Source organism: Kitasatospora sp. NPDC049285 (assembly GCF_040678815.1).
GTDB lineage: Bacteria > Actinomycetota > Actinomycetes > Streptomycetales > Streptomycetaceae > Kitasatospora.
In genome coordinates, this window is record NZ_JBFAQR010000024.1 from 57,672 (window position 1) to 106,182 (window position 48,511).

At 72.2% G+C, this 48,511-nt stretch carries 39 protein-coding genes, 3 tRNA genes and 1 pseudogene (1 of these 43 running past the window's edge); 29 read left to right on the plus strand and 14 right to left on the minus strand.

What is annotated here, in order from left to right:
* Window positions 1-83 carry the 5' portion of a 50S ribosomal protein L34 gene (rpmH, locus tag AB0K51_RS17690; RefSeq protein ID WP_033214180.1) on the minus strand. The gene continues 55 nt to the left of window position 1, outside the view, so the window shows 83 of its 138 coding nt (coding positions 1-83); it begins with the start codon at window positions 81-83; its stop codon lies off the left edge, out of view.
* Window positions 84-494: 411 nt separating this feature from the next.
* Between rpmH and dnaA the strand changes: the two genes are divergently transcribed.
* The 14 genes from dnaA (at window position 495) to AB0K51_RS17760 (ending at window position 16,676) form a co-directional block, all read left to right on the plus strand.
* The gene (gene dnaA, locus AB0K51_RS17695) at window positions 495-2,324 is read left to right on the plus strand and encodes a chromosomal replication initiator protein DnaA (protein WP_363455768.1); all 1,830 of its coding nucleotides are present in this window, start codon (window positions 495-497) and stop codon (window positions 2,322-2,324) included.
* Between the two features lie 940 nt (window positions 2,325-3,264).
* Window positions 3,265-4,395: a DNA polymerase III subunit beta gene (gene dnaN, locus AB0K51_RS17700; RefSeq protein WP_363455770.1), complete on the plus strand. Its 1,131-nt coding sequence runs from the start codon at window positions 3,265-3,267 to the stop codon at window positions 4,393-4,395.
* Window positions 4,396-4,552: 157 nt separating this feature from the next.
* Window positions 4,553-5,428 (plus strand): phosphogluconate dehydrogenase (NAD(+)-dependent, decarboxylating), encoded by an 876-nt coding sequence (gnd, locus tag AB0K51_RS17705; protein WP_363455773.1) that lies wholly within the window; start codon window positions 4,553-4,555, stop codon window positions 5,426-5,428.
* A gap of 36 nt (window positions 5,429-5,464) precedes the next feature.
* Window positions 5,465-6,601: a DNA replication/repair protein RecF gene (gene recF / locus AB0K51_RS17710; protein ID WP_363455776.1), complete on the plus strand. Its 1,137-nt coding sequence runs from the start codon at window positions 5,465-5,467 to the stop codon at window positions 6,599-6,601.
* 67 nt (window positions 6,602-6,668) lie between these two features.
* A complete protein-coding gene (locus AB0K51_RS17715; protein WP_363455778.1) occupies window positions 6,669-7,181 on the plus strand; it encodes a DciA family protein in 513 nt (170 codons plus the stop codon).
* 272 nt (window positions 7,182-7,453) lie between these two features.
* Window positions 7,454-9,448, plus strand: coding sequence for a DNA topoisomerase (ATP-hydrolyzing) subunit B (gene gyrB, locus AB0K51_RS17720; RefSeq protein ID WP_363455780.1), 1,995 nt, complete (start codon window positions 7,454-7,456; stop codon window positions 9,446-9,448).
* Between the two features lie 99 nt (window positions 9,449-9,547).
* Window positions 9,548-12,079, plus strand: coding sequence for a DNA gyrase subunit A (gene gyrA / locus AB0K51_RS17725; RefSeq protein ID WP_363455874.1), 2,532 nt, complete (start codon window positions 9,548-9,550; stop codon window positions 12,077-12,079).
* 142 nt (window positions 12,080-12,221) lie between these two features.
* Window positions 12,222-12,947 carry a DUF3566 domain-containing protein gene (locus AB0K51_RS17730; RefSeq protein WP_363455783.1) on the plus strand — a complete coding sequence of 242 codons (726 nt, stop codon included), beginning with the start codon at window positions 12,222-12,224 and terminating at the stop codon, window positions 12,945-12,947.
* A gap of 237 nt (window positions 12,948-13,184) precedes the next feature.
* Window positions 13,185-14,549 carry a cyclopropane-fatty-acyl-phospholipid synthase family protein gene (locus tag AB0K51_RS17735; protein ID WP_363455786.1) on the plus strand — a complete coding sequence of 455 codons (1,365 nt, stop codon included), beginning with the start codon at window positions 13,185-13,187 and terminating at the stop codon, window positions 14,547-14,549.
* A 16-nt stretch (window positions 14,550-14,565) separates the two neighbouring features.
* Window positions 14,566-14,639 (plus strand) — tRNA-Ile (locus tag AB0K51_RS17740).
* Between the two features lie 287 nt (window positions 14,640-14,926).
* On the plus strand, window positions 14,927-15,802 hold the full coding sequence (locus tag AB0K51_RS17745; RefSeq protein ID WP_363455789.1) for a hypothetical protein: 876 nt from the start codon (window positions 14,927-14,929) through the stop codon (window positions 15,800-15,802).
* A 72-nt stretch (window positions 15,803-15,874) separates the two neighbouring features.
* Window positions 15,875-16,264 carry a DUF6191 domain-containing protein gene (locus AB0K51_RS17750; RefSeq protein ID WP_363455792.1) on the plus strand — a complete coding sequence of 130 codons (390 nt, stop codon included), beginning with the start codon at window positions 15,875-15,877 and terminating at the stop codon, window positions 16,262-16,264.
* A gap of 101 nt (window positions 16,265-16,365) precedes the next feature.
* Entirely contained in the window at window positions 16,366-16,494 is a 129-nt protein-coding gene (locus AB0K51_RS17755; protein WP_014137031.1) for a DLW-39 family protein, read from the plus strand.
* Window positions 16,495-16,603: 109 nt separating this feature from the next.
* Window positions 16,604-16,676: transfer RNA gene (locus tag AB0K51_RS17760), tRNA-Ala, on the plus strand.
* 71 nt (window positions 16,677-16,747) lie between these two features.
* Here AB0K51_RS17760 and AB0K51_RS17765 read toward each other — a convergent pair.
* Window positions 16,748-17,635, minus strand: a complete 888-nt coding sequence (locus tag AB0K51_RS17765; protein WP_363455794.1) for a DUF5324 family protein — start codon at window positions 17,633-17,635, stop codon at window positions 16,748-16,750.
* Window positions 17,636-17,801: 166 nt separating this feature from the next.
* Here AB0K51_RS17765 and AB0K51_RS17770 point away from each other — a divergent pair, with 166 nt between their 5' ends.
* Window positions 17,802-18,329, plus strand: coding sequence for a peptidylprolyl isomerase (locus AB0K51_RS17770; protein ID WP_363455797.1), 528 nt, complete (start codon window positions 17,802-17,804; stop codon window positions 18,327-18,329).
* A gap of 128 nt (window positions 18,330-18,457) precedes the next feature.
* The gene (locus AB0K51_RS17775; protein ID WP_363455799.1) at window positions 18,458-19,351 is read left to right on the plus strand and encodes a rhomboid family intramembrane serine protease; all 894 of its coding nucleotides are present in this window, start codon (window positions 18,458-18,460) and stop codon (window positions 19,349-19,351) included.
* Between the two features lie 300 nt (window positions 19,352-19,651).
* Here AB0K51_RS17775 and crgA read toward each other — a convergent pair whose 3' ends face one another.
* Window positions 19,652-19,906 (minus strand): cell division protein CrgA, encoded by a 255-nt coding sequence (gene crgA, locus AB0K51_RS17780; RefSeq protein ID WP_363455802.1) that lies wholly within the window; start codon window positions 19,904-19,906, stop codon window positions 19,652-19,654.
* Between the two features lie 211 nt (window positions 19,907-20,117).
* Between crgA and AB0K51_RS17785 the strand changes: the two genes are divergently transcribed.
* The 5 genes and pseudogenes from AB0K51_RS17785 (at window position 20,118) to AB0K51_RS17805 (ending at window position 23,501) form a co-directional block, all read left to right on the plus strand.
* Window positions 20,118-20,831, plus strand: a complete 714-nt coding sequence (locus AB0K51_RS17785) for a DUF881 domain-containing protein (protein ID WP_363455877.1) — start codon at window positions 20,118-20,120, stop codon at window positions 20,829-20,831.
* Window positions 20,832-20,920: 89 nt separating this feature from the next.
* Window positions 20,921-21,097 (plus strand): hypothetical protein, encoded by a 177-nt coding sequence (locus AB0K51_RS17790; RefSeq protein ID WP_363455805.1) that lies wholly within the window; start codon window positions 20,921-20,923, stop codon window positions 21,095-21,097.
* Window positions 21,098-21,148: 51 nt separating this feature from the next.
* Window positions 21,149-21,814 (plus strand): aminodeoxychorismate/anthranilate synthase component II, encoded by a 666-nt coding sequence (locus AB0K51_RS17795; RefSeq protein WP_363455808.1) that lies wholly within the window; start codon window positions 21,149-21,151, stop codon window positions 21,812-21,814.
* 265 nt (window positions 21,815-22,079) lie between these two features.
* Window positions 22,080-22,760 (plus strand): annotated as a pseudogene (locus AB0K51_RS17800) (class E sortase); the annotation flags it as partial.
* Window positions 22,761-22,778: 18 nt separating this feature from the next.
* A complete protein-coding gene (locus tag AB0K51_RS17805) occupies window positions 22,779-23,501 on the plus strand; it encodes a class E sortase (RefSeq protein WP_363455811.1) in 723 nt (240 codons plus the stop codon).
* A gap of 62 nt (window positions 23,502-23,563) precedes the next feature.
* On the opposite strand, the gene pknB is transcribed toward AB0K51_RS17805, so the two are convergent.
* The 6 genes from pknB to AB0K51_RS17835 all read right to left on the minus strand — a co-directional run bounded on the left by pknB (window position 23,564) and on the right by AB0K51_RS17835 (window position 31,760).
* On the minus strand, window positions 23,564-25,606 hold the full coding sequence (pknB, locus tag AB0K51_RS17810; RefSeq protein ID WP_363455814.1) for a Stk1 family PASTA domain-containing Ser/Thr kinase: 2,043 nt from the start codon (window positions 25,604-25,606) through the stop codon (window positions 23,564-23,566).
* 292 nt (window positions 25,607-25,898) lie between these two features.
* A complete protein-coding gene (locus AB0K51_RS17815) occupies window positions 25,899-27,356 on the minus strand; it encodes a penicillin-binding protein 2 (RefSeq protein WP_363455816.1) in 1,458 nt (485 codons plus the stop codon).
* The gene (locus AB0K51_RS17820) at window positions 27,353-28,813 is read right to left on the minus strand and encodes an FtsW/RodA/SpoVE family cell cycle protein (protein WP_363455819.1); all 1,461 of its coding nucleotides are present in this window, start codon (window positions 28,811-28,813) and stop codon (window positions 27,353-27,355) included. The genes AB0K51_RS17815 and AB0K51_RS17820 overlap by 4 nt, the downstream gene beginning before the upstream one ends.
* Window positions 28,814-28,841: 28 nt before the next feature.
* Window positions 28,842-30,311 (minus strand): protein phosphatase 2C domain-containing protein, encoded by a 1,470-nt coding sequence (locus tag AB0K51_RS17825; RefSeq protein WP_363455821.1) that lies wholly within the window; start codon window positions 30,309-30,311, stop codon window positions 28,842-28,844.
* A 45-nt stretch (window positions 30,312-30,356) separates the two neighbouring features.
* A complete protein-coding gene (locus tag AB0K51_RS17830) occupies window positions 30,357-30,881 on the minus strand; it encodes an FHA domain-containing protein (protein WP_363455824.1) in 525 nt (174 codons plus the stop codon).
* A gap of 12 nt (window positions 30,882-30,893) precedes the next feature.
* A complete protein-coding gene (locus AB0K51_RS17835; protein ID WP_363455827.1) occupies window positions 30,894-31,760 on the minus strand; it encodes a DUF3662 and FHA domain-containing protein in 867 nt (288 codons plus the stop codon).
* 330 nt (window positions 31,761-32,090) lie between these two features.
* Between AB0K51_RS17835 and AB0K51_RS17840 the strand changes: the two genes are divergently transcribed.
* Window positions 32,091-32,174: transfer RNA gene (locus AB0K51_RS17840), tRNA-Leu, on the plus strand.
* A gap of 102 nt (window positions 32,175-32,276) precedes the next feature.
* Here AB0K51_RS17840 and AB0K51_RS17845 read toward each other — a convergent pair.
* Window positions 32,277-33,428 (minus strand): histidine kinase, encoded by a 1,152-nt coding sequence (locus AB0K51_RS17845; RefSeq protein ID WP_363455830.1) that lies wholly within the window; start codon window positions 33,426-33,428, stop codon window positions 32,277-32,279.
* On the minus strand, window positions 33,425-34,096 hold the full coding sequence (locus tag AB0K51_RS17850; protein WP_363455832.1) for a response regulator transcription factor: 672 nt from the start codon (window positions 34,094-34,096) through the stop codon (window positions 33,425-33,427). The genes AB0K51_RS17845 and AB0K51_RS17850 overlap by 4 nt, the downstream gene beginning before the upstream one ends.
* 231 nt (window positions 34,097-34,327) lie before the next feature.
* On the opposite strand from AB0K51_RS17850, the gene AB0K51_RS17855 reads away from it, so the two are divergent.
* Together AB0K51_RS17855 and AB0K51_RS17860 are read left to right on the plus strand one after the other, a co-directional pair.
* On the plus strand, window positions 34,328-36,079 hold the full coding sequence (locus tag AB0K51_RS17855) for a phosphatidylglycerol lysyltransferase domain-containing protein (RefSeq protein ID WP_363455879.1): 1,752 nt from the start codon (window positions 34,328-34,330) through the stop codon (window positions 36,077-36,079).
* Window positions 36,080-36,295: 216 nt separating this feature from the next.
* Window positions 36,296-37,069 (plus strand): hypothetical protein, encoded by a 774-nt coding sequence (locus AB0K51_RS17860; protein WP_363455835.1) that lies wholly within the window; start codon window positions 36,296-36,298, stop codon window positions 37,067-37,069.
* A gap of 19 nt (window positions 37,070-37,088) precedes the next feature.
* On the opposite strand, the gene AB0K51_RS17865 is transcribed toward AB0K51_RS17860, so the two are convergent.
* Window positions 37,089-39,806: a SpoIIE family protein phosphatase gene (locus tag AB0K51_RS17865; protein ID WP_363455838.1), complete on the minus strand. Its 2,718-nt coding sequence runs from the start codon at window positions 39,804-39,806 to the stop codon at window positions 37,089-37,091.
* A 202-nt stretch (window positions 39,807-40,008) separates the two neighbouring features.
* Between AB0K51_RS17865 and AB0K51_RS17870 the strand changes: the two genes are divergently transcribed.
* Genes AB0K51_RS17870 through AB0K51_RS17890 form a run of 5 tightly spaced genes read left to right on the plus strand, consistent with a single transcriptional unit; the run spans window position 40,009 to window position 45,605 of the window.
* The gene (locus AB0K51_RS17870; protein ID WP_363455841.1) at window positions 40,009-41,133 is read left to right on the plus strand and encodes a rhodanese-like domain-containing protein; all 1,125 of its coding nucleotides are present in this window, start codon (window positions 40,009-40,011) and stop codon (window positions 41,131-41,133) included.
* Between the two features lie 49 nt (window positions 41,134-41,182).
* Window positions 41,183-41,824 carry a DUF5819 family protein gene (locus AB0K51_RS17875; RefSeq protein WP_363455843.1) on the plus strand — a complete coding sequence of 214 codons (642 nt, stop codon included), beginning with the start codon at window positions 41,183-41,185 and terminating at the stop codon, window positions 41,822-41,824.
* Window positions 41,821-42,795 carry an HTTM domain-containing protein gene (locus tag AB0K51_RS17880; RefSeq protein WP_363455846.1) on the plus strand — a complete coding sequence of 325 codons (975 nt, stop codon included), beginning with the start codon at window positions 41,821-41,823 and terminating at the stop codon, window positions 42,793-42,795. Before AB0K51_RS17875 ends, AB0K51_RS17880 begins: the two co-directional genes overlap by 4 nt.
* 9 nt (window positions 42,796-42,804) lie before the next feature.
* The gene (locus AB0K51_RS17885) at window positions 42,805-44,946 is read left to right on the plus strand and encodes an FUSC family protein (RefSeq protein WP_363455849.1); all 2,142 of its coding nucleotides are present in this window, start codon (window positions 42,805-42,807) and stop codon (window positions 44,944-44,946) included.
* Window positions 44,943-45,605 carry an RNA methyltransferase gene (locus AB0K51_RS17890; RefSeq protein WP_363455851.1) on the plus strand — a complete coding sequence of 221 codons (663 nt, stop codon included), beginning with the start codon at window positions 44,943-44,945 and terminating at the stop codon, window positions 45,603-45,605. The genes AB0K51_RS17885 and AB0K51_RS17890 overlap by 4 nt, the downstream gene beginning before the upstream one ends.
* Before the next feature lie 33 nt (window positions 45,606-45,638).
* On the opposite strand, the gene AB0K51_RS17895 is transcribed toward AB0K51_RS17890, so the two are convergent.
* Window positions 45,639-46,922 carry a peptidoglycan-binding protein gene (locus AB0K51_RS17895; protein WP_363455854.1) on the minus strand — a complete coding sequence of 428 codons (1,284 nt, stop codon included), beginning with the start codon at window positions 46,920-46,922 and terminating at the stop codon, window positions 45,639-45,641.
* 189 nt (window positions 46,923-47,111) lie between these two features.
* Window positions 47,112-48,158, minus strand: a complete 1,047-nt coding sequence (locus AB0K51_RS17900; protein WP_363455857.1) for a hypothetical protein — start codon at window positions 48,156-48,158, stop codon at window positions 47,112-47,114.
* Window positions 48,159-48,511 lie beyond the last annotated feature (353 nt).

Below are 48,511 nucleotides of genomic sequence, written 5' to 3' on the forward strand. Positions count from 1 at the left end.
CCGGCGCGGGTACGCATCCGCAGCCGGAAGCCGTGGGTCTTGGCGCGACGACGGTTGTTCGGCTGGAAGGTGCGCTTGCTCACTCGGGGGCTCCTGGGGTGAATCGTAGGATGACGGGGAATCGCTTGGCCGTCACCGTGCGTCCGCGCGATCTCCCCTGCTTGGGAAATCCGGTCCCGGGCCCCAGATCTGCTGGGAGGGACCACCACGGCGCCCGTGCTGCGCGCGTCATGGAAGCGGGCGGACCCGCGGACATGCGGCAGCGGCCATCGACAACTCGACCTGGTTACGGTACGCGGGAGCGGGTCGGGGGGTCAAACCAGGTGGCCGTCGCGCCGTTGCCCACAGCCTGTGGACAACAACTTGAATCAGATCTGCCCGCTGACTACCGTTGCAGGACTTGTCTCTTTTGTTCTGGGCTCTCGGTCAGCCCGTGATCCGCCCCTTGACCTCCCCTGACTCCCCCCGCCCGGGGAACGAGAAAGCGTGTACCAGTGGCTGATGTCAACAGCGATCTCGTCTTGGTCTGGGCGAGGATCGTCGAGCGACTGGTCAACGACAGCGATGTCGGGGACAAGGACAAGACCTGGGTCCGACGGACCCAGCCGATGTGGATGATGCACGACACCGCCCTGCTCGCGGCGCCGAACGAGTTCGCCAAGCAGGTGCTGGAGGGCCGGCTGCTGCCGCAGCTGACCGACGCGATCTCCCGGGAGTTCGGCCGCCAGGTGCGGATCGCCGTGATGGTGGACGCCAACGCCGTCCCCCCGGCGCCGCCGGTGCCGCTCGTCGAACCCGAACCCGAGCCGGAGCCCGCCGCCGAGTGGCCGCACCCGCGCCAGGACCAGCCCTACGGCGGCTCCGAGGGCTATCCCGGGCAGCAGCCGGGGAGCTGGCCCGGGCAGCCCGGCGGCGACTACCAGCGGCCCCCGTACGGCTCGGGCTACCCGGCCGCGGACCCCTACGGCTCGGACGACTACCGGGCCCAGGACGACGAGTACCCGGCCGGCCCGGGCAGCAGCTGGGAGCCCCCGGTGATGCCGGACCGGCGGCCGGACCCCGCGCCGCGGCGCTCCAGCCGGGCCGCGGCGGACTCCGCGCAGGGCGACCTGTTCGGCGGGGCGCTGGGCTCCCCGGACGAGGACCGGCCGCGGCAGGGTGCCTCCCGCCGCGCCGCGGCGGCCCGTCCGCCGGCCGAGCGTCCGCCGGCCCCGGTGGAGCGCACCCCGGCTCCCGGCGTCCCGGCCCCGCCCGGCGCGCCACCCGCACCGGGGGCGCGCAAGGACGAGCCGAACGCCCGGCTGAACCCCAAGTACCTCTTCGACACCTTCGTGATCGGCGCCTCCAACCGCTTCGCGCACGCCGCGGCGGTGGCGGTCGCCGAGGCGCCGGCCAAGGCCTACAACCCGCTGTTCATCTACGGCGAGTCCGGCCTCGGCAAGACCCACCTGCTGCACGCCATCGGGCACTACTCGCGCAGCCTGTTCCCGGGCACCCGGGTGCGGTACGTGAGCTCGGAGGAGTTCACCAACGAGTTCATCAACTCGATCCGGGACGGCAAGGCGGACGCGTTCCGCAAGCGCTACCGGGACATCGACATCCTGCTGGTCGACGACGTCCAGTTCCTGGCCAGCAAGGAGTCGACGCAGGAGGAGTTCTTCCACACCTTCAACACCCTGCACAACGCGAACAAGCAGATCGTGCTCTCCTCGGACCGGCCGCCCAAGCAGCTGATCACGCTGGAGGACCGGCTGCGCAACCGCTTCGAGTGGGGCCTGATCACCGACGTCACCCCGCCGGAGCTGGAGACCCGGATCGCGATCCTTCGCAAGAAGGCGATCCAGGAGCAACTCAACGCCCCCGCCGACGTGTTGGAGTTCATCGCGTCCCGGATCACCCGGAACATCCGGGAGCTGGAGGGCGCGCTGATCCGGGTCACCGCGTTCGCCAACCTGAATCGGGCGCCGGTCGACCTGGAGCTGGCCGGGATCGTCCTCAAGGACCTGATCCCGGGCGGGGACGAGGACGCCGGGCCGGAGATCACCGCGCAGGTGATCATGCAGCAGACCGCCGCCTACTTCGGGCTGGGCGTGGAGGACCTGTGCGGGTCCTCGCGCAGCCGGGTGCTGGTGACGGCCCGGCAGATCGCCATGTACCTGTGCCGGGAGCTCACCGACCTCTCGCTGCCGAAGATCGGCGCGCAGTTCGGCGGCCGGGACCACACCACGGTGATGCACGCGGACCGCAAGATCCGCTCGCTGATGGCCGAGCGCCGGTCCATCTACAACCAGGTCACCGAGCTCACGAACCGCATCAAGAGCTAGCCGGGGACGCGTGCACAGGGGAGTCGGGCCGAGCGGCCCGGCTCCCCTTTCGGCGTTTCCGGGAGGTGTGGAAGGGCTACCGGCGGGGCAGGAACCGTTCGAGTCGCGTGTCGATCGGCGAGCCGCCGCACCGAACGTTTGAGCAGCAATTCGAACGGTTCGAGTGCGTAGCGAAGTTGTCCACAGGATCGGGTGGTTTTCCCCGTCCACATAGTCCACCGGCCTGAGTTATCCCGAGGTTTCTCCACAGCCGGATGGCCGCTACGCTCTTCCGCGCAGGTCAACCCCCTGGGGACTTGTGCACAACGGTTATCCACAGCCTGTGGAGAACTGAGGGCTCGTCAGCCGGTCCACAGAGTTATCCACCGGCTGTCCACAGGAAAAGGGGAGTTATCCCCAGGTTGTCCACAGCTGCATCCACAGTTCGACAACATCAACTCCCTTGTCACGCCTGGGTGTGAAAGGCGTCACGTGATGTTGATCGGCGCCCGTGGATAACTCACCCGGAATCTGTGGATGAAGCTGGGGATAACCTGTGGATACTCAGCGTGCCCTGTGGATTACGCTCCGTTGTCCACAGGAGCGCCTGGTTGTCCACAGCCGTCATCCACAGGACCTGTGGAAAAAATTGGGGCCCTGACCTGCGAAAACAACGTTATCCACGGTATCCACAGGCCCTACTACTACTACTACACATAGAGAGCCCTGGACTTGATCAACAGTGGGGCTGGGCGAAATCTGTGGACAACCGGGCCCCGACATCTGTTCGGCTTGCTTCCGCCCATCTGCCCCGGCTGTCGGCCGAGTACGTCAGACTGTCCTTCGGCACCTGGAAGCCGGACCGAGTGAGTCCGGTCCGCCGGGAGCCGGAACACGATCAACAGCGCAGGGTCGGCGGTACGGGCCGACCGCGCGACATGCAGCCAGGAGGCGGTTACCGGTGAAGTTCCGGGTGGAGCGTGATGTCCTCGCGGAGGCGGTGGCCTGGGCCGCCCGCAGCCTCCCCGCCCGGCCGCCGGTGCCGGTGCTGGCCGGCCTGCTGCTGACCGCGCAGGAGGGCACCCTGGCGCTGTCCGGCTTCGACTACGAGGTCTCGGCCCGGGTCGAGCTCGAGGCGGACGTCGAGGAGGCGGGCACCGTGCTGGTCTCCGGCCGCCTGCTCAACGACATCTCCCGCAACCTGCCGAACCGTCCGGTGGAGATCTCCACCGACGGCATGCGGGTCAGCGTGGTCTGCGGCAGCTCGCGGTTCACCCTGCCGACCCTGCCGGTGGACGAGTACCCGGCGCTGCCGCAGATGCCCACCGCGACCGGCACCGTCTCCGGCGACGTGTTCGCCGCCGCGGTCAGCCAGGCCGCGGTCGCCGCCGGGCGGGACGACACCCTGCCGGTGCTCACCGGCGTCCGGGTCGAGATCGACGGCGACCGGATCACCCTGGCCGCCACCGACCGGTACCGCTTCGCCGTCCGCGACCTGCTGTGGAAGCCCGAGCAGGCGGACATCAACGCGGTGGCGCTGGTCCCGGCCAAGACCCTGCAGGACATCGCCAAGTCGCTGGGCAGCGGCGACACGGTCTCCATCGCGCTGTCGTCCGGTGGGGCCGGCGAGGGCCTGATCGGCTTCGAGGGCGCCGGGCGGCGGACCACCACCCGCCTGCTGGAGGGCGAGTTCCCGAAGTTCCGGTCGATCTTCCCGACCGAGTTCTCCGCGGTCGCCGCGGTGCAGACCCAGCCCTTCCTGGAGGCGCTCAAGCGCGTCTCGCTGGTGGCCGAGCGGAACACCCCGGTGCGCCTCAACTTCGAGCAGGGCGTGCTCACCCTGGAGGCCGGCTCCGGCGACGACGCCCAGGCCTCCGAGCGGGTCGAGGCGGACCTGGAGGGCGACGACATCTCGATCGCCTTCAACCCCGGCTACCTGGAGGAGGGGCTCAAGGCGATCGACGCCGCGTACGCGCAGCTGAGCTTCACCACCCCGACCAAGCCGGCCCTGCTCACCGGCAAGCCCGCGGTGGACGCGGAGCCGGACGACGCCTACCAGTACCTGATCATGCCGGTGCGTCTCTCCGGCTGACCGGGTCCGACTGACGCGACGTCAATCACCAGGGGCGCGAGGGCCAGGGGCCTCCGCGCCCCTGTGGCTGCCCGGCGAGCCCTCGTCGTCGGCGTAGGCTCAACACGAGCGGCAACGGCGCCGTCACCAGGTACGACACCACAGTGAAGGACTTGTCATGGAGCTCGGCCTCATCGGTCTCGGCAAGATGGGCGGCAACATGCGCGAGCGCATCCGCCGCGCCGGCCACACCGTCATCGGCTACGACCGCAACCCGGACCTTGCCGACGTCGACAGCGTCGAGCAGCTGGTCGCCAAGCTGGAGGCCCCCCGCGTGGTGTGGGTGATGGTCCCGGCCGGCGGTCCCACCCAGGAGACCGTCGAGCACCTGGCCGAGCTGCTCGCCCCCGGCGACGTGGTGGTCGACGGCGGCAACTCCCGCTGGACCGACGACATCAAGCACGCCGAGCTGCTGGCCGCCAAGGGCATCGGCTTCGTCGACTGCGGTGTCTCCGGCGGCGTCTGGGGCCTGGAGAACGGCTACGCGCTGATGTACGGCGGCGAGGCCGCCCACGTGGCGAAGGTCCAGCCGATCTTCGACGCGCTCAAGCCGGAGGGCGACTTCGGCTCCGTGCACGCCGGCAAGGTCGGCGCCGGGCACTTCGCCAAGATGGTCCACAACGGCATCGAGTACGCGATGATGCAGGCCTTCGCCGAGGGCTGGGAGCTGCTGGAGGCCGCCCCCGAGGTGACCGACGTGCGCGAGGTGTTCCGCAGCTGGCAGGAGGGCACCGTGATCCGCTCCTGGCTGCTCGACCTGGCCGTCCGGGCGCTGGACGACGACGAGCACCTGGCCAAGCTCAAGGGCTGGGCCGCCGACTCGGGCGAGGGCCGCTGGACGGTCGAGGCCGCGATCGACCACGCGGTGCCGCTCCCGGCCATCACGGCCTCGCTGTTCGCCCGCTTCGCCTCGCGCCAGGACGACTCGCCCCAGATGAAGATGATCGCCGCGCTGCGCAACCAGTTCGGCGGCCACGCGGTCGAGTCCAAGTAACGGATATCCACAAGAAGGCGAGCGCAGTCCACAGCCATGCACGTCGCGCATCTGTCGCTCGCCGACTTCCGTTCCTACGCCCGGGTCGAGGTTCCGCTCGACCCGGGCGTCACCGCGTTCGTCGGGCCCAACGGGCAGGGCAAGACCAACCTGGTGGAGGCGATCGGCTACGTCGCCACCCTGGGCAGCCACCGGGTGGCCACCGACGCCCCGCTGATCCGCCTCGGCGCCGAGCGGGCGGTGATCCGGGCCAGCGTGGTGGCGCAGGGCGGCCGGACCACCCTGGTGGAGCTGGAGCTGACCCCGGGCAAGGCCAACCGGGCCCGGCTGAACCGTTCCGACAACGTCCGCCCGCGCGACGTGCTCGGCGTGCTGCGCACCGTGCTGTTCGCCCCCGAGGACCTCTCCCTGGTGAAGGGCGACCCGGGCGAGCGCCGGCGCTTCCTGGACGAGCTGCTGACCGCCCGGGCCCCCCGGCTGGCCGGGGTGCGCTCCGACTACGAGCGGGTGCTGAAGCAGCGCAACGCCCTGCTGAAGACCGCCGCGATGGCTCGCCGGGCCGGCGGCGGGAAGGCCGCCGACCTCGCCACCCTGGAGGTCTGGGACGGCCATCTGGCGCGCACCGGAGCCGAGTTGACCGCCTTTCGGATCCAGCTGGCGGCCGCCCTGCAGCCGCTGGTGGCGCAGGCCTACGGACAGCTCGCCCCGGGCGCCGGGGAGACCGTGCTGGAGTACCGCTCCTCCTTCGAGGGGGAGCTGCCGACCAGCCGCGAGCAGGCCGAACAACAACTCCTGGACGCCCTGCAGGCCACCCGCAAGCAGGAGATCGACCGCGGCCTGACCCTGGTCGGCCCGCACCGCGACGAGCTGCTGCTGAAACTCGGCCCGCTGCCCGCCAAGGGCTACGCCAGCCACGGCGAGTCCTGGTCCTACGCGCTGGCGCTGCGGCTGGCCTCCTACGAACTGCTGCGCGCCGAGGGCGGCGAGCCGGTGCTGGTGCTCGACGACGTCTTCGCCGAACTGGACTCCCGCCGCCGGGACCGGCTGGCCGAGCTGGTGGCCGGCGGCGAGCAGGTGCTGGTCACCGCGGCGGTGCCGGAGGACGTCCCGAAGGTGCTGAGCGGGGCGCGCTACGGCGTCTCGGACGGCACTGTGACCCGGCTGGCCCCGTGAGCCCCTGCCACCCCGTACGCTGGACCGCTCACCGGAAGAGTTGTCCACAGCCTGGGGATGGAGCGTGATGGCGGAGAGCTCCGAACCGTCGGGCGTGGACCTGGCCCGGGTCGCGCTGCGCGCCGCCAAGGAACAGGCCAGGCAGCGCGGCGAGCAGGTGCGCGAGCGCCGGGAGGCCAAGCGGACCGGACTGCGCAGCGGAGCGCGCGCGGACGGCCGCGATCCGGTGCCGCTGGGGGCAGCGCTGAACCGGCTGATCACCGAGCGGGGCTGGGAGGCGCCGGCCGCGGTGGGCGGGGTGATGGGCCGCTGGGCCCAGATCGTCGGGCCTGACATCGCTGCGCACTGTGAGCCCAAGTCGTACGTGGAAGCGGACGCGGTGCTCACCGTGCAGTGCGACTCCACCGCGTGGGCCACCCAACTACGGCTGTTGGCGCGCCAGTTGGTGGCTCGGTTGAACCACGAGCTGGGGCACGGCACGGTCCGCGTGATCAAGGTGCTGGGGCCGGACGCCCCGGTGCGCGGTTACGGGCGGTTGCGGGCGCCGGGGAGCAAGGGCCCCGGGGACACCTGGGGCTGAGCCCGCTCGACCGGACTGCAGGCCTCCGGAATCGCTGGCGGCCCGTGTAGGCGCTCTGAGCCCCCCTGTCGAGTATCGGGACATGTGTGGAGGGGATTTCGGGCGGCACATCTGCCCTCAGGGGCTGCCAAACGCCCCTCTCTGTCGGTCGTACCGGTAGACTGAACGCAAACACCGTTGCGTGCAGCAACCGAGTCGAAACGCCGTGGTCGCACACCTGCCCGGACAACCGGGAAGGGGCGCGGCCCGCGCTGTGCCAGAGAGGGCGCTTCGTGGCCGATTCCGGCAACCCCAGCCAGACCCCAGACCCGACCGACCAGAAGGCCGCCTACGACGCCAGCGCGATCCAGGTGCTGGAGGGCCTCGACGCCGTCCGCAAGCGCCCGGGCATGTACATCGGTTCCACCGGCGAGCGCGGCCTGCACCACATGGTGCAGGAGATCGTCGACAACTCCGTGGACGAGGCGCTGGCCGGGCACGCGGACACCATCGACGTGACCATCCTGGCCGACGGCGGCGTGCGGGTGATCGACAACGGCCGTGGCATCCCGGTCGGCATCATGCCGGGCCAGGACAAGCCGGCCGTCGAGGTCGTGCTGACGGTGCTGCACGCGGGCGGCAAGTTCGGCGGCGGCGGCTACGCGGTCTCCGGCGGTCTGCACGGCGTCGGCATCTCCGTGGTGAACGCGCTCTCCACCCGCCTCGCGGTGGAGATCTGGACCGACGGCCACCGCTGGACCCAGGAGTACAAGTCCGGCGCCCCGACCGCCCCGCTGGCCAAGCACGAGGCCACCGAGCGGACCGGCACCGCGGTCACCTTCTGGGCCGACCAGGACATCTTCGAGACCACCGTCTACTCCTTCGAGACGCTCTCCCGCCGCTTCCAGGAGATGGCGTTCCTGAACAAGGGCGTCACCATCGCGCTGACCGACGAGCGCGCCGAGCACGCGGACGAGGACGGCAACGCGCTCTCGGTCACCTACAAGTACGACGGCGGCATCGCGGACTACGTCGCCCACCTCAACTCCCGCAAGGGCGAGGCGGTCCACCCCTCCGTCATCGACTTCGAGGCGGAGGACAAGGAGAAGCGGATCTCCGCCGAGATCGCGATGCAGTGGAACTCGTCCTACACCGAGGGCGTGTACTCGTTCGCCAACACCATCCACACCCACGGCGGCGGCACCCACGAAGAGGGCTTCCGCGCCGCGCTGACCGGTCTGATGAACCGTTACGCGCGCGACAAGAAGCTGCTCCGCGAGAAGGACGACAACCTCTCCGGCGAGGACATCCGCGAGGGTCTGACCGCGATCATCTCGGTCAAGCTCGGCGAGCCGCAGTTCGAGGGCCAGACCAAGGACAAGCTCGGCAACACCGAGGCCAAGACCTTCGTGCAGAAGGTGGTCAACGAGCACCTGGCCGACTGGCTGGACCGCAACCCCAACGAGGCCGCGGACATCATCCGCAAGTCCATCCAGGCCGCCAGCGCCCGGGTCGCCGCCCGCAAGGCCCGCGACCTGACCCGCCGCAAGGGCCTGCTGGAGTCCGCCTCGCTGCCCGGCAAGCTCTCGGACTGCCAGTCCAAGGACCCGGCCGAGTGCGAGATCTTCATCGTCGAGGGCGACTCGGCCGGCGGCTCCGCCAAGCAGGGCCGCGACCCGCGCACCCAGGCGATCCTCCCGATCCGCGGCAAGATCCTGAACGTCGAGAAGGCCCGGATCGACAAGGTGCTGCAGAACACCGAGGTCCAGGCGCTGATCTCGGCCTTCGGCTGCGGCATCCAGGAGGACTACGACGAGTCCAAGCTCCGCTACCACAAGATCGTGCTGATGGCCGACGCCGACGTCGACGGACAACACATCCGGACGTTGCTGCTCACCCTGCTGTTCCGCTTCATGCGCCCGCTGGTCGAAGCCGGGTACGTGTACCTGGCGATGCCCCCGCTGTACAAGATCAAGTGGGGCAAGGACGACTTCGAGTACGCCTACTCCGACCGCGAGCGCGACGCGCTGATCGCCGCCGGGGTCGAGGCCGGGCGCCGGCTGCCCAAGGACGACGCGATCCAGCGCTTCAAGGGTCTCGGCGAGATGAACGCCGAGGAACTGCGCGTCACCACCATGGACGTGGCCCACCGCCTCCTGCTCCAGGTCACCCTGGAGGACGCCGCCCGCGCCGACGACCTGTTCTCCGTCCTGATGGGCGAGGACGTCGAGGCCCGCCGCTCCTTCATCCAGCGCAACGCGAAGGACGTCCGGTTCCTGGACGTCTGACACCCCGTCAGGAAAGGAAACTGACCACCAGTGGTCGACGACAACCGTCCGGACGGCGGCGAGCAGCTCCCCGAGGACACCACCTCCGCCCAGGCGACCATGCGGATCGAGCCGATCGAGCTCGAAACCGAGATGCAGCGCTCGTACCTCGACTACGCGATGAGCGTGATCGTCTCGCGTGCGCTGCCCGAGGTCCGCGACGGCCTCAAGCCGGTGCACCGGCGGGTCCTCTACGCGATGTACGACGGCGGCTACCGGCCCGAGAAGGGCTACTACAAGTGCGCCCGCGTGGTCGGCGACGTGATGGGCAACTACCACCCGCACGGTGACACCTCGATCTACGACACCCTGGTCCGCCTCGCCCAGACCTGGTCGATGCGGATGCCGCTGGTGGACGGCAACGGCAACTTCGGCTCCCCGGGCAACGACCCGGCCGCGGCGATGCGCTACACCGAGTGCAAGATGATGCCGCTGGCGATGGAGATGATGCGCGACATCGACGAGGAGACCGTCGACTTCGCCGCCAACTACGACGGCCGGCAGCAGGAGCCCACCGTCCTGCCCGCGCGCATCCCCAACCTGCTGGTCAACGGTGCCACCGGCATCGCGGTCGGCATGGCCACCAACATCCCGCCGCACAACCTGCGCGAGGTCGCCTCCGGTGCGCTCTGGTCGCTGGAGCACCCCGAGGCGACCAACGAGGAGCTGCTGGAAGCCCTGGTCGAGCGGATCAAGGGCCCCGACTTCCCCACCGGCGCGCTGATCGTCGGCCGCCGCGGCATCGACGAGGCCTACCGGACCGGCCGCGGCTCGATCACCATGCGCGCGGTGGTCGAGGTCGAGGAGATCCAGGGCCGCCAGTGCCTGGTCATCACCGAGCTGCCCTACCAGGTCAACCCGGACAACCTCGCGCTGAAGATCGCCGACCTGGTCAAGGACGGCCGGATCGCCGGCATCGCCGACGTCCGCGACGAGTCCTCCTCGCGCACCGGCCAGCGCCTGGTGATCGTGCTCAAGCGCGACGCGGTCGCCAAGGTCGTGCTGAACAACCTGTACAAGCACACCGACCTGCAGACCAACTTCGGCGCCAACATGCTGGCCCTGGTCGACGGCGTGCCGCGCACGCTCTCGCTGGACGCCTTCATCCGGCACTGGGTGGCGCACCAGATCGAGGTCATCGTCCGGCGCACCACCTTCCGGCTGCGCAAGGCCGAGGAGCGCGCCCACATCCTGCGCGCGCTGCTCAAGGCACTCGACCAGATCGACGCGGTGATCGCGCTGATCCGGGCCTCGGAGAGCGCCGACGCCGCCCGCACCGGCCTGATGGGCCTGCTGGACATCGACGAGATCCAGGCCAACGCCATCCTCGAGATGCAGCTGCGCCGGCTCGCCGCCCTGGAGAGCGCCCGCATCCTCAGCGAGCACGACGAGCTGCAGGCGAAGATCAACGAGTACAACGCGATCCTCGCCTCCCCGGAGCGCCAGCGCGGCATCGTCTCCGAGGAGCTCACCGCGATCGTCGAGAAGTACGGCGACGAGCGGCGCTCCACCCTGATCCCGTCCGACGGCGACCTCTCCATCGAGGACCTGATCGCCGAAGAGGACATCGTCGTCACCATCACCCGCGGCGGCTACGTCAAGCGCACCCGCTCCGACCTGTACCGCTCGCAGAAGCGCGGCGGCAAGGGCGTGCGCGGCGCGCAGCTGAAGCAGGACGACATCGTCGACCACTTCTTCGTGACGACCACCCACAACTGGATCCTGTTCTTCACCAACAAGGGCCGGGTCTACCGCGCCAAGGGCTACGAGCTGCCGGACGCCGGCCGCGACGCCCGCGGCCAGCACGTCGCCAACCTGCTGGCCTTCCAGCCGGAGGAGCACATCGCCCAGGTGATGGCGGTGCGCACCTACGAGGACAAGCCGTACCTGGTGCTCGCCACCCGCAACGGCCTGGTGAAGAAGTCCCTGCTCAAGGACTACGACTCCCCGCGCTCCGGCGGTCTGATCGCGATCAACCTCCGCCAGGACGAGGAGGGCCGGGACGACGAGCTGATCGGCGCCGAGCTGGTCTCGGCCGACGACGACCTGCTGCTGATCTCCAAGAAGGCCCAGTCGATCCGGTTCAAGGCCACCGACGAGGCGCTGCGCCCGATGAGCCGGGCCACCTCCGGCGTGAAGGGCATGTCGTTCCGCGAGGACGACGAGCTGCTCTCGATGAACGTGATCCGGCCGAGTACCTTCGTGTTCACCGCCACCGACGGCGGCTACGCCAAGCGGACCTCGGTTGACGAGTACCGTGTCCAGGGGCGTGGCGGATTCGGTATCAAGGCGGCGAAGATCGTCGAGGGCCGGGGCTCGCTGGTCGGCGCCCTGGTGGTCGAGGAGACCGACGAGATCATGGCCATCACGCTCTCCGGCGGCGTGATCAGGACCAGGGTTTCCGAGGTACGTGAAACCGGACGTGACACGATGGGCGTCCAACTGATCAACCTCGGAAAGCGCGACGCGGTGGTGGGCATGGCCCGCAACGCGGAGGCGGACGAGGAGGAGGGTGCGGACGTCGACGCCGAGGCGACGGCGACCGAGGCCCCCACGGAGCACGAGGCGGACGGCGCGGCCGACCAGGGCTGACGCTGTTCCCCGTCCGGTGGTGCCCGGCCCGCGAGCGCGGGTCGGGCAGCACCGGTTGACCGCAGGCCACCGGGGCAGGCGGACGAGCACAACACGGACCAGGGCGGTGCATCGGCCTGGCGGACGGTTCGGGAGGACCACGGTGAGCGGAGCCACGGGTGCTGGAGGTGCCACGGGCGGCCTGTCGGGCGCGCAGGGCGGGACGCCGGCGTACGGCGTGCCGCAGCGTCCGGCCGAGCACCCCGCCGCGTCCACCTCGCTGATGCCCCCGGTCGGCCAGGGCGGGCCCGGCGCGGCGCAGGGCGCCCAGCAGAGCTACGGCGGGCAGACCCCGCCGCCCCCGCCGAGCACCCCGCCCACCGCCGGCGGCGGCTTCTCCCAGCCGACCACCTACACCAAGGGCCAGCCGACCCCGGCCCGCGGCACCCGGACCGGCGGCGCCGCCCAGGGCAGCGCCGCGCGCCGCACCGGCGCCCCGGCCCCGGCCGGCGGCGGGCGGATCCGCAAGGCCCGGCTGCGGATCACCAAGGCCGACCCGTGGTCGGTGATGAAGGTCAGCTTCCTGCTCTCGCTGGCCGTCGGCGTGATCATCATCGTGGCCTCCGCGGTGCTCTGGATGACCCTCGACGGGCTGGGCGTCTTCGACTCGCTGACCAGCACCCTGAAGGACGTCACCGGCACCGACAGCTCCGGCGCCTTCAACCTGATGGACTACATCGGCTTCGGCAAGGTCATGCTGTTCACCACCCTGATCGCGGTGGTCGACGTGGTGCTGATGACCGCGCTGGCCACCCTCGCCGCGTTCATCTACAACACCGCGGCCGGCTTCACCGGCGGCATCGAGTTGACCCTGGCCGAGGAGGACTGACCTCCTGTCAGTCCGCTCCGGCGGCGTACGGAATGTCCCGGGCCCCGAAGGCCGTTGAAGCCTTCGGGGCCCGTTCGCATGCTTTCCCGGATCGGGGGCAAACGGGTGACCGGACGGCGTGCCGGGCGTAGCGCCCGGGCCCGCCGTGGATAAGTGGGAAGCGGGGACGAGCACCGGCCGTCCGGCCGCGGACGCGGCTCCGGGGCGGCCCTGGACGGGTACGTCGGGAGGTCCGGCATGGCTGGGAACGCGGAACAACTGGTGGGTGCGCTGGAGGGCCTGATGGGCCGTCGGGTCCCCGTGCGGGTCCGGGCCTGGGACGGCTCGCTGGCCGGCCCGCCCGGTGCCCCCACCGTCCACCTGCGCAACCGCCGCGCCGCCCGCCGCCTGCTCTGGTCCCCCGGCGAACTCGGCCTGGCCCGCGGCTACGTCTCCGGCGACCTGGACATCGACCCCGACAGCGACCTGTACGAGGTGCTCGGCGCGGTCGCCGAGGACCCCGAGCTGCACGGCATCCGGATCGGCCCGCGCCAGTACCTCGGCGCTCCCGGTCGCCGCGCGCTCTCCACCGCCCTGCGGCTGGGCGTGCTCGGCCCGCAGCCCGCGCCGCCGCCCGAGGAGATCCGGCACCGCAGCGGGCGCCTGCACAGCCGCCGCCGGGACCGCGCCGCGATCAGCCACCACTACGACGTCGGCAACGACTTCTACCGCCTGGTCCTCGGCCCGTCCCTGGTCTACTCGTGCGCCTACTGGACCCCCGAGGGCAAGAGCCTGGAGGACGCCCAGCAGGCCAAGCTCGACCTGGTCTGCCGCAAGCTCGGTCTGCGCCCCGGGATGCGCCTGCTGGACGTCGGCTGCGGCTGGGGCTCCCTCGTCCTGCACGCGGCCCGGCACTACGGCGTGGAGGCCGTCGGCGTCTCCATCTCCACCGAGCAGGTCGCCCTGGCCCGCCAGCGGGTCGCCGAGGCCGGCCTGACCGACCGGATCGAGATCCGCCTGCAGGACTACCGGGAGATCCCCGACGGCCCCTTCGACGCCATCTCCAGCATCGGCATGGCCGAACACGTCGGCTCCGAGCAGTACCTGGTCTACGCCGGCCACCTGCACCACCTGCTCGCCCCCGGCGGCCGCCTGCTCAACCACCAGATCGCCCGCCGTCCGCTGCGGCCCGACGAGCGGTACCGGCTCTCCCCCTTCATCGACCGCTACGTCTTCCCCGACGGCGAGCTCTCCTCGGTCGGCACCACCGTCTCCCGGCTGGAGGAGGCCGGCTTCGAGGTCCGCGACGTCGAGGCGCTGCGCGAGCACTACCACCTCACCCTGCGCGAGTGGGTCGCCAACCTGGAGGCGCACTGGTCCGAGGCCGTCGCGCTGGTCGGCCGCGGCCGCGCCCGGGTCTGGCGCCTGTACATGGCGGCGTCCGCCGTCGCCTTCGAGCAGAACCACATCGGCGTGAACCAGATCCTCGCCGTCCGCCCCACCCCCGAAGGGGCCTCCCGGCTCCCCGCCACCCGCGCCCAGTGGCTCGCCGAAGCCCCTGAGCTGCACCGCGCGGCGACCCCCCGGGGAACGGATTTGGGAGATCGGCCGTCGGTCCGCTAATCTTTCAGTGCGGCAAGGGCCTATAGCTCAGACGGTTAGAGCGCTTCCCTGATAAGGAAGAGGCCACAGGTTCAAGTCCTGTTAGGCCCACCGGCGCGAAGGCCCCGATCACCTGGTGATCGGGGCCTTCGACGTTTTCGCCCCCGGTTCGGCCGTAACCCCGGCCCGGTGCGGCTCGTTGGGCCGGGTGCGCAGAGGCAACACAGGGTGAGTCGACTCGAAACTTCAGTGTCGGGGATAGCCGGGCGTCAGAACCGGTCATTGGGAACGTGGGACGTAGCGCGCCTCTGCTCTTGCTGGCGGATGACCAGCCCCGCCGCCCGGGGTGACAGGGCGGTTCCCACGTCATGTCTTCTTTCACCCTGTGAGGCATTCCCATGTCCATGGAAGCCGCGCTGCTCGAGTCGAGGACTCTGCGCAGCGGCCTGTGCAGTCGCACCGAGGTCCTCGACGAGGTCAAGGCGCTCGTCCTGCTGCCCGACGGGCTGCACGTCACCACGCGGATGGTGGCCGACTACTTCCAGGTCGGCGACACAGCCGTCTACGCCCTGGTCCGCCGCCACCGGGCGGAGCTGGAAAGCAACGGATACACCGTCCACAAGCCTGTGGATAACTCGGCGAACCAGACTTGCAAGATGCAAGTCTGGCAGGTCAGCGACTCGGAAGGTGGTGAGAGCCCGGTTTCGGACCGTCCACAGGGCGGGGGTTCCGGCATCGCGTTGTACTCGCGGCGGGCCGTGCTGAACGTGGCGATGCTGCTGCGGGACAGCGAGGTCGCGCGGGCGGTGCGCAGCCGGTTGCTCGATCTCGTGGAGGCGGCGCCGCGGCCGGTGGTCGAGGTGCCGGAGGTGCGGGCGTTCCGGGCGCGGCCGTGGAAGCGGTGGAGCGAGCTGCGCTGGGACGAGTACGAGGCGGTGAGCCGGGATCCGGCCGCCGAGGCCTGGCGGCGGCGGATCGACGGGATGGACCCGTTCGACCTGCCGTACGAGCCGGGGGTGTCGTGCGAGGAGTGCTACGAGGAGCCGGGCGAGCCGGTCCGGGTGCCGTCGGTGGATGAACTGCCGGTCGTGGTGGCCGGGTTGGCGGTGTCCGTCGGGGCGATCGAGCGGCGGTTGGACGCGCAGGGGGCGGTGATCACGGCGATCAGTGAGCGGATCTCCCGGCAGGGCGCGGAGCTGACGTCGCTGGGCGCCGACGTCCGGGCGATCCGGCGGGACGTGGCCTACCTGCGCGGTCGGCGCCGGCGCGGGTAGCCGCTGACGGGTGCGTCGCCGTTCCGGCCCGGTCGGGTGGAACGGCGACGCACCCGGGTGCGTTGTCGGGGCATGGCGTGGTTCTTCGCGGTGAGCATCCCGGGGCTGGTGTGCGTGTTGGTGCTGCTGGCCTTCGTGGACCAGCTGGCGTTGGCGGCGCAGCGGTCGCGGTGGATTCCGTGGCGCGGGACGGGGCGGGAGGGGCAGGTCTCGGCGACCGGCTTCGAGCAGTTGCACGCCCAGTTCGCGGCCGGGAAGCAGGCCGAGTTGGAGCAGCGGAAGACCACGCTGATGCTCCGCGACGAGGAGGGGGAGGGCGCTCCGCCACGCAGTACGGTGGATCTGGAGGGCGGGCTCGCGGTGATTCGCCCGACGGCCGTCCGGGCTGATCATCGCACTGCTGGGGGGTCGTCAACCCGGCCCGTGGATCGGTCGGTTGGCCGTGGCGGGGGCCGCTCTTGAACGGGTTACCGGTGTGTATCATCGGCCGCAGGGCGGTCTGCAGCCTGACCGCTGGTTCGTGCTCGTACATCCAATAAGCAGAAGAAGGACGAGGTCCCGCGGTGAAGAAGCTTCTCCTGGTCGCCCTGGTCGCCCTCGGCGGCTTCTTTGTCTACCGTCAGGTGCAGGCGGACCGCGCCGAGCAGGACCTGTGGACCGAGGCCACCGACCCGGTCCCGGCCGGCCGCTGAGGTCCGACACGCGATCTTTCCTCGGACCGGCCGGCGGAGCGCCTGCCGCGGCCGGTCCGAACTCGCTCGGGGTTGCCGCCCGGAGCGGGTACGCTAATGCCTGTCGCACGGGGCTTTAGCTCAGTTGGTAGAGCGCTGTCTTTGCATGGCAGATGTCAGGGGTTCGACTCCCCTAAGCTCCACAAGGCTTCACAAGCCGAAGACCCCCGGTCCGGGATTCCGGACCGGGGGTCTTCGGCGTTCGCGCGACGGGTCAGTGCGGCTTGCGGGGGTCGTGGGGCTTGGGCCGGTCGTCCGGGGCGGGCTTGGGGTCCTCCGACTGGCCGGGCTGTGCGGCGGAGGCCTCGGTGGAGGTCTCGCGCGGGGCGGAGCCGTTGAGCACCGTCTCGCCGACCGGGGTGCCGGTCGCACTGCCGGGAGCGGGCGGGGCGCCGGGGGAGCCGGGTGCCGCGCTGTTCGCGGACGGCGTGGCGGCCGGGGCCGGCGGCTCGGTCAGCCACTCGGGGTTGTTCTGCTTCCGGTACCACTGCCAGCAGAGCACGCCGGTGCCGATGGCGATGGTGCCGGCCACCGCGAGCCCGGTGGCCCAGCCGTGGCCGCCGCGGTTCTCCTTCTTGAGGTTCTTCGCGGCCAGATCGCTGATCTCGGCGGCGCTGACGTGCCCCTGCAGCGCGGTGATCGCGGCGGCGCCGCGGGCCTGGGCCTCGGCGGCGTACGGGGTGACGGTGTCCTTGGCGCTCTGGAAGGTCTCGGTGACCTTGGGGACCACCGAGGCCTTGGCGTGCCCGGCGGCCCGGTCGGCCGAGAGCTTGGCGGAGAGCGCCGCCTCCTGGGCCCGGTGGACCGCCTTCAGCGCCGACTTCTGGGTCTCCGGCGGGAGGCTGGAGAAGGCGTGCTCGATGTGCGGGGCGACGTGCTTGACGTACTGCACCCGGGCTGCCTGGGCGGCCTGGCCGGCGCCGGCCCTGGCCTGCGCCCCGGCGGCGGCGGCCTTCGGGCCGAGCGCCTCCAGCTTGGGGCCGAGCACCTGCTTGGCCTCCCCGGCGTACTGCAGGGCGTGTTCCTTGGCAGAGGCGGCGTAGGGCGCGACGGCGTCCTTCGCCCGTCCGGCGGTCTCGCGCGCGGTGTCCGTACGGCTCACGGGCTTCTCCTTCTCGGCGGGGCTCCGGTGTTGTCCGGTATGCACCTTTCCACCTGATAGGAGATCATGCATCCCGCTCGGCCGGCGAGCACTTCGGCCGAGCCGTCCGTTGGGCCCATGGGATGATTTCGGGTGATAGTCAGGTAAGAGATTGGAAGGTAATCCTGTGGCCCAGGAACTCATCGCCACCCTGAAGACCAACCGCGGCGACATCGTGGTCAAGCTCTTCCCGAACCACGCCCCGAAGACGGTCGCCAACTTCGTCGAGCTGGCCGAGGGTACCCGCGAGTGGAAGAACCCGGAGACCGGCGAGGTGGCCGCCAAGCCGCTGTACGACGGCACGGTCTTCCACCGGGTGATCGACGGCTTCATGATCCAGGGCGGCGACCCGCTGGGCAACGGCACCGGCGGTCCGGGCTACAAGTTCGCGGACGAGTTCCACCCGGATCTCTCCTTCGACCGCCCGTACCTGCTGGCCATGGCCAACGCCGGCCCGGGCACCAACGGCTCGCAGTTCTTCATCACGGTCGCCCCGACCACGTGGCTGACCCGCAAGCACAGCATCTTCGGCGAGGTCGTCGACGCGGCCAGCCAGAAGGTCGTGGACGCGATCGCCACCACCGCCACCACCAAGCCGTACGACCGCCCGGTCGAGGACGTGGTGATCGAGTCGGTCGTCGTCTCGCGCGGCTGATTCCGGCCCCGCCGCCCGTGAGCGGCCCCCGCGCACCCTGGTGCGCGCAGTAGCCTGGGCGGTCCCGGCGGTGCCCCGTTCGAGGCGGTGGCGCGCCGGGACCGGTCTTGTGAGGAGGGACTGCGGCGATGCATCCGGAGGAGCCCGTGCGGCCGGCGCCCGCGGACGGCCAGGGGACCGGACTGCCCGGGTGCTACCGGCACCCGGAGCGGGAGACCGGCGTGGCCTGCGCGCGCTGCGGGCGACCGATCTGCCCGGAGTGCATGGTGGGCGCCTCGGTGGGCTTCCACTGCCCGGAGTGCGTGCGCGGTGAAGCCGAGCAGGTCCGGCAGCCGCGGACCACCTTCGGCGGGGTGCTGGAGGCCGGGGACGGCGCGCTGGTCACCAAGGTGCTGATCGGGCTCAACCTGCTGGTCTTCCTGGTCACCGCCTACCTGGACCGGACCTGGGAGCTGCGACTCGGCCTGTACAGCTGGGTGCCGGTGCCGGGGGTCCGGATCGGCGTGGCGGCCGGTCCGCAGGACTGGTACCGGCTGGTCAGCGCGATGTTCGTGCACTCCGGCCTGCTGCACATCGGGATGAACATGCTCTCGCTGTGGGTGCTCGGGCCGCAGTTGGAGCGGGTGCTGGGCCGGGTGCGGTTCCTCGGGCTGTACTTCGTGTCGGGCATCGCCGGCAACGCGCTGGCCTACCTGCTGTCGGGCGACAAGCTCTACTCGGTGGGGGCGTCCGGGGCGATCTTCGGGCTGCTGGGGGCGACCGCGGTGCTGTTCCGGGTCAACCGGGTACCGATGCAGCCGGTGATCGCGCTGCTGGTGGTCAACCTGGTGATCACCTTCTCGGTGTCGGCGATCGACTGGCGGGCGCACGTCGGCGGCCTGGTGGCCGGAGTCGTCACCGGCGCGGGGATGATGTACGCCCCACGGGAACGCCGTGCACTGGTGCAGGGGTTGACGGTGGCCGGAGTGCTCGTGGCGAGCCTGCTGCTGGTGCTGGCCGGGACGGCGCGCCTGCCGGGGTGATCCCGGCCCGGGCGGCATGCTGGGCGGCGGCTGTCCACAGCGGGTGCGGGCCTGTGCACAGCGGGTGTGAACTTGTCCACAGCGGGTGCGGGCAGCCGGTTGGCGTTCTTCGGTCTACGCGCGTTATCCTGCTGCGTTGCAAGTTATCCACAGGCCTGGCGAAGTTTTCCCCAGTGTGGACAACCCTGTGGATAAACGTTCGGGCGCTGCCTTCCGGGCGGGCGCGTGCCGAACACCGCTCCGGACCCGGGGCCCGGAGCGGTGCGGACGCGTTGTGTCAGGGGAGCCGCGGAGCGCGGCTCACTTCCACTGGGTGGAGACGCCGAAGCCGGCGGCGATGAAGCCGAAGCCGGCCAGGATGTTCCAGTTGCCCCAGCTCTCGATCGGCCAGGTGCCGCTGGTCACGTAGTACGTGACGATCCAGACCAGGCCGATCAGGAACAGCGCCAGCATCAGCGGTGCCACCCAGCTGCGGCCGGAGCTGAGCTTCACGGCCGTGGTGGTGGTCGGCGGCGGCGTGTAGTCGGCCTTCTTGCGGAGTCGAGACTTCGGCACGAGGGGTTCTCCTGTCGATGCGCTGTGACCGCGCAGGTGTGCAGCGGGGGACGGGCGGCGTGTGGGGGCCGGATTGGTACGAGCGGTACTCCGCACATGCCATCGGCGTCCGTTAGCGTAGTGGCTCGTCGGGTCTTAGGGAGATAAGGGTACGGTGCCGGATTCCACGATTTCGCCCCAGCCGCCGCTCGGCCGCCCTCGTCGCACCCGAATTGTCGGACGTGCCCTGACCTGCACCGTCTTCGCGCTCGCCGGGCTGCTGTTCTACGTCAGCGCGGAGACCGCCCGCGGCACCGATCTGCGCACCGACAACTCGCTGCTCAAGCTGAGCGACGTCATACAGCAGCGCTCCACCCAGAACCAGGAGCTGCAGGCGCAGGTCGCCGAGGACCAGGACAAGGCCGACCGGCTGGCCCAGGAGCAGGGGCAGTCCCCCGCCGACGCCGCCCGGCTGGACGCGCTGCAGCAGGCCGCCGGGCTGGACCCGCTGCGCGGACCCGGCCTGACCGTGACCCTGGACGACGCCCCGCCGAACGCCACCGCGAAGATCCCCGGCGTCCCCGAGCCCGGCGTGAACGACCTGGTGATCCATCAGCAGGACATCCAGGCGGTGGTGAACGCGCTGTGGCGCGGCGGCGCCGAGGGCGTCCAGGTGATGGACCAGCGGCTGATCTCCACCAGCGCGGTGCGCTGCGTCGGCAACACCCTGCTGCTGCAGGGCCGGGTCTACTCCCCGCCGTACGTGATCCGCGCGGTCGGCCGGACCGAGGCGCTGAGGTCCGCGGTGGACGCCGACCCGACCATCCGCAACTACCTGGGCTACGTGGCCGCCTACGGGCTCGGCTGGAAGGTCCAGGAGAGCGGCGAGTTGAACCTGCCGGGCTACGCCGGTTCGGCCGACCTGCGGGCCGCCTCCGCGCAGTAGCGGACGCGCGGGTCCTGTTGCGCGGATACCCGCCTGGGCGGGGCGGGCGGGCGTCTACGCTTGTGCAGACCCGAACTCCGAGGAGCAGCATGTACGGCATGATCTGGCGGCACCTCCCGGGCCCCACCCCGGTCCGCGCGCTGATCGCGGTGCTGCTCGTCCTCGGCGTCGTCTACGTCCTGTTCCAGTTCGTCTTCCCGTGGGCCGAGCCGCTGCTGCCCTTCGGCAACGTGACGGTGGATCAGGGCGGCGGCGCCGGCGGCTGAGCCGCTCCCCCGTAGCCGCAGCAGATGCCCGCACACCCCAGGAGCAGTGAGATGACCTCCGCCGGCCGCCCGCCCCGGATCCTCGTGGTCGACAACTACGACAGCTTCGTCTTCAACCTCGTCCAGTACCTCTACCAGTTGGGCGCGGTCTGCGAGGTGGTCCGCAACGACGAGCTGACCGTCGCCGACGCGCGCCCGCGCGACGGCGCGGACGGCTACGACGGGGTGCTGCTCTCCCCCGGCCCGGGCACGCCCGAGGAGGCCGGGGTGTGCGTGGAGATGGTGCATCACTGCGCCGAGGCCGGGCTGCCGCTGTTCGGGGTGTGCCTGGGCCTGCAGTCGATCGCGGTGGCCTACGGCGCGGTGGTCGGCCGGGCGCCCGAGCTGCTGCACGGCAAGACCTCGACGGTGGAGCACGAGGACGGCGGCGTGTTCGAGGGCCTGCCCTCGCCGCTGGTCGCCACCCGCTACCACTCGCTGGCGGTCGACCCGGCCACCGTGCCCGCCGAGCTGGTGGTCACCGCCCGGACCGAGGAGAGCGGCGTCATCATGGGCCTGCGCCACCGTGAACTGCTGGTCGAGGGCGTGCAGTTCCACCCCGAGTCGGTGCTCACCGAGGGCGGCCACCGGATGCTCGCCAACTGGCTGGCCGAGTGCGGCTTCCCGGAGGCCGTGGGCCGATCGGCCGGGCTCGCCCCGGTGATCGGGCGGAGCTGACCCGGTGACCGCCGTGCGCCCGGAGGGGGGCGTGCCCGGGAACCTGGGCGAGCCGGACGACTGGGGGGTCTACGAGCCCGCCCCGGTGGAGCAGACACTGCAACTGCGGCTGCCCGTGCCGCCCGTCCAGCCGGTCGCCGACGGCGGCCGGGCCGGGCGGCGGCGGGCCCAGGGGCCGGTGGGGCTGCGGCCCGGCACCGGCCGCCGGCGGGCCAGCGGCAAGGCCGGCGGGGCGCGGCCGCCGCGCCCCAAGGAGCGCCGACGGGTGGTGCTGGCCCGCCTGATGGGGGAGCTGTTCATCACCCTCGGCGTGGTGATGCTGCTGTTCGTCTCGTACCAGCTGTGGTGGACCAACGTGCAGGCGGACGCCGCCGCCGACGCGGCCGGCCACAGGTTGGAGCAGCAGTGGGCGCAGCCGCCCGCCGCCCCGCAGGGCGGGCAGAGCGCCGCGCCGCAGACCGCCTTCGAGCCCGGGCAGGGCTTCGCCATCATCCACATCCCGAAGCTGGACCTGAAGTACCCGATCGCCGAGGGCACCAACAAGGAGAAGGTGCTGGACCACGGCCTGGTCGGGCACTACACCGGCACCGCGATGCCCTCCGACAAGACCGGCAACTTCGCGGTCGCCGCGCACCGCACCACGCACGGGCAGCCGTTCCGGAAGATCGGTCAGCTGGTGCCGGGGGACAAGGTCGTCGTGGAGACCGCGACCGCGTACTACACCTACGAGGTGGCGGGCGGCATCCCGGAGACCCCGCCGACCAACGTGACGGTGCTTCAGGCGGTGCCGAAGGGCTCTCCGTTCACCGCGCCGGGCCGCTACCTGACGATGACGACATGCACGCCGGAGTTCAGTGCCCGGGGAAGGCTGATCGTCTTTGGCAAGATGGTCGAGGAACGGCCGAGGAGCCAGGGCCAGCCGGAGGCGCTGACCGGGCATCAGTGAGCAGCGAGGCACGGCACCATGGGCACAGCCGTCGGGGCGGGCGGGCGCAGGCGCGGCCGGACGGCGGCGGCCCTCGGGCTGCTGGGGGAGTTGCTGATCACCCTGGGGCTGCTGGTGGCCCTGTTCGTCGGGTACTCGCTGTGGTGGACCGACGTGGTCGCCGACCGCACCGCCGACCGGGCCGGCGACCGGCTGCGGCAGTCCTGGACGGCCCCGGCCGCGCCCGGTGACACCGCCCCCGCGCCGGGCTACCAGGCCGGCGACGGGGTGGGCTTCCTGCACGTGCCGGCGCTCGGCCGGGGCAACCGGACGCTGATCCGGACGGGCACCTCGGCCGAGGTGCTGAACGAGGGCGTGGCCGGGGTGTACGAGGAGCCGTACCGCTCCGCGATGCCCTGGGACGCGCAGGGCAACTTCGCGCTCGCCGCGCACCGGGACGGGCACGGTGCCAGGTTCCACGACCTGGACCTGCTGAAGCCCGGCGACCCGGTGGTGGTGGAGACCCGGGACGCCTGGTACGTCTACCGGGTGGCGGGGGTGCTGCCGCAGACCTCGAAGTACGACGTGGGCGTGGTGGCCCCCGTTCCCGAGGGCTCGCCGTTCACCCGTCCCGGCCGGTACCTCACGCTGACCACCTGCACCCCGGTGTACACCTCGCGCTACCGGATGGCGGTCTGGGCCGAACTGGTCCGCACCGAGCCGGTGGACGCCCGTCGCACCCCGCCGGCCGAACTGCGCTGAGCCGGGAACGCCGCAGGGGCCGCACCGGCGGGCGGTGCGGCCCCTGCGTCAGCTGCGGGCGGTCACGGGGTGGGTGACTTGGGGTCCGCGGGCTTGACGAACAGGGTGACCGTGTCGTCGGGGTTCAGCTGGGTGCCGGCCGGCGGGTTGGTGCCCTGGACCACGCCGTTCGGGTCCTGCGACCCGGCCAGCTGGTAGTGCGTCAGGCCCAGCGCGGTCAGCTGCTTGATGGCGTCGGAGAGCTTGACGTTCTGCAGCGGCGGCACGGTGACCTTGTCGGCCATCTTGCCGACCGTGATGGTGACCTGGGTGCCCTTCTTGAACTGGCCGGTCTTCGGGTTCTGGTCCACGATCTGGCCGACCTTGCTCTGGTCGGTGATCACCTTGGTCTGCACCTGGACGGTGAAGCCGGCGTCGGTCAGGGCCTGCGTACCGTTGTCCTGCGACTGGCCGATCACGCTCGGGACGTTGACCTTCTGCTGGCCGGAGGAGACGGTCAGCGTGATGGTCGCGCCGGCGGCCGCCTTGCCGGTCGGGTTCTGCGAGATGACCTTGTCCTGGTCGACCTTGTCGTCGTTCTGGTAGGCGACGGTGACCTGGAAGCCCAGCTTGGTGAGGGTCGCCGAGGCGGCGTCCTTGGTCTGGCCGGTGACGTCGGGGACGTCGGCCTGGGCCGGGCCGGAGGACAGGTGGACCGTGATCACCGCGTCGGCGGGGATCTGCGAGCTGGCCACCGGGTCCTGGGTGCAGACCTGGTCCTTCTGGATCTTGGTGTCGGGGCAGGCGATCGGGTCGCCCTGCTTGACCGTCAGCTTGGCGCTCTGCGCGCGGGCGGCGGCCTGGGCGTCGGCGAGGCTCTTGCCGACCAGGCTCGGCGCGGTGGTCTTGCCGCCCGCCGAGTCGCCGGTCTTCACCATCGCCTGGACCACGAAGAACGCGCCGACCAGGACCAGCACCGCGGCCACGGCCAGGATGATCCAGGAGGTGTTGTTCTTCTTCGGCTCCTCGCGGCGGCGCCCGGCGCGGCCCTCGTAGCCGTCGTCGTCGTACCCGCCGCCGCCGCGGCCGTCGTTGTAGCCGGGCTCCTGGTAGCCGTAGCCGGGCTGCTGGTTGCCGACCTGCGGGAGCATGGTGGTCGGTCCGGCGCCCTGCTGGGGCAGCACGTTGGTCTGGCCGTACGGGTCGTACTGGCCGGCGCCCTGGTCGTAGCCGTAGCCCGGGCCGGCCGCGCCGTACGCGGCGGCCTGCTGGGCGGCGTTGACCGGGAGGCCGTCGAGGAAGCGCTCGATGTCGTCGCGCATCTCGTCGGCGGACTGGTAGCGGTAGTCGCGGTCCTTGGCGAGCGCGCGCAGCACGATCGCGTCGATCTCCGGGCGCACCTCGGGGTCGTACGCGGACGGCGGGGCGGGCTCCTCGCGGACGTGCTGGTAGGCCACCGCGACCGGCGAGTCGCCGACGAACGGCGGGCGCACGGTGAGCAGTTCGTACAGCAGGCAGCCGGTCGAGTACAGGTCGGAACGGGCGTCGACGGTCTCGCCCTTGGCCTGCTCGGGGGAGAGGTACTGGGCGGTGCCGATGACCGCGGAGGTCTGGGTCATCGTCATGCCGGCGTCGCCCATCGCGCGGGCGATGCCGAAGTCCATCACCTTGACGTTGCCCTGCCGCGTCAGCATGACGTTGGCGGGCTTGATGTCGCGGTGGACGATCCCGGCGCGGTGCGAGTACTCCAGGGCCTGCAGGATGCCGATGGTCATCTCGAGCGCGCGCTCCGGCAGCAGCCGGCGGCCGGTGTGCAACAGCTCGCGCAGGGTGGAGCCCTCGACGTACTCCATCACGATGTACGGGATGGAGATCCCGTCGATGTAGTCCTCGCCGGTGTCGTAGACCGCGACGATGGCGGGGTGGTTCAGCGAGGCGGCGGACTGCGCCTCCCGCCGGAAGCGGGCCTGGAAGGACGGGTCGCGGGCCATGTCGGCACGGAGCGTCTTCACGGCGACCGTACGGCCGAGCCGGGTGTCGTGGGCGAGGTACACCTCGGCCATGCCACCGCGCCCTAGGACGCCGCCGAGCTCGTACCTGCCGCCGAGGCGACGAGGCTCTTCCATATCTCCGACCCTCTCCCCCACCGGCCGGTGAGGATGTGACGTAGGTGTCCCCGCACGCTCTGTTGGACGCGGCCGAGGCCCCGTCGGTTCGCGGCTTCGACCCCCGGAACGCTGGGCCCCGGGTGGCTGCGGGTACACCCGCTGCTGGCGGATACGCTACCGGGCCAACCTGAGCGGTCCGGGACGGCCTGGCAGCTGAGACCAGACCGGTATCGTCCAGGACCGTCCCATTGTGACAATTCAAGCCACTGTTCGGAGGAGTCCGGCCGGATTGTGACGCATGCGACCGGCCCTAGCGGCCGAGCGCCGCCTGCATCACCGACTTGGCGATCGGGGCCGCCAGGCTGCCGCCGGAGATCTCGTTGCGGTCCGCGGCGCCGTCCTCGACCACCACCGCGACCGCGACCTGCTTGCCGTCCGCGCCCTTGGCGTAGGAGACGAACCAGGCGAACGGCAGGCCGGTGTTGTCCTGGCCGTGCTGGGCGGTGCCGGTCTTGCCGCCGACCGTCGCGTTCGGGATCTTGGCGTTCTTTCCGGTGCCGTTCTGCACCACCGACTCCATCAGCTGCTGCAGCTTCTGCGCGGTGGCCGGGGAGACCGCCTGGCTGAGCTGGTGCTCGGAGTGGGTGGAGATGACGTCCCGGGCGGAGCGCTCCTGGGCGACCAGGTAGGGCTCCATCAGCGAGCCGTTGTTGCAGATCGCCGCGGCGACCATGGCCATCTGCAGCGGGGTGGCCCGGGTGTCGTGCTGGCCGATGGCGTCCAGCGCGGTGCCGTCGGGCGAGGAGCCCTTCGGGTAGTAGCTGGCGCTGGGCCGGATCGGGACGTCCAGGTGGTCGTTGTTGAAGCCGAACTTCTCGGCCTGCGCGCGCAGCGCGTCCCGGCCCAGGTCGGCGCCCATCTTGCCGAACACGGTGTTGCAGGACAGGTCCATGGCGTCCTGCACGGTCGCCTTCTCGCACGGCTCGTCGGAGCTGGCGTTCTTCAGCTCGGTGCTGGTGCCGGGGAGGATGTACGGGTTCGGGGTGTCCGTGGCGTCGGTCGGGTTCTTGTACTTGCCGGTCTCGAACGCGGTCGCCGCGGTGATCAGCTTGAAGGTCGAACCGGGCGGGTAGGTCTCGCGCAGAGCCCGGTTCAGCAGCGGCTTGTTCGGGTCGTTGTTGAGGTCGGTCCACGCCTTGGTGTCGGCGGCGCTGCCGCCGGCGAAGGTGCTCGGGTCGTAGGACGGCGTGGAGACCAGTGCCAGGATCGCCCCGGTGCGCGGGTCGATCGCCACCGCCGCGCCCTTGCGGTTGCCCAGGGCGTCGTAGGCGGCCTTCTGGGTCTTGGGGTCGATCGTGGTGACCACGTCGCCGCCCTGCTTGGGCTTGCCGGTCAGCATGTCCAGGGTGTTGCGGAAGAACAGCCGGGAGTCGGTGCCGGAGAGGACGCCGTCCTCCAGCTTCTCCAGCTGGCTGCTGTCGTAGGCCTGCGAGGAGTACCCGGTGACCGGCGCGTACATCGCGCCGTCCACCCAGGAACGCTTGTACTTGTAGCGCAGGCCGTTGACGAAGTCGGACTTCGTGACCGCCTGCCCGCCCGCGATGATGTTGCCGCGCGGATAGGCGTACCGGTCGTACTTCACCCGCTCGTTGTGGCTGTTGGCGGCCCAGGCGGAGCCCTGCACGCCCTGCACCCAGTTCACCCGCAGCATCAGCGCGAGCACCAGCAGCAGGCAGAAGATCGAGACCCGGCGGATCGGCTTGTTCACGAGGACGCTCCGGGGATCTGGTCCGGCCTGGTCGGTTCCGGGATGGCGGTGGCGGGCTCGGCGGCCGGGCGGCGGGCGGTGTCGCTGATCTTCAGCAGGACGGCGATCAGCATCCAGTTCGCCACCACCGAGGAGCCGCCCTGCGCCAGGAACGGCATCGTCATGCCGGTGAGCGGGATCAGCCCGGTGACGCCGCCCGCGACCACGAACACCTGGAGCGCGAACGCCGAGGTCAGGCCGACCGCGAGCAGCTTGCCGAACGGGTCGCGGGCGGCCAGCGCGGTGCGCAGGCCGCGCTGCACGATCAGCGCGTACACCATGAACAGCGCCATCAGGCCGGTCAGCCCGAGCTCCTCGCCGAACGAGCCGAGGATGAAGTCGCTCTTCGCGGCGAACTGGATCAGCCAGCTGCGGCCCTGCCCGAGGCCGGTGCCGGTGGTGCCGCCCGAGCCGAGCGCCATCAGGGTCTGCCCGATCTGCTCGGACGACTGCGCCGGCGGGTGCGGGGAGAACGCCGCCATCGGGTCCAGCCAGGCGTTGATGCGGGTCTTCACGTGCGACTCGGTGGTGGCCACCACCGCGGCGCCGCCGAAGGACATCAGCAGACCGAAGACGATCCAGCTGGTCCGCTCGGTGGCGACGTACAGCATCACCACGAACAGGCCGAAGAACAGGAAGGAGGTGCCCAGGTCGGTCTCGAACACCAGGATCAGGATCGACAGCAGCCAGACCAGGATGATCGGTCCGAGGTCGCGACCGCGCGGCAGGTACAGGCCCATGAACTTGCGGCTGGCCAGCGCCAGGGCGTCCTTCTTGACCATCAGGAAGCCGGCGAAGAACACCGTCAGGATGATCTTGGCGAACTCACCGGGCTGGATCGAGAAGGAGCCGAACCGGATCCAGATCTTCGCGCCGAAGTCCTCCGCCCGGGACGGGAAGAAGGCCGGCGCGGCCAGCAGCACCAGCGCCACCACCATCGAGATGTAGGTGTAGCGCTGCAGGATCCGGTGGTCCTTCAGCAGCACCACCACGCCGATGAACAGCGCCACCCCGAGGCCGGACCACATCAGCTGGTTGGCGGCCGCCGGGAAGTTGTTGCGCAGCAGGCCGCCGGCCTTGTCCAGGCGCCAGATCATCACCACGCCGAGCCCGTTGAGCAGGGTGGCCAGCGGCAGCAGCAGCGGGTCGGCGTACGGCGCGAACCGGCGGGTCACCAGGTGCGCGATGCCGGCCAGCACGGCCATGCCCAGGCCGTAACCGAGCATCCCGGTGGGCAGCGACCCGTCGATCGCCAGACCGACGTTGGCGTACGCCAGCACCGGGATGGCGACCGCGAACGCCAGCAGCGCCAGCTCGGTGTTCCGCCGGGTCGGGACGGTGCTCGCCGGCGGGCTCGCGGAGTCGGCGCGGCGCCGCCCGGCGGCGGGCGTGCTGCTGCTCACGTCGAAGGTGCTCATGTCGGTGCCTACCCCCGGCGGACGCGGCCTACGGCGCCGAGCAGGAGGCGGCCAGCTGCTGCTCCTGCTCGGTCAGCGGCGGGGCGGACGGCGCGGTGCCGCCCTCCGCCGGGGCCTGCTTGGACTCGGCGAGCTTCTTGCACACCGCGGCTTGTGCGCGCAGGGTGTCGACCTGCTTCTGCGCGTCGCCCAGGCTGGTCGCCTGGATGTTCTTGGCCAGCTGGTCGCGCTGGTAGGCGGGCAGGAACTTCAGCTCGACGTCGGTGTACTGCTGGTACACCGAGCTGAGCTTCAGCCCCGCCAGGTTCTGGTCGAGACCGCGGTAGACCGCGACGTGGCCCTCGTCGGAGCCGACGTAGTACTGGTCCTGGGTCCACTGCCAGGCGAAGTAGCCGGCCCCGCCGAGCACCGCCAGCGCCAGCACCGCGGCCAGCGTCAGCTTCAGGCCGCGCTTCTTCTTGCGGTGGGTCGGCGCGGGCTCGTCGTACTCCTCGTACTCGCCCTGGCCGTAGCCGGCGGCCGGCTCCTGGTAGCCCTCGGCGGGACCGAAGTCGCCGGCCGGGGCGCCGTAGCCGGGTTCGCCGTAGCCGGGCTCGTAGCCCTGCGCCGGGCCGAACGCGCCCTGCGGCGGCTGCGGGGACCGGCCGAGGCCCGCCGCGCGGCCCGCCGGGGTGTCCAGCAGCCGCGGGTCGGTGAGCGGGTGCGGCTGGCTGTCGGCGACCGCGCCGACCACCACGGGGGTGTCCGCGAACCGGCCGCTGAGGGTGTCGGTGGCGCCGACGTCGATCACGTCGGCGACGATGCAGGTGATGTTGTCCGGGCCGCCGCCGCGCAGCGCCAGCTGGATCAGCTCCTGGACGGTCTGCTGCGGCGCGTAGTAGCTGCCGAGCGTCTCCTCCAGGGTCTGGTGGCTGACCGGGCCGGACAGGCCGTCGGAGCAGATCAGGTAGCGGTCGCCGGCCCGGACCTCGCGGATCGACAGGTCGGGCTCGACCTGGCCGCGGCCGTCCAGGGCGCGCATCAGCAGCGAGCGCTGCGGGTGGGTCTCGGCCTCCTCGGCGGTGATCCGGCCCTCGTCGACCAGCCGCTGCACCCAGGTGTGGTCCTGGGTGATCTGGCTGAGCCGGCCGTCGCGGAGCAGGTAGGCGCGGGAGTCGCCGATGTGCACCATGCCCATCCGCTGGCCGTCCCACAGCAGCGCGGTGAGCGTGCAGCCCATGCCCTCGAGCTGCGGGTCGTCCTCGACCATCTGCCGCAGCCGGTCGTTGGCGACCTGCACGGCGTCGTTGAGCAGGGTCAGCAGGTCCGCACCGGGGTCGGCCTCGTCCAGCCGGACGATCGAGCCGAGCACCTCGGAGGAGGCGACCTCGCCGGCCGCCGCCCCGCCCATGCCGTCGGCGACCGCCAGCAGCCGGGGCCCGGCGTAGCCGGAGTCCTCGTTCCCCTCGCGGATCAGGCCCTTGTGCGAGCCGGCGGCGAAGCGCAGCACGAGACTCATGCTGTCCGGGCCCTCCTTCGGGTGGAGCTGGTCCTCATGCGCTGACTACTTCCGCAGCTCGATGACGGTCCTGCCGATTCGGATCGGCACGCCGGGCTGGAGCGGAGTCGGCGTGGTCAGCCGCTGCCGGTCCAGATACGTGCCGTTGGTGGAGCCTAGATCCTCCACCGTCCACTGCCCAGTCTGATCGGGGTAGATCCTGGCATGGCGGGAGGAGGCGTAGTCGTCGTCGAGCACGATCGTCGAGTCGTGCGCGCGGCCCAGCGTGACGGTCTGGCCCTGCAGCGCGACCGTGGTTCCGGCCAGCGAGCCCTGGGTGACCACCAGGTGGGTGGGCTGGCCGCGGCGCTGCCGGGCGGCGGCCTGCTGCTGGGCGGCGGCCGACGTCTGCGCCTGCGCGGGGCGGCTCTGCCCGGCGGGCGCCCCGGCGGGGGCGGCCCGGCGCCCGGAGCGCGGGGTCGTCTTGGTGCCGAAGAGGTCGCTGCGGATCACTTGCACCGCGACGATGACGAACAGCCACAGCACGGCGAGGAAACCCAGCCGCATGACCGTCAGGGTCAGGTCTGACATATCCGGCCCGCTCTACCCTTCGACCTGTCGGTAGACGATGGTGGTCGACCCCAGGACGATCCGGGAGCCGTCGCGGAGCGTAGCGCGCTGGGTGTGCTGCCCGTCCACCACGATGCCGTTGGTGGACCCGAGGTCGAGCACCATGGCGGGCGATCCGGGGCGGATCTCGGCGTGCTTGCGGGAGACCCCGGGGTCGTCGACCCGGATGTCCGCCTCGGTCGAGCGGCCGAGCACCACGGCGTTCTGCCCGATCTGGTGCCGGGCGCCGTTCACCTCGACCCACCGGCGGGTACCGGCGCCGCCGTGCCCGGCCCCCGGGAAGGGGCGGACGTTGCCGGCCTGGGCCGGCGGGGCGGGCGGCATCGCCGGGGGCGCGGTCGGCGGCGGCGGAGCGCCGTACGGCGCGGCGGTGCCCTGCTGCCAGGGCGCGCCGGGAGCGTGCGGGGTGGGCTGGCGGCCGTAGCCCGCCGGGGCGGCCGGCGGCGCGGGGGCCTGCGGCGGCTGCTCGGCGGCCAGGGTGCGGCTGCGCACCCGGTACAGGCCGGTGTCCAGGTCGTCGGCCTTCTCCAGGTTGACCTGCAGCGGGCCCATGAAGCTGTACCGCTGGGCCTCGGCGTACTCGCGGACCATGCCGGCCAGTTCGCTGCCGAGCTGGGCGGCGTAGGGGCTGAGCCGCTCGTGGTCGTGCGGGCTGAGCTCGACGATGAAGTCGTTGGGGACGACCGTGCGGTCCCGGTTCCAGATGGTGGCGTTGTTGTCGCACTCGCGCTGCAGCGCGCCCGCGATCTCCACCGGCTGGACCTCGGACTTGAACACCTTCGCGAAGGTGCCGTTCACGAGACCTTCGAGTCGCTGCTCGAACTTCTTCAGGACTCCCACGGGGCACCCCCTCTCAGGGCGTCGGTCGGGCCGGCTCGTCGGCTTGAAAGCGGTACTTCCGTACTGATCGTATCCACGCGCGGCCCTTCCGTACGGTTCCCCCGGTAGGTCGCGCCCCCGAGGGCTACCCGCGGCGGGGCCCGCTCACTCGTTCGGCTCGCCCCGGTTGCGGGGGTACGGGGAATGGATTCGCAGGTGGCCCGCGGGGCGTGCTAATGTTTTCCATGTCGGAAGGGGCGCCCGAGAGGGAGCCGGACGGAAGACCCCAAGAGATGCGCTAAGCTTCTCGGCAGGTCGGAAGAGCGGTAAGCATCTTACGGCGACACCCATGCGCGGGTGGCGGAATAGGCAGACGCGCTGGATTCAGGTTCCAGTGCCCGAAAGGGCGTGGGGGTTCAACTCCCCCCTCGCGCACAGCGAAGCCCCGCAGATCTTCGGATCTGCGGGGCTTTCTCGTTTCCCCGGGGCCGACCGCGCCGCCCGCGCGGCCCCGCCCGGGCCGCCGACACCGGAGCGCTACGGCTGGGCCGCGCGCTCGGCGGTGGCCGGGAGTTCCGCGTGGACGCTGAACCCGCCGTCGCGGGTGGGGGCGGCGGTGAAGGTGCCGCCGAGGAGGGCGGCGCGTTCGCGCAGGCCGACCAGGCCGTGGCCGCCGCCGGGCAGTGGGGTGGGGCCGTGCGCGGGCGGCGGGCCGTTGTGGACGTCGACGTGCAGCCGGTGGCCGCGGGCGGTGACCGTGACGGTGACGGCGGCGCCCGGTGCGTGCTTGCTGATGTTGGTGAGGCACTCCTGGACGGTCCGGTAGGCGGCGCGTTCCACCGCCTCGGGCCAGTCCCGGTCGCCGGGGTCGAGGGCGCCGGTGACGTCGAGCCCGCTGCCGTCGAGCAGCCGGGGCAGGTCGGCGAGCCGGGGCTGCGGGGCGAGCGGGGTGACGGGACTCACCCCGGCCGCGCGCAGCACGCCGACCATCTGCCGCAGTTCGTCGAGGGTGCGGACGGAGAGTTCGCGGATGGTGCGGGCGGTCTCCCGGGCGGCCGGGTCGGCGGTGGAGACCTGCAGCGCCCCGGCCTGGACGGAGATCAGGCTGACCTGGTGGGAGACCACGTCGTGCATCTCGCGGGCGAGCCGGGCGCGTTCGGCGCCGAGCACCTTCTCGGCCAGCAGCCGGCTCTCCCGTTGCCGGCCCTCGGTGAGTTCGGTCACCCGCTCGGCGAGTTCGCGGCGGGTGCGGGCGAGCATGCCGAGCGCGGCCGGGCCGGCGCCGAGCATCACCGACTGGATGGCGTAGAGGACGTTGTCCCGGCTGAGTTCGAAGATGGCGGGGGAGAGCGGCCAGTGGAAGAACTCGACCAGCGCGAAGGCGGTGGCGCAGGCGACCGGGACGCGGGGTTTCGGGTAGGCGGCGGCGACCGAGTAGACGGCGGTGAGCGGGGCCAGCCAGATGTCGTTGACGAAGGCGCCGGGGAGGGTGAGCAGCACCACGGTCAGCGGGTAGCGGCGGCGCAGCAGCAGGGCGACCACGGAGAGCGCGGAGAGGGCGAGCTGCCAGCCGGTGGAGTCCTTGGCGACCAGCGCGGAGTCCATCGCGGCGAGCCCGACCGGGACGAGCAGGGTGGTGCGCGGGGAGCGCAGCCAGGCCCAGCGGCCGGCGGGCGGCTCGGCGCTCACCGCTCGTCCCGGCGGCTCTCCCGGACCAGTCCGGCGCGGTGCGCGATGACCGCGGCCTGCACCCGGTTGGCGGCGCCGAGCTTGGCCAGGATGGCGCTGATGTGGTCCTTGACGGTGCCGGTGCCGAGGAACAGGCGGTCGGCTATCTCGGCGTTGGACAGGCCCTCGCCGAGCAGCGCCAGGACGTCGAGTTCGCGGCCGGTGAGCTGCCGGGTCAGGGCGGCGGCGGCCAGGTCGGGGCCGCCGCCGTCGACGTAGCCGCTGATCACGGTGCCGGCGACGGTCGGCGAGAGCACGCTGCCGCCGGAGGCCAGCACCCGGACGGCGTGCACCAACTGCTCGGGGGCGGTGTCCTTGAGCAGGAACCCGGCGGCGCCGGCCCGCAGCGCCGTGCCGATGTACTCGTCGGTGTCGAAGGTGGTGAGCATCGCCACGGCCGGCGGGTCGGGCAGGGCGCGCAGCCGGCGCAGCACGGTCAGGCCGTCCAGGTCGGGCATCCGGACGTCGAGCAGCACCACGTGCGGGCGCAGCGCCACCGCCTGCTGCTCGGCCTGGCCGCCGGAGCAGCCGCCGACCACCTCGAGGTCGGGCGCGGAGCCGACGATCAGGCCGAGCCCGGAGCGGACCAGCACCTCGTCGTCCACGATCAGGACCCGGGTCGGCGGCATGTCTCTCCCTGGTGGGTGCGGCGGGCGGCAGTTCGAGGGTACGGGGCCGGTGCCGGGTGACCCCCGCCGATCGGCGGGGGTGGGAATCCGCTACCGGATTCACGCAATTCTCATCTGGGCTGGGCAACCATGGAAATCGGGGCGGAAGCCCGCGACCGCGAGCGGATGCGCCCCGATGATCGATCGTCTGGAATGGTTGCTGTGTCCACTGTGAAGACGGCTGCCTCGGCCGTGCCCTCGTCGCGAGGAGAAGACCCCGGTCCACTGGGGAAGTGGCGCCCGCGGGCGGCCTCTTCCACGGTCTGGTACCTGCGGCTGATGGCGCTGCTGAACCTGGTGGCGGTGCTCTCCGTGCCGTTCCGGGATCAGGTGCAGCGCCACAACGAGGGGGAGTACTTCACCCCTTATCTGGTGACCGCCGGTCTGACCACGGTGGCGCTGTCGTTGTTCCTGGCGGTGGCGATGCGCCGGCGCAAGCGCGCGGCGTGGATCTTCAACGTGGGCCTGGCCGGTCTGACCTTCCTGGGCTACGTGCTGCTGATGGCGTTCGGCGACCGGTTCGCGGCCCATCCGTGGAACTACTTCTCGATCGCGCTGACCGGCCTGTTCCTGCTGGCCCTGCTGGTCTCCCGCAAGGAGTTCACCTCCAAGGGCGACCGCTCGAACCCGAAGACCGCGGTGGCCGCGGCGCTGGGCGGCCTGGTGCTGGGCGGCCTGGTCGGCTCGCTGCTGGTGCAGCTGACCAACGAGATCTCCGGCGCGAGCTTCGGCAGCCGGTTCAGCTACGCGGTGCACCGGATGATCACCGTCACCCCCTCGGACCGGGTGGCCGACGTGGTCTCGGTGCCGACCTGGGTGAACGCCGCGATCAACGTGATGGGCGCGCTGCTGTTCCTGGCCGTGCTGTACGTGACCTTCCGCAGCCCGCGCGGTGAGGAGCTGCAGAGCGACGAGGACGAGCGCCGGCTCCGCGAGCTGCTGGACAAGCAGGGCGAGCGGGACTCGCTGGGCTACTTCGCACTGCGCCGGGACAAGGCGGTGATCTTCTCGCCGAGTGCCAAGGCGGCGGTCGCCTACCGCGTGGTCGGCGGGGTGACGCTGGCCTCGGGCGACCCGATCGGCGACCCGGAGGCCTGGCCGGGCGCGATCGACGCCTGGCTGGCGGAGGCCCGCGAGCACGCCTGGGTGCCGGCCGTGATGGGCGCCTCCGAGGAGGCCGGGGTGATCTACGCCCGGCACGGCCTGGACGCGCTGGAGCTGGGCGACGAGGCGATCGTCGAGCTGGACGAGTTCTCGCTGGACGGCCGGGCGATGCGGGTGGTCCGGCAGGCGTACAACCGGGTCAAGCGGGCCGGGTACACGGTGCGGATCCGCCGGCACGAGGACATTCCCGAGTACGAGATGGCCGAGCTGGTGGCCAAGGCCGACCACTGGCGCGACGGCGCGACCGAGCGCGGCTTCTCGATGGCGCTGGGCCGGCTCGGCGACCCCGGGGACGGGCGTTGCGTGATGCTGGAGTGCTTCGACGGGGAGGACGAGCTGCGGGCGCTGCTGAGCTTCGTCCCGTGGGGCGCGCACGGCCTGTCGCTGGACCTGATGCGGCGGGACCGGGACAGCGAGAACGGCCTGATGGAGTTCATGGTGATCGAGCTGCTGCAGCGGGCCAAGGAGGTCGAGCTGGAGCGGGTGTCGCTGAACTTCGCGATGTTCCGGTCGGTCTTCGAGCGCGGTTCGAGGCTGGGCGCCGGGCCGGTGCTGCGGTTGTGGCGTTCGGTGCTGGGTTTCTTCTCCCGCTGGTGGCAGATCGAGTCGCTGTACCGGGCGAACGCGAAATACCGGCCGATCTGGGAACCGCGCTATCTGCTGTTCGAGAAGAGCAGCGAGATTCCCCGGATCGGAATCGCCTCGGCCCGGGCGGAGGGTTTCATCACGGTGCCGAGCATGCCCGCCCTGTTCCGCCGCCGGCACGTCCGCCAGGACTAGTGGGAATTACCGCGGCAAGGCTTCCCGGGCCGTTATCGGCGGCCCGGGCAGAGGTGGTCCCTCCGCCGGGGGGCGGAGCGGGCCGATCGACATACGCCCTTGGGATGACATGGTTCGGCTTCGATGCTGATGCTGATGAGGAATCCGGTGCGTAGGGTCGAAAACGTGGCATGGGAAAGCCATCGGAAAGTCCACTGGGAAACGGGGAGACGGGTCGTGGAGCAGATCACCCACGCGGGGGGCGTGCGATCGGGGCCGTGGACGGTCGTCCGCCGGGCCGCGGTCGCCGAGTGGGGGCCGCTGGTCGGCACGGTGAAGGACCGGGTGCTGCGCCGGAAGTTCGCCGCGGTGCCGCTGGCGACCGTGGCGACGGGCCTGGTGCTGCTGTTCTCGATCGTCCAGCACCTGCCGGGCGGGGCCCGGTTCGTGAACGAGATCGGCGTGGTGAAGGCGGCGCTGCCGCTGGACGTGTCGCTGCTGCGCACCCCGCTGTCGCTGTACGTGCCGGCGCTGGACCTGCCGGTGTGGGGCGCGCTGGCGCAGGTGTTCTTCGTCTTCGGGGTGGCCGAGATCGTGCTGGGCCGCCGGCTGACCCTGCTGGTGGCGTACGCCTGCACCCTGGCGGGCACGCTGTTCGCCCGGGTCGGGGTGATGATCGGGCCGGACCACCTGTTCGGCTTCCCGCGCTGGATGGCGCACGTCCGGGACACCGGCCCGTCGGCGGCGGTGGTGGCGCTGGCGGTGGTGATCGCGTTCCGGTGCCGGGCCTGGGTGACCGGTTCGGCGGTGGTGGCGGCGATGGTCGGCGAGGCGGTGGTACTGCCGAACCTGGCCGGTCTGGAGCACGTGGTGGCGCTGACCACGGCGGTGCTGATCGCGGTGGCGGTCGAGGTGTTCGGCGACTTCTGGCCGCGGGTGCTGTCCGGGGTGGGCGCGGCGGCCTCGGTGGCCGCGGACGCGGCCGGCCGGACCAGGGCGCTGACGTCCTGACCCGGCCGGTGGGCCGCGCTCAGCCGCGCGGCAGCGGCATCTCGAAGTAGACGACCTTGCCGACCGCCTTGCGGGCGGTGCCCCACTTCTCGGACAGCTTGCTGACCAGGTTGAGGCCGCGGCCGTGCTCGGACAGCGACTCGGCGGGCTCCAGCGACGGCAGGTTGTGGTTGTCGTCGCTGACCTCGACCAGCAGCTTGTCGACCCGGATCAGTTGGAGCTGCACCTCGGCCCGGGCCACCCGCACCGCGTTGGTGACCAGTTCGCTGACCAGCAGTTCGACGGTGTCGGTGAGCGCGGTCAGCTGCCAGGTGGCGAGCTGGTCGCGGACCAGCCGGCGGGCCCGGCCGACCTCCAGCTCGGTGACGCCGAGCTGCCAGGTCGCCACCTCGGTCGGCGGGACGCCGTCGAAGCGGGCCACCAGCAGCGCGATGTCGTCCTGCCGGTCGTCGGAGTGCAGGGTGTTCAGCACGGTGTCGCAGGCCTCGTCGGGGGTCTGCTTGGGGTCGATCAGGTTGCCGCACAGCGCGGCCAGGCCCTCCCCTATGTCGCCGCCGCGGACCTCGACCAGGCCGTCGGTGCACAGCACCAGCATCGAGCCGTCCGAGACGTCGATCTTCTTGGCGACGAACGGCACCCCGCCGACGCCGATCGGGGCGCCCTCGGGGATGGCGAGCAGTTCGCCGCGGCCGTCGGGGTGGACCAGCACCGGCGGGACGTGGCCCGCCGAGGCGAGCTCGCAGGTGCGGTTGATCGGGTCGTAGACCGCGTACAGGCAGGTCGCCAGGTGGTCGTCGCCGAGCTTGTGGGCCAGGTTGTCGAGGTGGCGCAGCAGCTGGCCGGGCGGCAGGTCGAGCGCGGCGAGGGTCTGCATGGCGGTGCGGAAGCGGCCCATCGCGGCGGCCGAGTGCAGGCCGTGGCCCATCACGTCGCCGACCACCAGGGCGACCCGGCTGCCGGGCAGCTGGATCGCGTCGAACCAGTCGCCGCCGACCTCGGCCTTGCGGTCGCCGGGCATGTAGCGGTGGGCGATCTGCACGCCGGGGATCCGCGGCGGGCGGGTCGGGATCATCGAGCGCTGCAGGGTGGTGGCGACCTTGGACTCGGCGCGGTGCAGCCGGGCGTTGTCCAGCGAGAGCGCGGCGCGGGCGGCGATCTCCTTGAGGGTGTCGGCGTCGCCGCGGGTGAACGGCGCACGGTCGGGCAGCCGCAGCAGCTTGAGGATGCCCAGCACGGTGCCGCGGGCGGACAGCGGCAGCACCAGCATCGAGCGGCCGACCACGGCGGGCACCAGCTCCGGGCCGCCCAGCGAGACGGCGTAGTCGGCGGCGACGTCGGGGGTGATCAGCGGGACCAGCACCGGCTGGTTCTCCTGCAGCGCCAGGCCCGGCGGGGTGGAGCGCGGCATGGCGAGCAGCGCGCCCTCGTCCAGGACGTGGTTCCACTGCTGCGAGGCGGCGTTGAAGGTGCGGGCGACCCGGCGCAGCATGGTGCGGTCGTCGGGCTGGTCGGCGGGCAGCTCGGCGTCCGAGATCAGGCCGTCCAGCAGGTCGACGCAGGCGAAGTCGGCGACCCGGGGGACCAGCACCTCGCACAGTTCGCGGGCGGTGGTGTCCAGGTCGAGGGTGGTGCCGACCTGGTTGCCGACGGTGGCCAGCAGCGCCAGGTCGCCGTCGACGGGCAGGCCGCGGAGCACCTCGACCGCGCCGGACGGGCCGGTCGGCTGGGTGGGCAGCTCGGGGACGGGGACGGTGTGCGGCTCGGGGACGGCGGGTGCGCGGCCGTTGGCTGCGGCGTCGATGACGGGGCCTCCCGGGGGCTGGACGTGGGCGGCGGCTTCGCGTTGACCGGGGATGGTGCCGCCGAGCGGGGACGCGGACTCCGCAGCCTGTATCCGTACCCCGAGTGAGGCCCTGGCACCCGTGCCGTGCGGCGGCTCCGCCGGACGGCGGGCGGTGCGCTCGCGCTGCTGGGCGGCGCGCTGCTGCGGGGTGGGGTAGCGGCGGCCGATCCCGGCGGCGAGCCGGGCGGTGCCGGCCGCCCCGCCCGGGGAGGTCTGGTAGGGCACCACCGGCAGCCGGGTCGCGGCGTCCACCCACAGGGCGGGCGGTCCGGCCTCGGCGAGCTGGTCGAGCAGCCGGCGGCGGCGCTCCTCGGAGCCGTTCGGCAGCAGTCCGGCGAGTGCCTGCGGGGGGTGCGCGGTGGCCGGGGCGAAGGCCGCGGCGACCCGGTGCGGGCGGCCGGCGGCGGGCGCGGCGGCGTACGGGACGAGCCGCTCGCCGAGGGCGATCCGCGGGCCGGCGGAGCGCAGCGGGCGGGCGTCGGCGGCCAGTGCCAGCAGGGAGCGGCCGGCCGGTTCGACCAGCGGGTAGACCCACCACAGGACGTCGCGCAGCCGCTCCTCGCGGTCGTGCACGGCCATCGAGCCGGCCCACGGGGTGTTCAGCTGGGTCAGGTCGTCGAGGGTGTCGAAGGCGTCGCAGCGGCGCGCGCCGGCGGGTGGCGGCGGGGCGGTCTCCGGGCGGGGTTCGACGGCGGGCAGCAGGCCGTGGGCGGTGCGGCCGAGGGCGACTTCGGCGCGGTGGCCGAAGAGCTCCTCCGCGGTGCGGTTCCACAGCGCGATCCGGCCGTCCGGGTCGACCAGCACGGCGGCGACGCGGAGCAGGGCCACCACCCCGGCGGGATGGCTGCCCGGCGCGTCGTCCTGATCCGGTGTGGAGTTGGGCTGGTCCACCATGGATATCGGTCTGCCCCTTGTCTCCTGCTGCTCCTCCTGGCCCGTTGCGCGCGTCCTTGCCCGCAGCACCTTCCAGCGAAGCACGGACGGGGTGGCGGCAGGTAGCGAATCGGGCAGATTCGTCAGTATCAGTTGCGTGTCGCCCGAGGTGCTTCGGCTTCACCCGATCGGGTAAGGGCCGAGCCCCGGTAGGGTGGCGCGGGTGAGCGTACCGAGCGTCGAGGTGTGGGCGGACCCCGAGCGGCAGTGGCTGGAGGAACGGGTCGCGGCGGCCGAGCTGGCCTGGCTGACCCTGGACGTCGACGTGGCCACCCTGCGGGTGGAGATCGACAACTTCGCCCTGGTCCACCACCAGCTGCTGGGCCCGCTGTACGCCCGGCTCGACGAGCTGGACGCGCTGATCGCGGAGGCGGTCGCGGCGCGCAGCGGCGACCCGGAGGACCTGCGCCGGGCCCGGGAGGCCCGGGAGCGGGTCGAGCCGGTCGAGGAGGCCGGGCCGCGCGAGGGCGAGCCGGAGGCCCGCCGGGTGCGGCCCGACAAGGACGCCCAGCGGGTCTACCGCGAGCTGGCCCGCCGGGCCCACCCCGACCTGTCCACCGAGCCGGCCGAGCAGGAGCGCCGCTCGGCGTTCATCGCCCGGGTCAACGAGGCGTACGCGCTCGGCGACGCCGCCGCGCTGGAGCAGCTCGCCGAGGAGTGGTCGGCCGCCCCGGAGGCGGCGCCCGCGGCGGGCTCCCCGGACCGGCTGGCCTGGCTGAACCACCGCCTGGAGTGGCTGACCGGCCGGATCGCGGCGCTCGCCACCGAGCAGGTCCGGCTGGAGCGCACCCCGATGGGCGAGCTGCTGCTGCTGAACCCCCGGGAGCCGGAGCGGCTGCTGGAGGAGCTCGCCGAGCAACTGCTGGCCACCGCCGCCGACCGGCAGGGCCGGCTGGCCGCCCTGCTTCCCGACACGTCCGACCACGGCCGAAACGCCCCCCGACCCCAGGAGACGGATCCGATGTTCGCCCAGCTGCCCACCACCGACGCCGCCGCGGTGCCCGCCGACGCCGTCCTGCTCGACGTCCGCGAGCAGGACGAGTGGGACGCCGGGCACGTGGACGGCGCCCTGCACATCCCGATCGGCGAGGTGGTCGCCCGGATCGAGGAGCTGCCCGACGAGCGCCTGTACGTGCTCTGCCGGGTCGGCGGACGCTCCGCGCAGGTCGTGCAGTACCTGGTCGCGGGCGGCCGGGACGCGGTCAACGTGGACGGCGGGATGTTCGCCTGGGAGGCCGCGGGCCGCCCGATGGTGAGCAGCGGCGGGCAGGACGCCTTCGTGCTCTGACGCTCCCGCACGCACCGCCCCTGTTCGAACGCACGGGCGGTGCGGCAGGATGACCGCCGTGCGTGTCTGGTCGAAGCCCGCCCGGGTGGTGCTGGTGACCGCCGGGGTGGGACTCGCGGCCTGCACCCTGGCGTTCCTCGCCGCGCTGTTCCTGCATGTGGCACCCGAGAACTCGGTCTCCCGCGCGTACCGCGGCCAGGTCGACGCGGTGGTCTACCCGGAGTTCGAGCAGAACTGGAAGCTGTTCGCGCCGAACCCGCTGCAGCAGAACGTCACCGTCGACGCCCGGGTGCAGACCATCGCCGACGACGGCGCCGTCACCACCCGCGACTGGCTGGGCCTGACCGCGCGGGACCTCGCGGCGGTCCGGCACAACCCGGCGCCCAGCCACCTCGACCAGAATCTGCTGCGCCGGGCCTGGGACTTCTACGAGACCACCCACCCCGGTGAGGACCAGGCGGTCGCGGCCGGGCCGCGGGGCAAGCTCGCCGAGGAGTACCTGAAGCGGATAGCGCTGCAGCGCCTGGGCCGCACGGTGGCCGGCGAGCGGGTGCTGCAGATCCAGTTCCGGGTCGGCGCGGCCACCGTCGCCCCGCCCGCCTGGAGCACCGAGCAGGTCGACACCTCGGTGCACTACCGCGAGCTGGCCTGGTGGCCGGTGAACGACGAGGACTACCGGGGCCTGTCATGACGGGGGCCCGGCCGGTCGGGGACCTGCTGCCGCGCCTGCTGACCACCCTGGCCCCGTACCAGGCGGCGGTGCTGCGGATCGGCGTGGCCACCGCCTGGGGCGGCTTCCTGCTGCGCGAATGGCCGAACCGCCGGGTGCTGTACGGCGACCGCTCGCCCTGGTCGGCGGAGCTGAACGCCCGGCTGCTCGCCGACACCCACGCCTTCACGCTGCTGGCCTGGAACGACGGCCGCTGGTGGTTCGAGGCGGTGTACCTGTTGGCGCTGGCCGCCGCGGCGGCGATGCTGCTGGGCTGGCGGACCCGGGCCAGCTCCGCGGTGTTCGCGCTGACCGTGCTCTCGCTGCAGAACCGCGACGTCTTCGTCGGCGACGGCGGCGACAACGTGGTCCACCTGATGGCGATCTACCTGGTGTTCACCCGCTGCGGCGCGGTCTGGTCGCTGGACGCCCGCCGCCGGGCCCGCCGCGGCGCGGACGATCCCACCGCCTGGAGCGAGCCGCGGGCGGTGCTGGACGCGCTGGCCGCGATGCTGCACAACTGCGCGATGCTGGTGGTCGCCGTGCAGGTGGTGCTGGTGTACGCCACGGCCGGCTGGTACAAGGTGCAGGGCTCGCGCTGGCAGGACGGCACCGCCGTGCACTACCCGCTGCACCTGGGCTACTTCTCCCCCTGGCCGGAGCTGTCCGCGCTGCTCGGGGCGAGCCTGGTGGTGACCTTCCTGCTCTCCTACGGCACGGTGATCGCCCAGGTCGCGTTCCCGTTCACGCTGGCCAACCGGCGGCTGAAGAACGCGCTGCTGGCGGTGATGATCGGCGAGCACCTGGCGATCGCGGTGGTGCTCGGACTGCCGTTCTTCTCGCTGGCGATGATCGCCGCCGACGCGGTCTTCCTGCCCACCGCGGCGCTGCTCGCCGTGGAGCGGCGGCTGACCGGTCGGCAGCCGACGGGCGGGCCGCCGGGGAGCCGATAAGCTCCCGATATGTCCTGGTTCGCCGCCCTCCGTGACACCGCGAGGGCCGGGCTGACCGTGGACCGCTCGCTCACCGACCCGCGCCGGGCGCTGCGCGGCGCCCTCGCCGCCGCCCTGGTGGTCTTCCCGGTGCTCGCGGTCTACGGGCCGGCGCAGGCCACCTCGGCGGCGATGGGCGCGTTCATCGCCGGCACCGCGACCTTCCAGCGCTCCTTCCGCCCGCGCGCCTCGCTGGCGCTGGCGGCCGCCGCGGGCCTGGGCGCGTCGACCTTCCTCGGCTACGTCGCGGTGGGCATCCCCGGCGCGTTCCCGGTGCTGCTGGCGCTGTGGGCGTTCGGCGCGGGCATGGCGTGGGCGGTCGGCCCGACCGCGGGGGTGGTGGCCGCCAACACCCTCGCGGTGATGATGGTGGTGGTGCAGCTGCCGGTGTCGGTGCCCACCGCGATCGGCCACGGGCTGCTCTGCTCGGTCGGCGGCGCGGTGCAGGCACTGGTGGTGACGGTGTGGCCGATCGGCAGCTGGCGGGCGCAGCGCGACGCGCTCGCCGACATCTACGCCGCGCTCGGCGACTACGCCCGCCGGCTGCGCCACGACCCGGTCGCGCACATCGACCCGGAGCCGTTCGTGGTCGCCCGGCAGGCCGCCAGACTGACCGGCTGGCAGGCCCGGCGCCGCCCGCCGGAGCTGCGCGGGCTGCGCACCATCGCGGAGCAGATCCGTCCGGCGCTGGCCGCGCTCGCCGATCCGCGGGTCGGCGCCGCCGCCGAGGGGGCGGAGCGGGACCGGGCGCGGGAGGTGCTGGCGGCGGCCGCCGAGGTGCTGGACGCGCAGGCCCGGGCGATCCGCTCCGGCGACCCGTTCCGGATGCCGAAGGACTCCCCGGGCCTGGCGCTGGCCCGCCCCGGCGCCGGCGAGGACCTGCTGCGCGGCGCCGCCCGGCGGGCCGGGCGCCGGCTGAGCAGCCTGCTCGCCCGGGCCGCCGACCGGCTCGACCAGCAGGACCGCTCCACCGTCAGCGTCCCGTCCGGCGGGGAGGCGGGGCTGCGCCGTCCGCCGCTGGTGAAGGTCGCGCCGACCGTGCTGGGCGCGGTCGGCCGCCAGCTGCACAAGCGCTCCGCGGTCTTCCACCACGCGGTGCGGCTCGCCGCGGTGGTGACCGCCGCCTACCTGGCGGCCCGGGCGCTGGGCATCGAGCACGGCTACTGGGCGCCGATGACCTCGGCGATGGTGATGCGCCCGGACTTCGCGCAGACCTTCAGCCGGGGCGTGGCCCGGGTGGCGGGCACCGCGGTCGGGGTGCTGGCGGCGACCGCCGTGGTGCAGGCCTTCCACCCGGGCGACTGGGTGCTGGCGGCGCTCGCGGTCACCTGCATGGGCTTCGCCTACCTGACGCTGCGCACCGGCTACGCGGTGGCGACGGTGGCGATCTCCTCGTACGTGGTGTTCCTGCTCGGCCTGCAGCCGGGCGACCCGGTGCAGACCGCGGTCGACCGCCTGGTGATGACCCTGCTCGGCGGTTTCGTGGCGCTCGGCGCGTACGCGCTGTTCCCGACCTGGCAGACCGCCCGGCTGCCGGAGCGGCTGGCGGAGTGGCTGGCCGCGGCGGGCCGGTACGCGGCGGCGGTGTTCACCGCGTACGGCGACCCGGCGGGCGGGCACGCCGAGCGGGACGTGCGGCCGGCGCTGCTGGACGTCCGGGAGACCCGCGGCGAGATGCTGGCCGCGCTGGACCGGGCCGACGTGGAGCCGGTCCGGCACGACAGCCAGGTGCCGGAGCTGACCCGCAAGCAGCTCGACCGGGCCCGCTCGGCGGTCGGCATGCTGGGCCGCTCCACGGTGCTGATGGAGGCTCACCTGCCGGGCGAGGACGCCCCGCCGGTGCCCGGCGCGGAGGCCTTCGGCGAGGAGCTGCGGGACGCCACCGCGATCGCCGCGGCGGCCGTGCTGCTCGGCCAGGACGTCGACTTCGGCGGGCTGCGCGACGCCCACCGGGACTGGGACAACCGGCTCGCCGCGCTGCCCGCCGACGACCGGATCGCGGTCGCCCGGGCCGGCGCCCGGCTGGTCATGCAGGCCCTCGCCGACCTGGAGAAGGCCGTCCGGACGCGCCCGCAGCCGGCCCGCCCGGAGCCCGTACCCTCGAGGGCGTGAGCGACACCTCGGTACCCCAGCTGGGCGAGCAGTACGACGACGGCTTCCTCGCCGACGACCGCGAGATCGGCGTCGGCCCGCACCCCGAGCCGTGGCCCGACGACGCCCGGCTGGACCCGGAGCTGCTCGCCGCGGGGGACCGGCGCAACGTGACCGACGGCTACCGGTACTGGCGGCACGAGGCGATCGTCGCCGACCTGGACACCCGGCGGCACGGCTTCCACGTCGCCGTGGAGAACTGGCAGCACGACTTCAACATCGGCTCGGTGGTGCGCACCGCCAACGCCTTCCTCGCCGAGGAGGTGCACATCGTCGGCCGCCGCCGCTGGAACCGGCGCGGCGCCATGGTCACCGACCGCTACCAGCACGTGCGCCACCACGAGTCGGTGGCCTCGCTGGCCGCGTACGCCGCCGAGCGCGGGCTTCCGGTGATCGGCATCGACAACCTGCCGGGCGCGGTGCCGCTGGAGACCTACCCGCTGCCGGAGCGCTGCGTGCTGCTGTTCGGCCAGGAGGGCCCGGGCCTGACCGAGCAGGCGTGGGAGCACGCCGCCGCGGTCTGCTCGATCGCCCAGTACGGCTCGACCCGCTCGATCAACGCGGGCGCCGCGGCGGCGATCGCCATGCACAGCTGGGTGCGGGCGCACGGGACGTTCTGAGGCGTGCGCCCGCACCGCTGAGCCGACCCGGCGTCAGGAGAACAGCAGCCGCCAGGTGTCCTTGCCGGGGTAGCCGTCGGCCTCGGCGCCGGTCCAGCCCTGGGCGCGCTGGAAGGCCTCGGTGGCCTTCCGGTCGGCCTCGCCCCAGTCCGGGCTCGGGCCCTCCCGGTAGGAGGCGCCGTAGCCCTTCTTGACGAGCTGTCGGCCGAGCTGGGTGACGTAGTCGTTGACCTGCCCGGGGCCGAACCTGTCCGCGCCGGGGAACGGCGGGACGCCGGCCGGGGGCGGGGTGGTGGTCGGCCCGGGCGGCGGGGGCTGGACGGCGCCGGGCGGGATGTCCTTGCCCTTGTGGTTGACCAGCAGGTCCCAGGTGTCCTTGCCGGGGTAGCCGTCGGCCTCGCCGCCGCGCCAGCCCTGGGCGAGCTGGAACGCCTCGGTGGCCTTCCGGTCGGCCTCGCCCCAGTCCGCGCTTGGCCCCTCGTGGTAGTAGCGGGAGGCGCCGCGGTCCACCAGCATCCGCCCGAGCCGGGTGACGTACGCGTTGACCTTTCCGGGGCCGAAGGCGTCCGCGCCGGGGAAGGCGTCGGGCAGCGGCTGAGGCGCGTTCAGGCCCTTGTACCGGTAGGGGACGTAGGCGTCGGCGTGGCTCCAGTACGCGTACGGGGTGGAGCGCTCGGTGGTGCCCGGGAGGGTCTGCTCCAGGGCGGTGTAGCGGGTGTGGGTGGCGTCGGTCCAGCCGCCGAACAGCACCACGTGCGAGCCGCCCTCGGGGTCGCCGGGGTTGTTGTAGACGAGCGCGTCGCCGGGTTGCAGGTCGTTCCTGGTGATCCGCTCGGCGAAGTCCGGCAGGGTCCAGGTGGTCTGGCTGCTACCCAGGCCCCAGGCCATCGAGACGAAGCCGGAGCAGTCCTGGCGGTAGCCGTCGGACCAGTAGCGGCTCATGCTGTACGGCACCTTCTGGTCGACCCAGTGCTGGGCACGCTGCATGATCTCGGCGCGGGTGGTGGCGGGCTGCTCGGCGGCCTTGGCGAACGGCTGGGCGGCGCTCCCGCCGTGGAGTCCGGAGACCTCGCCCTGGGGGGAGTCGGGTATCTGCGGGCCGGCGTCGGTGCGCGGGACGGCGGTGGCTATCGCGGCCGCTCCCCCGCCGCCGAGCATGCTGCCGACGGCGGCGACCAGCACCGCGGCGCGGCGCGCCCCGCGGGCGGCCGGGTGGCCGCCGTGCTCGACCCGGGCCGCGTGCAGTCGCGCCCGGCGGCGGTTCGCGCAGCCGCCGCAGGCGCAGGTGTCATCGGGTTCGACGTCGCTGAACTCCATCAGCACGGGAGGTCCTGCCTTTCCTCGGTGAGTGGGACTCAGATTCCTCGGAAGGGCGGCACGCGACCACCTGATGGGGCGTTGAACAGGGCGGTTCGAGTGAACCCCCGCACCGCGAGGTCGGGCGTGGCGGGGGTTCCGACGGCGCGCGCCGTCGGGTGCCGGCGGGTCGAGGGAGCGGCCGGGCGGCTACTCCCACTGCCAGCGGATGCCGACCTGGCCGGGCTGCTGATCGGCGGTCAGCACGTGGGCGCTGGCGGAGGCGCCGATCCACAGCGGTTCGCGGCTCCGGTCGACCTCGGCGGCGGGCGAGCGGTCGAAGCGCTCGCACTGCACCGGGACGGCGGACGGGTCGAAGTGCACCTGCAGGACGTACTCGCGGACCGGGGCGGCGAAGAACCGGCCGTAGTCGGTGGTGGGGCCGGAGTCCGGGATCTGCACCTCGTACTCCAGGACCGTGGAGTCGCCGAGCGCGAGCGGCCGGTCCAGCAGCAGTTCGGCGACCAGCAGGCCGCTGGCGGGGCGGCGGCGGACCCGGCCGAGCCGGGCGTGCCGGACGGAGGTGATCTCCGGGCAGACCTCGACGCCCTCGTCGGCCTTGTGGACCACCACGTGGCGGGTGATGTTGTCGACGGTGGCGCGCACCACCTGGCGCATCCTCAGCAGGTGGCCGCGACGGGAGGCGTCGACGTAGTAAGCGTCGTGGATGGACTGGCGTTCCAGCTGGCCGGACGGCGGCGCGTCGAGCTCCTCGAAGACCTCGGCGATCTCGGCCTCGCCGGGCCAGACCTGTTCCACCCGCAGGCCGTCGACGGCCGGACCCTGGGCGACCCAGCGGCCGCGCGGACGCGGCGGGCCGAGCAGGCCGGTGAGGGTGGTGTGGCGCAGCCCGAGGAGTTCCTCGAGCAGGTGGACGGCGCGCAGCGAGGTGGCCCGTTCGGGCTGGCTGCGGCCTCGACGCCAGTAACTGAGCGTGGTGACACTGACCCTGACGCCCTGTTTGGCGAGGGCGGCGCGGATCCGGTCCAGGCTGAGTCCGCTGTGTTCGATGGCGCCGTTGAGCACTTCGGCGAAGCCGCCCTGGGCGGCCGCGGCCGCGGCGGTGGCCGCGACGGTCACCGGGTCGGCGGGCTGCGGCGGCTCGGCCGGGCCTGCTTGCGGGCCCGCCTCGCCGCTGTTCTCGCGCTGGCCGACCAGACGAAGCCGGCCGGCGTGCTGTGGTTGCTGTGAGCCCATGCGACACCTTCCCCACCCGGCGGGTTCGCTCCGGCTCCCCGGTGCGTCGGAGGAGAGCCGCCGAGCGTGTGGGAACCCTACGCAGGTTGAGAGGCTACGTCATCAATCAGGACATATGACAGTGGTCACGACAAGCATTTATGTGCCGGATCGGATAGGAAACACTCCTGACACACGGCTGCCGGAAGGGCCCGAGGGACCCTTCCGGCAGCCGTGGGTGACAGTGCGTCAGGAGACGTTGAGCGCGGTGTCGTCGATCACGAAGCTGGTCTTGAGCGAGGAGTCCTCGGTGCCGGTGAACTTCACCGTGACGGTCTGGCCGGCGAAGGCCGAGAGGTCGAAGGACTTCTGCA

Coding starts and splice junctions, on each gene's coding strand:
- gnd (WP_363455773.1), top strand. CDS start 4,553: ATGGAGCTCGGCCTCATCGGTCTCGGCAAGATGGGCGGCAACATGCGC.
- recF (WP_363455776.1), top strand. CDS start 5,465: ATGCACGTCGCGCATCTGTCGCTCGCCGACTTCCGTTCCTACGCCCGG.
- AB0K51_RS17715 (WP_363455778.1), top strand. CDS start 6,669: ATGGCGGAGAGCTCCGAACCGTCGGGCGTGGACCTGGCCCGGGTCGCG.
- gyrA (WP_363455874.1), top strand. CDS start 9,548: ATGCGGATCGAGCCGATCGAGCTCGAAACCGAGATGCAGCGCTCGTAC.
- AB0K51_RS17735 (WP_363455786.1), top strand. CDS start 13,185: ATGGCTGGGAACGCGGAACAACTGGTGGGTGCGCTGGAGGGCCTGATG.
- AB0K51_RS17745 (WP_363455789.1), top strand. CDS start 14,927: ATGTCCATGGAAGCCGCGCTGCTCGAGTCGAGGACTCTGCGCAGCGGC.
- AB0K51_RS17750 (WP_363455792.1), top strand. CDS start 15,875: ATGGCGTGGTTCTTCGCGGTGAGCATCCCGGGGCTGGTGTGCGTGTTG.
- AB0K51_RS17775 (WP_363455799.1), top strand. CDS start 18,458: ATGCATCCGGAGGAGCCCGTGCGGCCGGCGCCCGCGGACGGCCAGGGG.
- AB0K51_RS17790 (WP_363455805.1), top strand. CDS start 20,921: ATGTACGGCATGATCTGGCGGCACCTCCCGGGCCCCACCCCGGTCCGC.
- AB0K51_RS17795 (WP_363455808.1), top strand. CDS start 21,149: ATGACCTCCGCCGGCCGCCCGCCCCGGATCCTCGTGGTCGACAACTAC.
- AB0K51_RS17805 (WP_363455811.1), top strand. CDS start 22,779: ATGGGCACAGCCGTCGGGGCGGGCGGGCGCAGGCGCGGCCGGACGGCG.
- pknB (WP_363455814.1), bottom strand. CDS start 25,606: ATGGAAGAGCCTCGTCGCCTCGGCGGCAGGTACGAGCTCGGCGGCGTC.
- AB0K51_RS17820 (WP_363455819.1), bottom strand. CDS start 28,813: ATGAGCACCTTCGACGTGAGCAGCAGCACGCCCGCCGCCGGGCGGCGC.
- AB0K51_RS17825 (WP_363455821.1), bottom strand. CDS start 30,311: ATGAGTCTCGTGCTGCGCTTCGCCGCCGGCTCGCACAAGGGCCTGATC.
- AB0K51_RS17830 (WP_363455824.1), bottom strand. CDS start 30,881: ATGTCAGACCTGACCCTGACGGTCATGCGGCTGGGTTTCCTCGCCGTG.
- AB0K51_RS17850 (WP_363455832.1), bottom strand. CDS start 34,096: ATGCCGCCGACCCGGGTCCTGATCGTGGACGACGAGGTGCTGGTCCGC.
- AB0K51_RS17865 (WP_363455838.1), bottom strand. CDS start 39,806: ATGGTGGACCAGCCCAACTCCACACCGGATCAGGACGACGCGCCGGGC.
- AB0K51_RS17875 (WP_363455843.1), top strand. CDS start 41,183: ATGACCGCCGTGCGTGTCTGGTCGAAGCCCGCCCGGGTGGTGCTGGTG.
- AB0K51_RS17880 (WP_363455846.1), top strand. CDS start 41,821: ATGACGGGGGCCCGGCCGGTCGGGGACCTGCTGCCGCGCCTGCTGACC.
- AB0K51_RS17885 (WP_363455849.1), top strand. CDS start 42,805: ATGTCCTGGTTCGCCGCCCTCCGTGACACCGCGAGGGCCGGGCTGACC.
- AB0K51_RS17895 (WP_363455854.1), bottom strand. CDS start 46,922: ATGGAGTTCAGCGACGTCGAACCCGATGACACCTGCGCCTGCGGCGGC.
- AB0K51_RS17900 (WP_363455857.1), bottom strand. CDS start 48,158: ATGGGCTCACAGCAACCACAGCACGCCGGCCGGCTTCGTCTGGTCGGC.